Origin of the sequence: Tenacibaculum piscium (assembly GCF_021390755.1) — a bacterium.
In the GTDB taxonomy this organism is placed as follows: Bacteria; Bacteroidota; Bacteroidia; order Flavobacteriales; family Flavobacteriaceae; genus Polaribacter; species Polaribacter piscius.
Genome location: NZ_JAJGWR010000006.1, coordinates 1 through 57,671 on the forward strand (window position 1 = coordinate 1; position 57,671 = coordinate 57,671).

A 57,671-nucleotide genomic window follows, 5' to 3' on the forward strand; every position below is an offset into this window, starting at 1 on the left:
CTCTATCTGCTGTGGGCGTTAGAAATTTGAGTGGATTTGACTTTAGTACGAGAGGACCGAGTTGAACTAACCTCTGGTGTATCTGTTGTTCCGCCAGGAGCATTGCAGAGTAGCTACGTTGGGAAGGGATAAGCGCTGAAAGCATATAAGCGCGAAACCCACCACAAGATGAGATTTCTTTAAAGGGTCGTGGAAGATTACCACGTTGATAGGATACAGGTGTAAAGGCAGTAATGTCATAGCCGAGTATTACTAATAACCCATAAGCTTATGTAGAAGTCTTGCGCTCGAAAGGGCGCAAGCACCAACTCTTTTGATTATTTACGATATAATTTTTACCAATATGTTAACTTATACAGTTGAAATATACTGAAACATTTTAAGGTGATTATCGCAATGGGGCTCACCTCTTTCCATCCCGAACAGAGAAGTTAAGCCCATTTGCGCCGATGGTACTGCCAATGGTGGGAGAGTAGGTCGTTGCCTTTCTTTTAAAACCTCAATCTTTATAGATTAAGGTTTTTTTTGTGCCTTACTTTTTTTATTTTTGACGATAAAATTGGTAATTATTATATGATTTAGTTAATCGATATTAGAATTAGAAAAAAAGTAACAGACACCTCTAACATTAAAATACCTCTGTAGACTACAGAGGTATTTGTATTGGTATTTCTGTTGTTAAAGTAATTTAAAATAGGTTTGTGTGATTGATGATTGATATTGTATCATTTTTTTGATTTTTTGATAATATTAAATGACTTTAAATAAATTCTCTTTTTCAACTTTATTTTATTGTACCAAAGAAAGTGCTAATTTTTTTCTAGTTCTAGCCACATCTTTTCCTGTTTTCGTTTCAAAGACAGATTTTAAACCCTACGATGATAAATCTCGTGATATAACTCAAATAAAATAACAACTCTTACTTTTTGATTCTTCGTCCACTTTTATTGTGATTTAAAAAGTTAAAAAGTGTAAACCTGCTTCTGATGGCTAGTAGCTGAGAGTTAGTTTCGCTATTTTTTAGAATTTCAGGCTTGTAAATAGTACTTGTATTTTTTAATTTGAAATTGCCTCATTTTCTACATCGATAATTTCCTATCTCAAACGAATTCGAATTTCCTATACCGCTTCAGAAGCAAGTTTTTGCACGTTAAATCTATCCATTAGTATTTTTTACTATTTCTGTTTTAGGAAGACATTTTTTGGCGATTAAATTCATGATTAAATTCATTGCACCAGCCATATCCACTGTAAGTTCCTTGACCATATTTCTTTAACATTTTAACAATCGCTACGATGCTTCCTTTTTTTTCCTTTACTGATTTATTCGTAAGGTCTGTATGAAATTCTCCATTCGATATGCTTGTTTCGTCTAAGTTCAAATATTTACCTATGTTTTTACCAAACAACAGCCAATCTTCGGCATGTTTTTTTGCAGTGAAGTTTTATTAAAAATCGAATCCGGCAAAAGGGTTTTAGTTTAGTTCAGTTTCTAGCTTTTTTTTGATTTGATGATTCTTGTCAATCAATTTTAGTGATTTTAATGACTAAAAAGTTCTCGATACAATTTTTTGAAGGAAAAAAATCACTCGAACTGACAGTTTATTTATTTAATTTTTAAAAACAACTTATTAAAATTATAATGCCATACTTTCTTTCCTAGCTAGTTTTCTACTACTTGGTCCGTGACTGGATTTCATAAATAAAAAACTAATTTATAAAATTGCCGAAACTAAATAAATAGACTTAGCCCTGATTGAAGCAATTGTTTGAGCTCTTTTTTTTATTTTTCTTCAAAAAAAAGCGAGTGCGGAAAGCAGGTAATAGCTACAAAAAATAATCCAAAATTGAAAAAAAAGAAGCTAGCTTGAATTTTAATAAATCAAGCTAGCTCTTAAAAATGTGAAATAGTAATTATATTAATTTCTTTACTTCTTGTTTTAAATATGCAATAGAAGTTTGTGTTGGGTTTTCATGTTGAGAATAATAAATCAAAATACTTTCTCGTAAATCTTTTGCAGTTTCTGAAGATTCTACAGAGTTTCTAAGTTTTGCAATTATTGCTAATTTTGCCGCTAAAATTGCCTTCCAACTATCATCAGAAACATATAGTTGTTGTACCATATTATGTTCATACTCTTGCTCAATATTCGCAATCAATAACTGTAAATAACTATTTGTATTCTCGCCAATAGGAGCTACTCGTATCAATAATTTTGAAGGATTTATACGCTCGCAAAATAATAATAAACGCTCGTAAGATTGAAGCTTTATAGGTAAACTTTCTCTTCGTTTATCAACCAAAGCATCAAACTTTTGCTTGTTTTCATCTTGCTGCATAAAAGCACCTAATATAAAATAAGCAACGCCTCCTGTAACTAAGGCAGGCAATGCATACGCTAATCCTTGAATAATTTTATCTTCCATAATGCGAATATACAAGTCATAATTAAAACTCTCAATTCAAAATTAAATAATTTTTAAATTACTATTTTATATTTTAACAATAAAAAAGGAACACATTCTTTATAAAAGAAAAAAGAATGGTTAAATTTCCGATTTCAAAATTCTTACAAACTTTTTCTATTGAATACTTATTTACAGCAACTTAACGAACCACAAAGAGCCGCAGTTTTACAAAAAGATGGCCCAATGATAATTATTGCAGGAGCAGGATCTGGTAAAACGAGAGTTTTAACCTATCGAATTGCACATTTAATGAAAGAAGGTGTCGATTCTTTTAACATCTTATCGCTGACTTTTACCAATAAAGCAGCACGAGAAATGAAAGAACGTATCGCTGGTGTTGTTGGGGTTAGTGAAGCTAAAAATTTATGGATGGGAACTTTTCATTCCGTTTTTTCTAGAATTTTACGTTCGGAATCAGACCGCTTAGGATATCCATCGAACTTTACGATTTATGATACACAAGATTCTGTTCGTTTGATCTCAACGATTATCAAAGAAATGCAACTCGACAAAGAACAATATAAACCAAAGCAAATTTTAAGTAGAATTTCTTCTTTTAAAAATAGCTTAATAACAGTTCGTGCTTATTTTTTAAATCCAGAATTACAACAAGCAGATTTAGAAGCTCGAAGACCTCGAGTTGGTGATATTTATAAAGCCTATGTTGATAGATGCTTCAAAGCTGGAGCAATGGATTTTGATGACTTATTGTTAAGAACGAATGAATTATTAAGTCGTTTTCCTGAAGTTTTAGCAAAATATCAAAGCCGTTTTAAATATATAATGGTTGATGAATATCAAGATACGAATCATTCGCAGTATTTAATTGTAAAAGCGTTAGCTGATCGTTTTGAAAATATCTGCGTCGTTGGAGATGATTCACAAAGTATTTATAGTTTCCGTGGAGCAAATATTAATAATATCTTGAATTTTCAAAAAGATTATCCTGATGTTAAAACCTTTAAACTAGAACAAAACTATCGCTCTACAAGTAATATCGTAGAAGCTGCCAATAGTGTTATCGATAAAAATAAAACAAAACTCGATAAAGAAGTTTGGACAGCAAATGATCCAGGCGAAAGTATCAAAATAATGCGTACTATTTCTGATGGTGAAGAAGGTCGTTTTGTTGCACAATCTATTTGGGAAAACAAAATGAATCATCAATTAACCAATGATTCTTTTGCTATTTTATATCGTACAAATGCGCAATCAAGAGCCATGGAAGATGCGTTGCGTAAAAAAGATATTAAATATAAAATTTATGGCGGAATCTCTTTTTATCAACGAAAAGAAATTAAAGATTTATTATCATATTTACGAATTTTAATAAATCCGAATGATGAAGAAGCATTAAAAAGAATTATCAATTATCCCGCAAGAGGAATCGGTGCGAAAACCATGGATAAATTAGCTATTGCAGCTAATCATTATGATAAATCAATCTTTGATATTTTAGTAAATATAAATACCATTGATCTCAAAATAAATGCAGGAACTAAAAATAAATTAGCCAACTTTACCAGAATGATGCAGCGTTTGCAAATAGATGCGCAAAAAATGAACGCTTTTGAAATTGCTGATATCGTAGTAAAACGAATTGAATTAGTTCAAGATCTACAAAAAGATGGCACACAAGAAGCTATCAATAAAGTTGAAAATATTCAAGAATTATTAAACGGAATTAAAGATTTTATTACCGATAAAATCGAAACTGGAGAAGACGCTTCCTTACCAATATTTTTAGAAGATGTCGCATTAGCTACCGATTTTGATAGTGAAAATGATGATACGCCAATGGTTTCTTTAATGACCATTCATTTATCGAAAGGATTAGAATATCCGTATGTATATATTGTCGGTTTAGAGGAAGGTTTATTTCCTTCGGGAATGAGCATGAATACTCGTAGCGAACTAGAAGAAGAACGTCGTTTGTTTTACGTAGCTTTAACAAGAGCCGAAAAAGTAGCCTACTTAACCTATGCACAAACTCGCTATCGATGGGGAAAATTAACCGATGGTGAACCAAGTCGTTTTTTAGAAGAAATAGCGCCAGAATTTGTAGAATATTTAACACCAAAAGCACCTAGAGGTTTTATCAATAAATTTGTAGATGCAGATTTATTTGATGATGAAATTGATTATAATTCTGATGATTTTTCAAATTCTAAAAAAATTAGATTCGAAAAACCAATCCAAAAACAACGAAAAGAATTTTTATCTAAAAAAGAAAAACCAAACCTGATTCTTCCAAAAAAGAAACTTAAAGAAAAAACAGTAGTAAAAACAACAGCAAACACAACAATTAACCTATTTGATGGAGAAATAAATATTGGTAATTTTGTAGAACACAACCGTTTTGGAACAGGAGAAGTAATCGCAATAGAAGGAAAAGGACCTAACAGAAAAGCAACAATTAAATTTGGTACCGTAGGACAAAAGAAATTATTATTACAATTTGCAAAACTTAAGGTAATCGGGTAGCCAATTAATTGAGATTAATTACTTATTTTGCATACATATTTTAGAGTAAAAATAGGAGTAAACACAGAGAGAAATGACGTTTGATTTAGAATACAATTCAGAAAGAGACCACTTAATAATTCCAGAATACGGAAGACATATACAAAAATTAGTAAACCATTGTATCGCTTTAGAAACTAAAGAAGAACGAAATGTAATGGCAAAAGCAATTGTAGATGTCATGGGGAATTTACAACCACATTTGCGGGATGTGCCAGATTTTAAACATAAACTTTGGGATCAATTACATATTATTGCCGATTTTAAATTAGATGCAGTATCTCCATATGAAATTCCTTCGAAAGAAGAATTAACCGAGAAACCACAAAAAATGGCGTATCCAAAATCAGCGTCTAAATATCGTTATTACGGTAACAATATTCAGACAATGATAAATATCGCCTTAACTTGGGAAGAAGGTGAAAAAAGAGATGCATTGATATTTGCAATTGCAAATCATATGAAAAAATGTTACCTAAATTGGAATAAAGACACGGTCGATGATGCCGTTATTTTTAAACATTTATATGATTTATCTGATAAAAAAATAGATTTAAGAGAATCTAAAGAAGTTTTATCTGAAAGTAAAAATTTACTCAGAAAACGTAGCAGTCAAGGACAATCAACAAATAAAAGTGCTTCAAAAACAAAATCAAATTACACCACCACAAATAAATACAGAAAAAAATAAGACGCACCTGTTTAAATTTGAAAACAGCTTATCAGCAACCAAAAAGAATAAAAAAGAATAAAAAAAAGAGAACTAAATGGCATCATTTAAAATAGAAGGAGGTTACAAACTTAATGGCGTAATCACCCCGCAAGGAGCAAAAAACGAAGCATTACAAATTATATGTGCCGTATTATTAACTGCCGAAAAAGTAATAATCAATAATATTCCTGATATTATTGATGTTAATAAATTGATTTTTATTTTAGGTGAATTAGGCGTTAAAATTGAAAAATTAAGTCCAAATTCATATAGTTTTCAAGCAGATACTATCAATTTAAAATATTTAGAATCTGCTAAATTTAAAAAAGATGGAAGCTCTTTAAGAGGTTCTATTATGATTGTTGGACCACTATTAGCACGTTTTGGAAAAGGATATATTCCACGCCCAGGAGGTGATAAAATTGGTCGTCGTCGCTTAGATACACATTTTGAAGGATTCATCAATTTAGGCGCAAAATTCCGTTATAATAAAGAAGAATATTTTTACGGAGTCGAAGCCGAAAATGGTTTAATCGGTACAGATATGCTTTTAGATGAAGCATCTGTAACAGGAACGGCAAACATTGTAATGGCAGCCGTTTTAGCAAAAGGAAAAACTACGATATACAACGCCGCTTGTGAACCTTATATTCAACAATTATGTAAAATGTTGAACTCCATGGGAGCAAAAATTTCAGGAGTTGGTTCTAATTTATTAACTATTGAAGGCGTACCTTCTTTAGCAGGATGTAAACATCGGGTATTGCCAGATATGATTGAAATTGGTAGCTGGATTGGCGTTGCCGCAATGACACGTTCTGAATTAACCATCAAAGATGTTAGCTGGGAAAATCTAGGACAAATTCCAAACGTATTTCGTAAATTAGGAATTCAATTAGAGAAAAAAGGCGATGATATTTTTATACCATCACAAGAAAGTTACGAAATTCAAAATTATATTGACGGTTCAATTTTAACAGTAGCCGATGCACCTTGGCCAGGTTTTACACCCGATTTATTAAGCATCGTATTGGTACTAGCAACCCAAGCAAAAGGAACGGTGTTAATTCATCAAAAAATGTTTGAAAGCCGTTTGTTTTTTGTTGATAAATTAATCGATATGGGCGCAAAAGTTATTTTATGCGATCCGCACAGAGCAACCGTTATTGGACATAATTTTCAATCAACCTTAAAAGCAACCAAAATGACATCGCCAGATATTCGTGCAGGAATTTCCTTATTAATTGCCGCCTTATCTGCCAAAGGAACAAGTATCATCAATAATATTGAACAAATTGATAGAGGATACGAAAATATCGAAGCCCGATTAAAATCAATCGGTGCTAAAATTGAAAGAATAGAAGATTAATAAAAAATAAACTAATAAAAATAAAAAAATCGTGTCAAGATGGCACGATTTTTTTATTGGCAATATTATTGATTAAAGTATGCTGAAGAAATTAAAGAAACTATTTACAATGAGTAAAGATCAATATACAAAGGAAGATGCATTAAAAGATGCTATCGATAAAGGGGAGTTAGATACAAACCAAGAAGAAACGCAGGAAAATAAAGAGGTTGAAGCAACGCAAGAAGCTGAAAAAGAACCAACAACTCAAGAGTTATTAGACGCAGAAAAAAATAAATATCTACGTTTATTTGCTGAATTTGAAAATTATAAAAAACGTACTTCTAAAGAACGTATGGAACTTTTTAAAACAGCAGGACAAGAAGTAATGTCAGTTTTACTGCCAATTTTAGATGATTTTGAAAGAGCTTTATCGCATATTGATAACGATAAAGAAGCAGAAGAATTACGCAAAGGAGTATTATTAATTTATCAAAAATTAGTAAAAACGTTACAGCAAAAAGGATTAACTGCCATAGAAGTAAAAGCAGGTGATGCTTTTGATGCCGATGTACACCAAGCAATTACTCAAATCCCAGCACCTTCTGACGATTTAAAAGGAAAAGTAGTTGATTGTATCGAAAAAGGATACAAATTAGGAGATAAAATTATCCGCCATCCAAAAGTAGTAGTGGCAGAAGCATAAAATAATAAGTCATAGTAGCGTTTCAAGGCAATTGCTTTGTACAGGAGAAGCTGTAAAATTGCTTCAAATTATTGAATATGACAGAATAGACTAGAAATGGCAAAACAAGATTATTACGAAATATTAGGTATTTCTAAATCAGCAACACAAGCTGAAATAAAAAAAGGATACCGCAAAATGGCAATAAAATATCATCCAGATAAAAATCCTGATGATAAAAGTGCGGAAGAAAAATTTAAAGCATGTGCCGAAGCATATGAAATCCTTAGTGATGAAAATAAAAAAGCACGTTACGATCAATATGGTCATGCAGCTTTTGATGGTCCACAAGGTGGTGGCGGCGGTTTCGGCGGCGGCGGTATGAATATGGATGACATATTCAATCAGTTTGGAGATATTTTTGGAAATGGAGGCGGTGGCTTTGGCGGTTTTGGTGGCGGTGGTCATCAACGACAAGCTAGAGTGAAAGGTTCAAATATGCGTATTCGTGTAAAACTAACCTTAGAAGAAATCGCAACAGGAGTAGAAAAGAAAGTAAAAGTTCGTAGAAAAGTTCAGGCAGAAGGCGTTACTTATAAAACATGTTCAACATGTAACGGTAGCGGACAACAAATGCGTGTTACAAACACCATTTTAGGGCGAATGCAACAAGCTGTTACTTGTAATACGTGTCAAGGAGCAGGTGAAATTATCAATAATAAACCTAACGGCGCAGATGCACAAGGTTTAATTGTTAAAGAAGAAACCGTTTCAATAAATATTCCCGAAGGAGTTAGCGAAGGAGTCCAATTAAAAGTTGGTGGAAAAGGAAATGAAGCACCAGGGAAAAATTCTATTCCAGGTGATTTATTAGTCGTTATTGAAGAATTACCACACGAAAACTTAAAAAGAGAAGGAAGTAATATTCATTACGATTTATATATTAATTTCTCCGAAGCTGTTTTAGGGGTTTCTAAAGAAGTAGAAACAGTAACTGGAAAAGTTAAAATAAAAATTGAAGCAGGAACGCAATCTGGTAAAATTTTAAGATTAAAAGGTAAAGGATTACCAAGTATAGAACGTTATGGAATTGGAGATTTTCTAATTCATATTAATGTTTGGACTCCGCAAGAGTTAACCAAAGAACAACGTAAGTTTTTTGAACAAATGCAAGAAGATGATAACTTCAGCCCAAACCCTCAAAAATCAGATAAATCATTTTTTGAAAAAGTGAAAGACATGTTTTCTTAATTTTCTTAAAATAAATATCAAAAAATATCAAAAAATTTTTAGGATAAAAATAAACAAGAAAAAATGGGGAAATCCCTTATAAAGCCTACTCAAAAATGAGTAGGCTTTTTTTATAAAATCTTTCTTTAAAGTTACTCTTTAGTTAATTTAATGTTAAATAGTTACTTTTTTTTGTTGGTATCTTAAAAAAAGAAGTATATTTGCAGAGTCTAAGAGACGTTTTAGACACTTTTTCTTTTTCATAGCAATTTTCCCACTCAATTTATTGAGTGGGTTTTTTTATGAAAGAAGTGAGAATCTTTAACGTAAAAGAATATCAAAATAAAAAAATAAAGCAGACCAATCTTATCGACTTATATTTAGTATAAGTAGGAAAGTCTGGACACCAAAGAGTAGTATAGCGGATAGCAACCGTCCGATGTAAGTCGAGGACAAGTGCAGCAGAAAGTATGTACAGGTAAGGCTGTAGTGAAACCAGGTAAACTCTATACGGTGCAATGTCATGTACATTAGAGCTCGAGCGCTACTCGCGCGATTCTAAGGGGTAGGCAGATTGATTTTACAAGTAATTGTAAAACTAGATAAATGATAAGAGCCTTATTTATAAGGAACAGAATCCAGCTTAACGGTCTGCTTTTTTTACTTTTCAATAAAAAACCCTTAAAATAATTTTTATTTTAAGGGTTTCTTTTTTATTTGAAGTGTCAAATTTATCAACTTGATAAAAAACAAGCATTTATTTACGATTTTATTAGCTATCTATCTTTTTTTCTGATTTTAATTATTTTATAATGACTAATTAAGCAAGTTCTTTGTTTATCTTTTAAAAGTGAGTTAAAAACAGTACTTTTGTATAACAAAAATTAACTTAAAATAATATTATATGGCTTTTGATATTAACATGATCAAAGAGGTATATGCAAAGTTCGAAGCGCGTGTTACTGCCGCAAAAGAACTTACAGGAAAACCTCTGACACTTGCTGAGAAAATTTTATATACCCATTTATGGGACGGTAAAGCAACAACCGCTTTTAGAAGAGGTGTTGATTACGTAAACTTTGCGCCAGATAGAATCGCATGTCAAGATGCAACCGCACAAATGGCATTATTACAATTTATGCAAGCAGGTAAAAAGCAAGTCGCTGTACCTACAACAGTACATTGTGATCATTTAATACAAGCCAAAGAAGGAGCATCAACAGATTTAAAACATGCAAACCAAGTAAGTAGCGAAGTTTTTAATTTCTTAGAATCAGTATCTAATAAATACGGAATCGGTTTTTGGAAACCTGGAGCAGGAATTATTCATCAAGTAGTTTTAGAAAATTATGCATTCCCTGGAGGAATGATGATTGGTACGGATTCTCATACCGTAAATGCAGGTGGACTAGGAATGGTCGCTATCGGTGTTGGTGGAGCAGATGCCGTAGATGTTATGGCAGGAATGCCTTGGGAATTAAAATTCCCAAAATTAATCGGTGTAAAATTAACAGGAAAATTATCTGGTTGGACAGCACCTAAAGATGTTATCTTAAAAGTAGCAGGTATTGTTTCTGCAAAAGGAGGAACAGGAGCAATTGTAGAATATTTTGGAGATGGAGCTATTGGAATGTCATGTACAGGAAAAGGAACTATCTGTAATATGGGAGCTGAAATAGGAGCGACAACATCAACTTTTGGATACGATGAATCAATGGAGCGTTATTTGCGTGCCACTGATAGAAGCGATGTTGCAGATGCTGCCAATGCGGTAAAAGAACACTTAACAGGAGATGCAGAAGTATATGCAAATCCTGAACAATATTTTGACCAAGTAATTGAAATAAACTTATCAGAATTAACACCTTTATTAAACGGACCATTTACACCAGATTTATCGACAAAAGCAGGTGCTGATATGACAGCTATTGCCAATAAAAATGATTGGCCCTTAAAAGTTGAATGGGGATTAATCGGTTCTTGTACCAATTCTTCGTATGAAGATTTATCAAGAGCATCATCAATAGCAAAACAAGCTTTAGATAAAGGATTGAAAATGAAAGCAGAATTAGGTATTAATCCAGGTTCTGAAAAAGTACGCTATACAGCAGATAGAGATGGTATCTTAACTATTTTTGAAAAATTAGACGCTAAAATATTTACCAATGCTTGTGGTCCATGTATCGGACAGTGGGCAAGATATAGCGATCCTAAAAATGCTCCGAAAAATAGTATCGTACATTCATTTAACAGAAACTTTGCAAAACGTGCCGATGGTAATCCAAATACACATGCTTTTGTAGCTTCACCAGAATTAACAGCTGCTATCGCAATTGCAGGTCGTTTAGACTTTAATCCAATGACTGATTCATTAATCAACGAAAATGGAGAAGAAGTTATGTTTGATGAACCAACAGGATGGGAATTACCTCCAAAAGGTTTTGAAGTAAAAGATGATGGATATTTAGCACCTCAAGAAGATGGAAGTACTGTGGAAATCAAAGTAAATCCAGCATCAGAACGTTTAGAATTATTAACCCCTTTTACACCAATAGGAAATGATATTACGGGTGCCAAATTATTAATAAAAGCATTCGGAAAATGTACAACAGACCATATTTCTATGGCAGGACCTTGGTTGCGTTATAGAGGACATTTAGATAATATTTCAAATAACTGTTTAATTGGTGCGGTAAATGCTTTTGGTAAGAAAACTAATTTTATCAAAAATCAATTAACTGGTGAGTTTGGTGGTGTACCAGATGTAGCTCGTAAGTATAAAGCAGCAGGTATATATACCGTTGTTGTTGGAGATCATAATTACGGAGAAGGTTCGTCAAGAGAACATGCAGCAATGGAACCACGTCATTTAGGTGTTGCCGCTGTTATTGTAAAATCATTTGCACGTATTCACGAAACCAACTTAAAGAAACAAGGAATGTTAGGCTTAACTTTCGCAAACGAAGCCGATTATGACTTAATTCAAGAAGATGATACCTTTAACTTTTTAGATTTAAATGAATTTGCTCCAGCAAAACAATTAACTATAGAAATTGTTCATGCTGATGGTTCTAAAGATGTGATTAAAGTTAATCATACTTATAATCAAGGACAAATTGAATGGTATAATGAAGGTTCAGCATTAAACTTAATCAAAAAAGATAATGCGAAAGATAACGCATAACAAAAGTTATCTTTTATAAATTAAAAACTCCAGATGAAAATCTGGAGTTTTTTTATGCCTTTCTATATTTTTTTAGATGAAATTTAAATAGACTCTCATTAAATCAAAAAAACAGCCTAATTAATGAAAATTAGGCTGTTTTTTTATGCTATATAGATACTCTATAATTAATCTTTTCTACGTCTTCTTCCAAAACCTGAAGAAGCATTTCCGTCACCACTACTTCTTCTTGGAGAAGAAGAACCGCTATCGCTACGTCTTCTTGAATCACCACCGCTGCTTCTAGGAGCTCTATCTCTTGGAGCTCTATCAGAACCACCGCTTCTTCGTCTTGCGCCGAATCCACCGCCACCACGAGGTTTTCTTCCTCCACCGCCACCGCGATTAGATTTGGTAATTTCAATGTTTACAGATCTTCCGTTAAAATCAGCACCATTAGAACTAAAAGCTTCTAATGTTTGCTCTTCAAAGTTTTTATCTATTTCAAAGAAAGAAAAAGTATCTAAAATATCAATCGCTCCGATTTCAATTTTATCAGCAATTTTCTGATCGTTAATTAATCCGATTAAAGTTGCAGGATTTAACTTGTCTTTTCTTCCTAAGTTGATAAAGAAACGCGTCATGTTCTCATCATTAGCTCTAGCTCTTGAACTATCTTTATTAGAGATATCGTTTAAGTCATCAGATTTGTTATAGTAGGTTAAGAATTTGTTGAATTCTAAAGAAACAAACTTTTGAACTAATTCTTCTCTAGATAAATCTTCTAATTTTTCGTAGATACTAGGTAAAAATTCTTCAATTTGTTCGTTGTTAACCTCTGTAGCTTTTACCTTTTCAATTAAGTGCATTAATTGATTCTGGCAAATTTCTTTTCCAGTAGGTACTTTTTTAGCTTCAAATTTCTTTTTGATAATACGCTCAATAGAACGTAATCTACCTTTTTCTTTATTATTTACTAATACAATAGAGATACCTTTGTTACCAGCTCTACCAGTTCTACCACTACGGTGATTGTAGTTTTCAATTTGGTCTGGTAATTTGTGGTTAATTACGTGTGTTAATTCAGTAACATCCAATCCACGAGCAGCAACATCCGTTGCAACTAAAATTTGAATTGTTTTCTTACGGAATTTACCCATAACACTATCACGTTGTTGCTGAGATAAGTCTCCATGTAACGCATCAGCACTATAACCATCTTTAATAAGGTTGTTAGCTACTTCTTGCGTTTCACGTCTTGTTCTACAGAAAATAATTGCGTAAATATCAGTATTTACATCTGCAATTCTTTTTAAAGCTTGATAACGAGTTCTTTCGTTTACTACATAGTATTCGTGAGTAACGTTATCAGAACCTTGATTTTTTTCTCCTGAAGTAATTTCAACAGGATTAGTCATATAGTTTCTAGCAATCGATTCTACTTCTCTAGGGAAAGTTGCTGAGAACAATAAAGTTTGTTTTGTTTCAGGAGTCGCTTCTAATACTTTATCAAGTTCATCTTTGAACCCCATATTAAGCATTTCATCAGCTTCATCTAAAACTAACCATTGTACGTTTCCTAAACGTAAAGCTCTACGATTTATTAAATCGACAGTTCTTCCTGGAGTTCCAACAACAATTTGAGCGCCTCTTTTTAAGCCTCTCATTTGTTCTTCAATATTAGAACCACCATATACGGTTACCACTTTTAACTCTGGTATGTATTTAGCGAAATCTTTAATGTTATTTCCTATTTGAACAGCAAGTTCACGAGTAGGAGATAAAATAATAGCTTGTGTATTTTTATCAGAAAAATCTATTTGTTCAATAATAGGTAAACTAAAAGCGGCTGTTTTACCAGTTCCTGTTTGAGCAAAAGCTTTTAAATCAGCCTTAGATGAAATAATCTGAGGAATTGCTTTTTCTTGAATTACGGTTGGTTTTTCGTACCCTAAATCTGTTAATGCTTTGTTGATAGGCTCTTTTAAGCCTAAATCTAAAAATGTTGACATATATACGTCTGTGTTCTTTTAGATTCACAGACGCCAGTATCTGTAAATCGGATTCTTAATTTGGACAATAGATTATATGGCTAATAATCTGGTAGTTAATAATCTAAACTTTATTTTGATTGAAAAATAAAATCCTGCAAATTTACATTAAATTAACTACATTAAAAAGCTTTATTTACTTTTTCTGTAAATTGCTTATCTGATTATTCACCTTGTTTGACGATAAACTAGTGTATCCATTTTTTATAACTCCCTTTTTATCAACCAGTACGATCCTTGGAAAGTTACTCGATGAAAAATTATAAACAGGGCTTTTTTTAGGTAAAGTATATTGATGTTTAACATCAATATCTTTGGTATAATTATTTTTTTTATCACATAAATTAATTATAATAAATGTGGCTTTCGGATTATTTTTGATAAGATAATTCGTTCGAGAAGAAAGCCAACCAGCATCATTCGATTCATATTTGTAATCTTTAAATAGAATAACCGCATTTTTATCTTTTATAATTTTCAAAATAGATTGCTGTTCTTCAGAGGCATTTATTACCGTAAAATCAGGTAATTTATCGCCTGTTTTTAACAATTTAAGATCATTAATTAAACGTTGTATATTTTTTTTGTGTTCAATATTTGAATTCAATTTAAAGAACGTAAAAAATACTTGTTCTTTATTTTGCTGATTTGGTTCGTTAAAAAAATGACGAATTACTGTATGATATAATAATTTGTTTTTTATCTCTTCAGAACCAACATTGGCATCAATATTATTTAATAAATCAACAATAAAATTGGCTGTTTTTCCTTTTTCAAGATAGACATCATTATAAAATTTATCGACTACAAAACCGTAATAAGGACTGAAAAAAATTAACGAATCCTTTTTAGTGTTGGTATTTTTGCGATATTCAAAATAAGAATCGACTAATTTTTGCGGGTTTTTTTTATTGAAATTACGAATCGCATATTCCTCTAAATTCGTGTAAATAGGGTAGAGTAACGCAATTTTTAAAATCTCTGAAAAATCATTAGAAAACGTTTTTGAATTCTTTTTATAGTCTTCAATGCGTTGTTCTTTCTTTTTGATAACCGTTTTTATTTCTGATAAAAATTCCTGTTGATTCAAGTTATAAAGCGATAAAAAATCTTTATTATCTTGTTCGGTTTGCAGAAAAGCTTCAATTAATAAATTATTTCGTTCAGCATCAATACCGCTAAAAACTAAAGATTCATCGAAATCCCACGTATTTAAACGCAGGAGTAAACTATCTTTTGGCTCTAGATATACATCTTGATATTCTGGTCCGTGTTGAAATTTATACAATCCTTTTTTAAAGGATTTATAACTTGCTAAAAAGCTATTATCTTTTTTTAAATAGATGGTATCCTTAAAGTTATAATTGTCTGACAAGATAATATAACTAACTTTTGGATTGATAATTTTACCGCCAAAATAAGTACGCTTTATTGTTTCTGATTCATTACAACCGATGAATAAAATCAATAAAAGGGAGGCTAAATATTTGGTCATATTTTTATGATTATCTTTATAAAGATATAAAGTACAAAAATAAACATCTCTATATAATATAGTTGTTAATTCGTTGTTAAAAGAATTGATTAAAAGAATCAAAATAGGCTATAAATAGCCTAAAACATTAAAAAAAGCTTCAAAAACAGGCAAATATAAGCGGATAAATAGTTCCTTACAAATTCTTTTTAAGCAAGGATATTTTATACTTTTGTAGCCGAATTTAAAAAGCAATAAATGTTATCAGTTTCTAATTTATCAGTTCAGTTTGGTAAGCGTGTTTTGTTTGACGAAGTAAACACGAAGTTTACGCAAGGAAATTGCTACGGTATTATCGGAGCAAATGGAGCGGGAAAATCTACTTTTTTAAAGATTATATCAGGAGTACAAGAGCCAACTTCTGGTCAGGTTCATTTAGAATCTGGAAAAAGAATGTCAGTTTTAACGCAGGATCATTATGCTTTTGATGAGTATACCACGTTAGAAGCTGTTTTAATGGGGAATAAAGAATTGCATAAAATTAAAACGGAAATCGACGCATTATATGCCGATTATACCGATGAAAATGCAGAAAAAATAGGGGAATTACAAGTTCGTTTTGAAGAAATGGACGGTTGGAATGCCGATGCTGCTGCAGCAACATTATTATCAAACTTAGGAATTAAAGAAGAAGACCATTATACGTTATTAGCAGATTTAGATTCTAAGAAAAAAGTACGTATTTTATTAGCACAAGCCTTATTTGGAAATCCTGATGTGTTAATTATGGATGAGCCTACCAACGATTTAGATTTTGAAACTATCGCTTGGTTAGAGAATTTCTTGGCTAATTTTGATAATACAGTAATCGTTGTATCGCATGACCGTCACTTTTTAGATGCCGTTTGTACACATATTTCTGATATCGATTTTGCTAAAATTAATCATTTCTCAGGAAATTATACTTTTTGGTATGAATCAAGTCAATTAGCAGCAAAACAAAGAGCGCAACAGAATAAAAAAGCCGAAGATAAAAAGAAAGAATTAGAAGAATTTATTCGTCGTTTTTCTGCCAACATGGCAAAATCAAAACAAGCAACTTCTCGTAAGAAAATGATAGAGAAGTTAAATGTTGATGAAATTAAACCTTCTAGTCGTCGTTATCCAGCTATTATTTTTGATAGAGATAGAGAAGCAGGAGATCAGATTTTAAATATCGAAGGATTATCAAAAAGTTTTGAAGGGAAACCATTATTCGCCAATGTTGATATCAACTTAAATAAAGGCGATAAAGTAGCGATTATTTCAAAAAGCTCGAAAGCAGTTTCTACTTTTTATCAAATTATATCAGGAAATGAACAAGCAGATGCAGGAGAATATAATTGGGGAGTAACAACGACTCAATCGTATTTACCATCGGATAATTCTTCATTTTTTCAAAACGGAGAATTAGATTTAGTTGATTGGTTACGTCAATATGCACAAACCGAAGAAGAAAGAGAAGAGGTGTTTTTAAGAGGGTTTTTAGGGAAAATGATTTTCTCTGGAGAAGAAGCTTTAAAGAAAAGTAATGTATTATCAGGAGGGGAAAAAGTACGTTGTATGCTATCTCGAATGATGATGACAAGAGCCAATATTTTAATGTTAGATGAACCTACAAATCACTTAGATTTAGAATCTATTCAGGCATTAAACAACTCGTTAATTAACTTTAAAGGAACAATTTTGTTTTCTACACATGACCACGAGTTTGCACAAACCGTAGCTAATAGAGTTATCGAAATTACGCCAAAAGGAGTCATTGATAAGTATTCAACGTTTGATGATTATCTTGCTGATCCTAAGGTTAAAGAATTAAGAAAAAAGATGTATTCATAATATTTGAATTATATTGATAAACAAAAAAGAAGCTCCATATTAGGGCTTCTTTTTTGTTTATCAATCTTAAAATATTTCAGATACGGTACGAGCGTGACGCTCGCACTAGCAAATTTTAGCAAATTCTACAAATCAGGCTAGCGCAAGCATCTTGCTTGTGTCGTTAAATCAAAACATATCATTCTCAAAATATTTTAGATACGGTACGAGCGTGACGCTCGCACTAGCAAATTTTAGCAAATTCTACAAATCAGGCTAGCGCAAGCATCTTGCTTGTGTCGTTAAATCAAAACATATCATTCTCAAAATATTTTAGATACGGTACGAGCGTGACGTTCGCATTAGCAAATTTTGGCAAATTCTACAAATCAGGCTAGCGCAAGCATCTTGCTTGTGCCGTTAAATCAAAACATATCATTCTCAAAATATTTTAGATACGGTACGAGCGTGACGCTCGCATTAGCAAATTTTGGCATGACAAATATTTAAAAATCATCAAAAAAATTAAAGACTAAAAAAACTAAAAACATTTCCGCCATAACGCTTATCGTAACGATGGTTTGGATGCTGAGTTAAATCAGTATGTTTATCATGTTCAATAATTAACGTACCATCTTCATTTAAAAGCTGGCGTTCAAAAACTAAATCAGCAATTTTTAAAAACTTTTCTTGGTCGAAATCATACGGAGGATCAGCAAAAATAACATCTGATTTTAAGCCTGTTTTTTCTAAAAATTTATACACATCACTCTTGTAAGTATTGATGTCAAAATCTAACTCTTTTGCTGTTTCATTAATATATTTGATACAACCAAAATGTGCATCAACCGAATGAATAGTTGTTGTTCCTCGTGAAGCAAACTCATAACTGATGTTTCCTGTTCCTGCAAATAAATCTAATACAGCAATGCTATCAAAATAATAATCATTATTTAAAATGTTAAATAATGATTCTTTTGCCATGTCAGTTGTTGGACGTACGGGTAGTTTTTTAGGTGCAGAAAGGCGTCTGCTTTTATATTTTCCTGAAATAATTCTCATTAGCGTACTAGGATAAAATTAAAGATAAATTTAGAATAATTTACAAGATTACGGTATTTTAAGCAGAAATAAGTTATAAATAAAATAAACCATAAAAAAATCCATCTAAATAAATAGATGGATTTTGTATAAATTATGTATTTTTTAAATAGTTAAGAACTAAATATTTATTCAGAAACTTGTCCTTTGTCATAAGACGGAGGCCAGTTACCACCAGTTGTAACATCTTCTAAAGAACCAACAGAAACAAATTTACCTTTAATTTGGTCTGTTTCTACAGCTTCTAATTCTTGTTTTACTAAAGAAGTAAGCATTCCTTTTAAAATAGCTGATTTTTCTACTTTCGCTTCAAAAACAGGAACAAATAATCCTGCAACTTTTTCAACTTTTCCTGTTGCTAATTCAAATTCTTTGTCAGTTCCAGGAACTTTAAACATTGTTTTGTAATCTTTTCCAGTAAAATATTTTGATACTGGTTCTGTACCAATCGTATCAATTTGCTTTTTAGATACCGTAACGAAAATTCCACCACCTCTATCTACTTTTTCTTCAACGTTTGTCGTTTGAGTTAATACCAACTTCCCATTTTCAATAAAGTTGATTAAAGAATCTTTATTATTAGTGTAAGTTCTCTTAACTTCTTTATATTTTACTTCAGCATCACGAATTAACTTTAAATTGGTAATAACTTTGGCGTATCGAACTTCTTTTTCTTTAGCGAAATGGATAGGCTCCATAATCCCTGAATAAATTTTATACGTTAAAAATACAGTAGCTCCTAACAATAATATAGACACTAACCATCTGATTTTCAATGGCACGAACTTAACGATAAGCAACGCTAAAAGAATTGCAACTATAGTAGCTGCTAAAATCATTAATAATAAATTCATTTTTTTTGTTTTAAATATAGTTTCAAATATATGATATAGGCAAATTTACATTTTTTTTTGAATCATGAAAATATTTATCGATTAAATAGATTTATCTTTGCGATTATTTAAGATATGATAACATTAGCGTCTAAATTTTACGAAGAAGTTATAAAAGACTTTCCATATCAACCCACTTTAAAGCAAGATTTACTATTAGATAAATTAATACATTTTATTTTTGATACCAATGATAATTCTTTATTTTTATTAAAAGGATACGCAGGTACAGGAAAAACAACGATTATTAGCTCGGTGGTTCATAATTTATGGAAAGCGGGTAAAAAAGCTGTTTTACTAGCGCCTACAGGACGTGCTGCTAAGGTTATCGCTGGATATTCTAAAAAACAAGCGTTTACTATTCATAAAAAAATTTACTTCCCTAAAAAGCAAGGAAATGGCGGTATGAGTTTCGTAATGCAACCGAATAAGCACGTAAATACAACATTTATTGTTGATGAAGCTTCTATGATTTCTGATGCGCAACAAAATTCGAAACTCTTTGAAAACGGTTCTTTATTAGATGATTTAATTTCATATGTCTACTCAGGAAAAAACTGTAAAATTGTTTTTATTGGAGATACTGCACAATTACCGCCCGTAAAATTAACGATAAGTCCTGCTTTGGATGCCGATAAACTTTCGTATGAATTTAATAAAGAGGTTATTGAAATTGAATTAGATGAGGTTGTACGTCAGCAACAAAATTCTGGAATTTTAGCCAATGCGACCACTTTGCGCATGTTGGTACAACACGAAGCTATTGATTTTAAGTTTGATATTGAGTATCCTGATATTATCCGTTTGGAAGATAGTTACGATATTCAAGATGCGATAACCATGGCGTATGATGGCGATATTGGTGTAGAAGAAACCGCTTTTATTGTGCGTTCTAATAAAAGAGCAAATCAATATAATGAACAAATCCGAAACAAAATTCGTGGACAAGAAAATGAAATTTCTACAGGCGATTACGTAATGGTTGTTAAAAATAATTACTTCTGGCTTAAAGAAAATTCATCAGCAGGTTTTATCGCCAATGGCGATATTTGCGAGGTAATGCGTATCAATTCGATAAAAGAATTATATGGTTTTAAATTTGCCGAAGTGGAAGTTCGTATGATTGATTATCCTGATATTCCCGCTTTTGAAACTGTTTTATTATTAGACACACTTTCAAGTGAAAGTCCTTCATTAACGTATGAAGAATCTAATAAATTATACGAAGCAATTAAAGAAGATTTTGCACATGAATCTAAATATAAGCAATTTATGAACATTAAGAAAAGTAAATTTTTTAATGCACTTCAAGTAAAGTTTTCTTATGCAATGACTTGTCATAAATCGCAAGGAGGGCAGTGGAATACTGTTTTTATAGAGCAACCTTATTTACCAGAGGGTTCAAGTGTTGCTTATTTACGTTGGTTATATACCGCAATCACTAGAGCGCAAAATAAATTATATTTAATAGGATTCAAAGATGATTGTTTTCTAGATTAATCTAGTCATTAATTTGATGATTTTTTTCTTCTGAATATCTTTATAATAATCATTTAATAATCATTTAATAATCATTTAATAATAATTTGATAATTTTGAAACTGTTTTAATAGCTGTTTATGTGACTTTTATGAAAAAGTAGTGTCATAATAGTAGAGGTCTTTATTAAAAAGTCTTCACTATGAAAACTATTGTTATGAAAAATTTTATATTATTTATTTTACTTCTTACTTTCCAATTGAATTTTGCACAAACAACTGCTGTTTGTATTTCTGATGAAGAATCTTTATATGAAGATTTAAATGAAATTTCAGTGAAAAAATGCGAAATTGAAGAAGCTAAATCAAGTAAAAAAGTATCTCAAAAAGCACCTTTTAAAGCAATAAAAGCAACACATAATAAACATTATCAGAAAAGAAGAACTCGAAAAAATAATTTTATTGAAATTAATTCTTTCTCGAAATCGATACATTTAAGCGATGTAAAAAATAAAGTAACGAGTGTTAAAAGTAACATAACAGATATTGCTTTATCGTTAAAAACGATTGAAAATAATAAAATAATAGTTTCTTTTGCCCAAGTAGATGAAGTTCCTTCATTTCCTTTAAAACAAGAAAATGCCGATGCTTTTGATGATTTTAACGAAAAAATGACAGATCATATTGATGCGAATTTAATATATCCATCAGATGCAACAATTCATAAATTAAAAGGAATCGTAGCTGTAAATTTTATTATTGATATCAATGGTGATATTAAATCGATAAAAGCAAGTTGTGAAAATAGTGCGCTTTTAGAAGAAGAATCAATTCGAATAATAACGTTACTTCCTAAATTTATCCCAGGAAAACATAACGGAAATAAGGTGAATGTTTTTTATAGTTTTCAAATGGATTTTCACTAATCAATTTTTTGATACAAAATAAAACCTCTTTTTTAAACAAAAAAACAAGAGGTTTAAAAACCTCTTGTTTGAATTAATCTTGAATTAATATTTAAAAATAACTTATTTAAAATAAGAGAAATCTTCTCCGTCTTCTATTTTTAACAAACTTTCATAAATCATTTTAATGACATTTTCAACATCATCACGATGTACCATTTCAACCGTTGTATGCATGTAACGCAATGGTAATGAAATTAATGCAGAGGCAACGCCACCATTACTATAAGCAAAAGCATCGGTATCGGTTCCTGTAGCTCTTGATAATGCTGAACGTTGAAAAGGAATATTATTTTCTTGAGCCGTTTCGATAATTAAATCACGTAATTTTTGCTGTACAGCAGGAGCGTAGGCAATTACAGGACCTTTTCCAATTTCTAAATGTCCAGCTTTCTTTTGGTCAATCATTGGCGTAGTTGTATCATGAGTTACATCAGTTACAATCGCTACGTTTGGTTTTATTGTTTGTGTAATCATTTCAGCACCACGCAAACCGATTTCCTCTTGTACAGAATTAGTTATATATAATCCGAAAGGCAATTCTTTCTTGTTCTCTTTTAATAAACGAGCAACTTCTGCAATCATAAAACCACCCATTCTATTATCCAAAGCACGACATACAAATTTATCGCCATTTAAAATATGAAACTCATCAGGATACGTAATTACGCAACCAACATAAATTCCTAATCCTTCAACTTCGGCTTTAGTAGCACATCCTGTATCAATAAAAATATTATCGGGTTTTGGAGCTTCTTCATTCGCTTTATCTCTTGTGTGAATTGCTGGCCAACCGAAAACACCTTTTACAATGCCATTATCGGTATGAATATTTACAATTTTACTTGGAGCGATTTGGTGATCAGAACCTCCGTTGCGAATTACATAAATCAATCCCTCATCAGAAATATAATTTACATACCATGAAATTTCATCGGCATGTCCTTCAATAACTACTTTGTATTTTGCATCAGGATTAATAACTCCAACGGCAGAACCATAGGTATCTGTAATAAATTCATCAACATAAGGCGTTAGGTAATCCATCCAGATTTTTTGACCTTCCCATTCATATCCTGTAGGAGCAGCGTTATTTAAATATTTTGCTAAGAAATCTATTGACTTCTCGTTTAAAATTGATTTGTTTTTAGCCATAATTTCTGAATTTTCTGATTTATTTTTATAGTTGTTATTTAATTTTTTATTCTTTTTCTACGTTTTTATTCTTTTTTTGATTTTCTTTTTTATGATCATCAACTCCCCAAAAGCTACGTTTTTCAATAAACTCTTCTTGTTCTTTGAGTTGTTTTGGTGTCAATACTTTTAAAAATGAAGGATGTTGTTCAATGGCATATTCAATTTTTTCGATAATACTTGCAACTTCTTCATTTTCATAATCAATTTCTAACGGTTCTTTAATAACCATTGATTGTAAAACATTTCGCTTTTTGATAACCAGTCCTTTTTTATCAAAAGAACGTCTAAAACCATCAATAACAATAGGTACTACAACGGGTTTATAAGTTTTGATAATATGAGCTGTTCCACGACGGACAGGTTTAAAAGGCGTAGTTGTTCCTTGTGGAAAAGTAATTACCCAACCATCGTCTAAGGCTTTGTGAATGTTCGAAATATCCGACATTTTTACTTGCCTTTTTACATCTTTTCCTTTGCTTCTCCACGTTCTTTCTACGGATATAGAACCTGCATAGGCAAATATTTTAGGCAATAATCCTGCACGCATCGTTTCTCCAGCGGCAATATAATAGATGTTCAATTTTGGATTCCATAAATATCCGATATTTTTAAGCGTATCATCACGTCCTTTTAAAGCCGCGTTAAAAACGTGAAACATTGCCGCAACATCAGCAAAATACGTTTGATGATTCGAGATAAATAATACATTTTTATCAGGAAGATTTCTTAAAATATCCGAACCTTCAATTTGTAGTTCATTAAATTTCCGATAGCGACCGTGGGAAACAATACCAAGAAGTTGAATAAGTAATCTTTTTAAAAATAAGAGATGTCCGAAAGGATTCCTTTTGAATAAAGGCATTTGTAGTTGTTTTTTAAAATAATAGCTAAATTACAAAAGAAATAGAAGATATAGAAAATATTACTGTTTTAATAAATCTTTAATTTCAGATAATATCATTGCCGTTGCTCCCCAAACAATGTAATTGTTTAATTTAAAGCAAGGTACTTCCTCTTTTTTCATATATGAAGTTTCCATTTCTTTTGATGTTATATTAGCATCATTTAATAAATCACTGATTAAGATTTCAAGAATATGTGCTACTTCATAATTTTTTTTGAATACAGGTTTTTGCATTGTAACGCCTATAAATGGTGTTACTAAAAAATTACTAGGCGGTATATACGCATCAGAAATAGGACGGATAATTCTAATTTCATCAGAAAAAACACCAACTTCCTCAAAGGTTTCCCTTAAAGCGGTTTCTTCAAGATTCGAATCTTTTTTCGCTGTTTTTCCTCCAGGAAAACTTATTTGAGCTGAATGTGCACCTTTATAAGTAGCTCTCAAAGTTAATACAAAATGAGTTTGATTATTTTCATCAGGATAAAACAATGCCAAAACAGCCGCTTTTTTAGGATTCCTAAGAGCAATTAATTCTTCAGAAAATTGAGTTCTTATTTTAGGAGCAAGCTTTAATTGAGAAGATAAACCACCTAAAATCGTATCTTCTAAAGCAATTATTGCAGTATTGAAATCATCAAAATTCATATAAATAGTTGGGTTTTAAAAAAGAGATGCACTTGTTTTATATCTTATAACTGAACATCAAAATAAAGATAAAAAAATAAGTAACGATATAAAATGGCTCAAAATTTGATTTATCAAAATAAATTAAAATAATATTTTAAATGGAAGAAAAAGAAGAAAAAAATAAATATATAAAATTATTGCTAAGTATCTTGTTTGATGGAATTGGTTTACTATCATTTGTAATTCCTGGTGTCGGAGAATTTATTGACGTAATCTGGGCTCCTTTATCCGCTTTTTTAATCAAAAGAATGTACAAAGGAACGAAAGGGAATGTTGCCGCAACACTATCTTTTATAGAAGAAGCTCTGCCTGGATTAGATATTATTCCAACCTTTACCTTAACATGGATCTATACTTACATAATAGCATCAAACAAAAAAATAGCAAAAATAACGCAATAAATCTAAATGAAAATCTGAATAAATAGTAACGCCTGTTATAAAAAGTTATTTTTTATCAATATATATAAATTAGCAAATAATTAAAAGTCAGTAAGTAAGCAGTAAGGGAAGTAGTATCTAAAAAGAACATCGTTTTTTACTTTATTTTCCTTAAATTTGTCAGCTCAAATTAGAGTGACTATGAAGATATCATACAATTGGTTAAAACAATTTTTACAGACAGACTGGGAAGCTGAAAAAACAGGAGAACTATTAACAGACTTAGGTTTAGAAGTAGAAGGAATTGAAACAGTAGAAAGCATCAAAGGAAGCTTAAAAGGCATCGTAGTTGGTGAAGTAAAAACATGTATAAAGCACCCAAATGCAGATACGTTAAAAATAACGACTGTCGATTTAGGTGACGGACAACCTGTACAAATAGTATGTGGTGCTCCAAATGTAGACGTAGGACAAAAAGTGCCTGTAGCTACTATCGGAACAACATTGTATGATGATAAAGGAACTCCTTTTAAAATTAAAAAAGGGAAAATTAGAGGCGAAGAAAGTTTCGGAATGATTTGTGCCGAAGATGAACTTGGTTTAGGAAAAGGACATGACGGAATAATGGTCTTAGATTTTGAAATCCCTACAGGAACTCCTTGTGCTGAGGTTTTTAAGATTGAAACAGATGCTGTTTTTGAAATTGGTTTAACACCAAATCGTGCTGATGCTATGAGTCACTTTGGTGTCGCTCGTGATTTGCGTGCAGGACTGATTCAACAAGGAACAAATTTAGAATTAATTTCACCATCAGTTTCTGATTTTCATGTCGATGAACGCACACAAAAAATTGATATCGAAGTTGAAGATAAAAATTTAGTGCCTCGTTATTGCGGAATTACTATCACCGATATTGAAATAAAAGATTCACCTGAGTGGATTCAAAATAGATTAAAAGCTATCGGTATTACGCCTAAAAATAATATCGTAGATATTACAAATTATGTTTTACACGAATTAGGACAGCCTTTACACGCTTTTGATGCCAATAAAATAAGAGGAAATAAAGTAGTCGTAAAAACCTTAGAATCAGGAACAAAATTTACAACCTTAGATGAGGTAGAAAGAGAATTAGCCGCAGATGATATTATGATTTGTGATGCCGATAATAATCCGCTTTGTATTGCAGGTGTTTTTGGCGGTTTAAAATCGGGAGTTACCGAACATACAACCACGATTTTCTTAGAAAGTGCCTATTTTAATCCTATTTCAGTTCGTAAAACAGCTAAAAGACACGCCCTAAATACCGATGCTTCTTTCCGCTTTGAAAGAGGAATTGATATCAACCTAACAGAATACGCCTTAAAACGTGCCGCTTTATTAATCGAAGAATATGCAGGCGGAAAAATGTCTTCCGATGTTTTAGACTTTTATCCGAAGAAAATAAAAGATTTTGAAGTATTCTTATCTTTTGAAAATACCTATAAATTAATAGGACAAGAAATTCCAAAAGAAACGATTAAAAATATTTTAGCTTCTTTAGAAATTAAAATGAATAGCGTAACCGAAGGAGGTTTAGGACTAATTATTCCTTCTTACAGAGTTGATGTGCAGCGTGAAGCCGATATTATTGAAGAGATTTTAAGAGTCTACGGATATAATAATATTGAATTTTCTCATAAATTAAATACGTCCATTTCTTTTGATAGCGATAAAGAAGTTAAAATTGAAAATATTGTTGCCAATCAATTAACAGCCTTAGGATTCAACGAAACGATGGCAAATTCTTTAACAAAAGCCGATTATGTTGCGTTGTCTGAAGATTTAAATGAAACGCACAATGTAGAAATGCTAAATCCATTAAGCAATGACTTGAAAGTAATGCGTCAATCATTGTTATTTAGTGGTTTAGAATCAGTATCTTATAATATCAATAGAAAAAATAATGCCCTGAAATTTTATGAATTTGGTAAAACATATCATAAATATGAAAGCGGTTATCAGGAAGATAAACATTTAACATTATTCGTTACAGGAAATAGAACAAAAGATAGTTGGAAAGTTGCAAATCAAACATCAGATTTCTTTTATTTAAAAGGGATTATCGCGAGTTTATGTAGCCGATTAGGACTTCAAAACTTAAAAACATCGCCTGTAAAATCAGCCATGTTTTCTGAAGGATTAACCTTGAGTTTAGGAAGAACCAAATTAGTAGAATTTGGAGTCGTTAACCCAACTATTTTAAAAGAATTTTCAATCAAACAAGAAGTTTTATTTGCTGATTTTAATTGGCAAAATATATTAACTTTAGTCGGAAATAAGAAAATTAAAGTAACTGAATTACCAAAATTTCAATCAGTAAAAAGAGATTTAGCGTTATTGTTAGATGATACAGTAGAATTTAAAGAAATTTATAATCTTTCTTTTCAATCAGAAAAGAAATTATTAAAAGAAGTCGATTTATTTGATGTATATCAAGGTGATAAATTACCCGAAGGTAAAAAATCATACGCTGTAAGTTTTGTTTTACAAGACGAAAATAAAACACTAGCAGATAAACAAATTGATAAAATAATGCAAAAATTACAGCTAACATTCGAAAAGAATTTAAATGCTGTTTTAAGATAATTTTAAAGCTCCAATATTTATTGGAGCTTTTTTATGTATTTATTTTTAATAAAAATAGTAAAATAAAAAACGTATATATAATATGTACAAATCAATAATACGCCCAATTTTCTTTCTTTTTGATCCTGAAAAAATTCATTACTTTACTTTTTCATTAGTAAAAACAATGTCTAAAATTCCATTTGTTCCAGCCATTTTTAGAAATTTATATCAAGTAAATGATAAAAAATTAGAACGAAATGTATTCGGATTGACCTTTAAAAATCCTGTTGGTTTAGCAGCTGGATTCGATAAAAATGCCGTACTATATAATGAGTTGGCAAATTTTGGGTTCGGTTTTGTGGAAATAGGAACCGTAACACCAAAAGGACAAACAGGAAATCCGAAGAAAAGATTATTTCGCCTAAAAGATGACCAAGGAATTATTAATCGAATGGGATTTAATAATGAAGGACTCGAAATTGCGATCGAACAATTGAAAAAAAATAAAGGTAAAATTATTATCGGAGGAAATATCGGGAAAAATACCGACACCGCTCCAGAGAATTATACCCAAGATTATATAACCTGTTTTAAAGGATTACATCCGTATGTAGATTATTTTGTGTTAAATGTAAGTTGTCCAAATGTAGGAAGTCACGCAAAATTAGATGATGTCGGATATTTAAAAGAACTAATTACCGAAGTTCAAAAAATTAATACCAAACAGGAAAAACAAAAACCAATTTTATTGAAAATTGCTCCCGATTTAAATAATCAACAATTAGATGAAATTATTGAACTCGTAGCACAAACAAAAATTGATGGCGTTATTGCTTCCAATACTTCCGTTGATAGAACAAACTTGAAAGCTACAGAAAATCAATTGAAAGAAATTGGAAATGGTGGTATAAGTGGTCAGCCAGTAAAAGAAAAAAGTACCAAAGTCATTAAATATTTAGCCGATAAATCGAACAAAGCATTTCCAATTATCGGAGTGGGAGGAATACACAGCGAAAAAGATGCACTAGAAAAAATAGCAGCAGGTGCAGATTTAATCCAAATTTATACAGGATTTATTTATGAAGGACCAAAATTAATTAAAAGAATTAATAACGCAATTTTAAATAAATAAAATTAGTATCACAGTTATTTAATTTTCATAATTAGAAAAAATCATACCTTTAAAAATAAAATCAAAGAAGTAATTTTTATAAGTTACTTCTTTTTTTACGCATCGTTTTATGAGTCTGTTTAAATTTGTAAAAAAAATAGTCGCAAAAAATGACGATAAGCGAAATGACAGCAAGGGACAGCAAGGGGTTGAAACCCCTTGTTAAAAAACAAATAAAAATATGTCAAAGGAATTTTATTCTAGTTTCTCATCCTGATTTTTCACACAGTTTTTAGCTTTGTGTTTTTTGTCAATGATTTTATCAATTCTGGTTTTGTCAATTCGAGTGATTTTAATGACTAAAAGGAATTAAAATTGTATCGAGAATTTGAATTCTCTTATATTGATGAATTTTAATTAACTTTACTATTAAATAAGTTCTCGATACCATTTTTTTGAAGGAAAAAAATCACTCGAACTGACAAGTAGGTTCTTACAAAATTAAATAAATAAAAATATAACTTTAAGGCATAAAACGAAACCAAGTAAAAAGACTTAGCCCCGATTGAAGCAATTGTTTGAGCTCTTTTTTGATTTTTCTTCAAAAAAAGCGAGTGCGGAAAGCGGGAAATAGCTCCCCAAAAAAAAAATCCAAAATTAAATGTTTGAAACTCTAAGCTCTTTTATAATCGCTTCTGCAACTTTAGCAATTTCTCCTGGTCCTGACAATATTTTTGTGCTTTCACAAAGTATCGTACACGGAAAAAAATATGGCCTAGCAACCGTTTTTGGATTGATGACAGGATGTGTCGTGCATACAACATTAGTAGCCTTCGGAATGTCTGAAATTATACAACAAGAACCAACCTTGTTTTTTATAATCAAGTTATTTGGTGCAAGCTATCTGCTATACTTAGCCTATCAAGTTTATAAAAGTGATGCGAAAATCGCTTTTTCAACAGAAAAATCAACAGAAAATATTCCTGAAAAATCAACCCTGCAATTGTTTAAAAAAGGATTTTTTATGAATGTCTTAAATCCTAAAGTTACTATTTTTTTCTTAGCCTTTTTTCCGCAATTTCTGTTCTCTAAAACCATAGAAACAATTATTCAATTTTATATTTTAGGCGGTTTATTTATCCTAATCTCTACATTAGTGTTTTCAGGAATCGCTATTTTAGCTGGAGAAATATCAGCAAGTATCAAAAAAAACGCCCAAATAGGTGTGTACCTAAAATGGGCGCAAATTATTGTTTTTCTAGGAATCGCAATGTTGATTTTATTCTAATCATTATACATTTTCAGCAGAAATATTTGCCCAATTCTCTCCCGTTTTTATGCGGTGAAGTTGCATTTCTGAAACTCCAAACTGTTTTGCCAAAATCTTTAAACGAGTTCTTCTATTAGGATTGTTTAATTTTCGCTTTAGCAATTTTACCTTCGTTTCTGTAAGTTTGACATTCGTCGGTTTATGAACCTTATTTACATATTCAGGATTTGAAAATTGATGTATCTCCTTTTCACGTCTGGTAGTCCATTTTAAATTTTCAACACGGTTATCTTTCTTATCATAATTTAAATGAATCACATATAAATCATCCTCTTTTTTCTCTAGAAAACTTTCCGCAACTAATTTATGAACATATCGACTCGTTTGTTTACCGCTTTCTTTTTGTTTTAAAGGTAAATTTTGATATCCATTGATGAAATATTCCTTTACTAAAAATTCCTCTTCCTTTTTACAGTTGATTATTCTTCCGTAATTCGATATTTTAAATTTTTCTTTTTCAGAGATTTTATCGTCAAATACTAATTCTTTCCACTTTTCATTTCGGTAGTTTCGTATCATAATTTTTCAATATTTATCTGAACTTAAATAATAAAATAGCTTTTTATTATTTAAAACAAAATTACAAATTTTATTCTAATCTTATTTCTAATCTATTCGAAGTTGTTTTATAAACCACTAACTTTAACTAACTTTAACGTAATTTAACAAAGTCAATATAAAAATTAATCTATTTAAAATATTCAAAATACGTAAAATAGTCAAAATAGCCATTGCTTTTTACACATCGCTACTTGGCACAACAATTGTTTTATATAGTAAGTATAAATAGAAAAACTCAAACATCAATAATTAAAATGCTGTTTTTCAAATAATTAAACGTTTAAAAGTGCTTTTTGTATTTTTGTTTTAAAATATTTAAAAATCAAAATGCCACTATGACACCTAAATAAGCTATGAGCAAATCAAAAATAATACATTTAGACAATTTGTCACTTCAAGATGCTTTTAATGAAGATTCTGAATTAATCCCATTACTAACACCTGAAGATGAAGAATTAATAAACAAAGAAGAAATTCCAACAGAATTACCTATTTTACCATTAAGAAATACCGTATTATTTCCTGGAGTTGTAATCCCGATTACCGCTGGTAGAGATAAATCAATCCAATTAATAAAAGATGCCAATAAAGGCGATAAAACAATTGGAGTCGTCGCTCAAAAAGATATCGATACTGAAAATCCTGGTTTTGCTGATATTCATCAAACTGGTGTCGTTGCTAAAATTTTACGTGTCCTGAAAATGCCTGACGGAAATGTAACCGTTATTATTCAAGGAAAAAAACGATTCGTAATTGATGAAATTACACAAGAAGAACCGTACTTAAAAGCAAACGTTCATGAAGCTATCGAAGATAAAGAAGTTGAAGACGAAAAAGAATTTGAAGCAATTATAGAATCTATCAAAGAATTAGCCTTGGAGGTTATTAAAGAAAATCCAATGTTACCTTCTGAAGCTTCTATCGCTATTAAAAATATTCAATCCAATTCATTTTTGGTAAACTTTATTTCATCAAACATGGAATTAAGCGTTGCCAAAAAACAAGTCATTCTTGAAGAAGATAATTTAAGAGAACGTGCACTTTTAACATTAAGTAACTTAGATAAAGAACTTCAAAAATTACAATTACGTAACGATATTCAATCGAAAACTCGTTCGGATTTAGATAAACAACAACGTGAATATTATTTACATCAACAATTAAAAACCATTCAAGATGAATTAGGAGGCGTTTCTCATGACCAAGAATTAGAAGACATGAGAGCAAAATCTAAAACAAAAAAATGGAATAAAGAAGTTGCCAAAACATTTGAAAAGGAATTAAATCGTTTAAAACGAATGAATCCACAAATGGCAGAATATGGTGTGCAACGAAATTATTTAGAGTTAATGTTAGAATTACCTTGGAATATTTATTCTAAAGATAAATTTAATTTAAAAAGAGCTCAAAAAATATTAGATAGAGATCACTTTGGTTTAGAGAAAGTTAAAGAACGTATTATTGAACATTTAGCTGTTTTAAAATTACGTGGCGATATGAAATCGCCAATTATTTGCTTGTACGGACCTCCAGGAGTTGGAAAAACTTCGTTAGGAAAATCAGTGGCAGAAGCATTAGGACGAAAATATGTTCGTATGTCATTAGGTGGTTTGCGTGATGAAGCAGAAATTCGTGGACATCGTAAAACCTATATCGGTGCAATGCCAGGACGTATAATTCAAAATCTTAAAAAATCGGGAACGTCAAACCCTGTATTTGTTTTAGATGAAATTGATAAATTAAGCCAAAGCAATCAAGGAGATCCTTCGTCAGCAATGTTAGAAGTTTTAGATCCTGAACAAAATACTCAATTCTATGATAATTATTTAGAAGTTGGTTATGATCTTTCTAAAGTTTTATTTATCGCTACCGCCAATAATTTAGGGCAAATCCCTTGGGCATTGCGTGATAGAATGGAACTTATCAACGTTACTGGATATACGATTGAAGAAAAAACAGAAATTGCTAAAAAATATTTATTTCCAAAACAATTAAAAGAACACGGATTATTACCAAAACATTTATCAATTCGAAAAAAATTAATTGAAAAAATTGTAGAAGGATATACGCGTGAATCAGGAGTACGTGGTTTGGAAAAACAAGTCGCAAAAGTTGTTCGATTTGTTGCTAAATCAATAGCAATGGATCAGGAATATAATGTTGATTTAACAAGCGAAGACATTGAAAATATTTTAGGAGCTCCTCGTTTAGAACGTGATAAATATGAAAATAATAATGTCGCTGGAGTTGTTACAGGTTTAGCCTGGACAAGCGTTGGTGGTGATATTTTATTTATTGAATCGATTATTTCAAAAGGAAAAGGAGTACTTTCTATTACAGGAAATCTAGGAAAAGTAATGAAAGAATCTGCTACGATAGCGATGAAATATATCAAAGCAAATGCAGCAGATTTTGGAATTAATCCAGAAGTTTTAGAAAAAAATGATGTACATATTCATGTGCCAGAAGGGGCAACCCCGAAAGACGGACCAAGTGCAGGAATTACCATGCTGACGTCATTAGTTTCTGTATTTACACAACGTAAAGTTAAAGATAAATTAGCCATGACTGGTGAAATTACACTTCGAGGAAAAGTATTACCCGTTGGAGGAATTAAGGAAAAAATATTAGCAGCAAAGCGCGCAAATATTACCGAAATTATTTTATGTGCTGATAATAAAAAAGATATTCTAGAAATAAAAGAAAGTTATTTAAAAGGAATGAAATTTCATTATGTAACAGAAATGCACGAAGTAATCGATATAGCCTTAACAAAACAGAAAGTTAAAAAAGCTAAAAAACTAGCTTAAATTTTAATTTTTATTCATTGATATTTATTTGAGATGTTAAAATTATTTTAATAATTCAATAATAATTACTAAAGAATCGCTAAAAAATCACATAAAATTATCGAAAAATAAAAAGTAAAAAATTATTCTATAAAATTAGGATAATTAAAAAGTCTCTCCAAATCAATGGAGAGACTTTTTAAATGTAATATTATTAAAAATTCATAAAAGTATTGCATTATTCATGTTTATAAAAATGAAAAAAGTCATCTAAAAATAAAAATGATTATTATTTTCATCAAAAACTTATATAAATTACACCGATTCATATCAGATTTGACTAAAAAATATTTTTTTCTAAATTTAAGAAATAAATAACTTTAAAATTAGGAATTATTAAAAACATCTTTAAATCAATTAAAATTATTTTTATACACTATAGCATTAAAAAATCATAAAAGTCTCTAAATTTACATATTGATTAAAAGTCAAAAAAATGAATTATAAATAAATTATAAGTATTAAAAAGGTGCTTTTTTTGAGAAAATCATTTTTTCTTTAGTGATAGGGTGATAAAATGATAATGTATCAGAATGTAAATATAATCTATCAGATTTTTTACCATATAAATCATCTCCAAGAATAGGCGTGTTTAGCCCGAGACTATGCGCTGCATGTACTCGTAATTGATGAGTTCTTCCTGAAATAGGGTAGAAGCTAATTTTTGTTTTTCCATTTTTACGCTCTACGACTTCCCAATTTGTTTTCGCAGTTTTTCCATGTTCATAACAAACTAACTGTCTGGGTCTATCTTCTAAATCTACACGAAGTGGGAGGGTAATTGTTCCTGAATTTTCTGTTATAATTCCGTCTAATAGTGCGGTATATTTTTTTTGAACAGTTTTAGTTATAAATTGATTTTGTAAAATTTTATGAGCCTCTTTATTTTTTGCTAAAACTAATAAACCAGAAGTTGCCATATCTAAGCGATGCACAATAATAGGTCCTGAAATATTTTTAACTTGTTGTTTAATTCTTGTATACACAGAATCTTGAATATGAATACCAGGAACAGAGAGAAAATCAGCAGGTTTACAAATGACAATCAATTGATCATCTTCAAAAATAGTTTCTAATTCTTTTCCAATCGCTGGATTTTCTAACAATGGATTTGTATCCATTTCAATTCCTTTTAACATATGCGTTAAAATTGGCTTGCATTTCCCTTGGCAAGCAGGGTAGAATTGTTCATGCTTTCTAATTTCTTTATTAGGTGATTTGCCCCACCAAAATTCTGCCATTGCAATCGGTTTTAAATCATTTAAAAAGGCATATTGCAACAATTTAGGAGCAGTACATTCCCCTGAACCAGCAGGTAAATTTTGCACAGAAGTTTCTGAAAATAATTCTTTTAAATTTTTTGCTTCTTTTTTAATGTTTAAAAATTGATATTGTTCTGAAATATACACTTGTAAAGCAATAGACATTGCTTTATGTTTTTCTTTTAATAATTTTATTTCATCGGTAAAAACTAAAAGTTCCTCTTTTATAGGTTTTAATCTGTGTTTCCAGTAACGATTTACATTATTAAAAAAATGTTTTGCCTCTAAACTTTCTTTACTAAGCGTATTTTTTAAAATAAGATACGCTTCTTCGGATAATTCTCCGATTGCTTTTTCTCTTTTTAAACGTCTATTATTTTTAGCAATTTTTAAGGTTTCTTTTTTCTGATGAATATCGATAATTGCTTTTTCATTTTCTGAATTATACACGTTTATTAATTTTTGATATTCGGTATTTTCTTTTAATTTTTTAAGTTTACCATCAAATTTAATAAGATTATTTTTTTCTTGAAGATAGTAGGAGTCTTTAACAAGCATATCATATACTGGTGGAACAAATTTAAGATGTGTATTTGTTTCTCCTAATTTTCCAGATACTGCAGTGATATATCCAATTTCTTTTTGTTGATTTTCTACCACTAAAACTCCAAACATTTTTCCAATTGGTAGTCCTTTTTTTGAAGGGTCTATCCCAAAGTTATGATTAAAATCTGTTTGATTTTTTAAATAATTGATAACTTCTTTTGTTGCTAATTTACAGAGTGGGTGAGGTTCATAATAAAAAGGAAATGTAAATTTATTAGGAAGTTTTATATTGTTTATAGGACTAGAAAAATAGTGAAAATGTGTGTTCTTCAAAATAGGGTGACTGTTTTAAGCAAAAATATACTTTTTTTAAGAATATTTTTAGCAGTAAGCTTTAGTATTTTCTTTATAAAATATAAATAAACATTATTTTTTTACTCTTAAATTATTATTGAATAATCTTTAATCGATAAATTAATTTACAAAAGTATACTAAATAATATACTCTGTAAGTGTAATTAATTAATACGATACATATATAACTAAAAAAGAGTTACACAGTTACAACTAGTATAAAATTAGTTTAATTACTATTGTAAATAGCTGAGTCAGTAAACAAGTAATCTATTATTGTAAGACAATTAATTACAAATGTATGTTTTTTAGATAGGAGTAAAACTTATATTATTCTTAGAGTCTGTTTTAGTAAATTTCATTTAATTTAAAAAATTTGTAACAGAAAAATAAGAAATTGAATTTATATTTATTTCAGTTTTAGATCCTGATCCTGATTTAGGGTAATGTCGTTATTCCCTTTTTTAAATAGTTTATAACTTTTTTATAGCTAATAATTTACAGAATAGGTGAGGTGTGAGGGTAAAATATAGATTCTTAATTCTTAAGAAGGGAGTATACAATTGTATACGTTACATAAGTATACAGAATGTTATTTTATGAACACTATGATTCATTACAGATGTAAAACAATCATGACGACGATTGTAAACTAACTATTTTCGACTATGAATAATTGAAGATTACAAATGTAATACTAGCCAGAGAGGTATAAAGAATTATATCAGTATCAATAAGAACTTTTTTCTACTTAACTACTCAAATTAAATAGGCTAGAGTAGTAGAGGGCTATGTAATGTAGATGTAGTTCAAACTAACTTTAAGTTTAATCGTAAAACTAATAATATAATAAAAATAAGATATATAAATACTAATTTACTTACTTGTCAGAAAGTTAACGAGCAAGAGTGTGTTTTTACAGTTGTTTATTAATAAATCTTGGTAAATAATTAAGAATATTACTAAAATAATATAATCGTAATCAACAGGTAATTTTACGTTAGATTACATTTGTTAATAAGTGTGTTTTCTGATGTTGTGGTTGTATTGTTTACTATTGTAAACAAACGTTGTTGTTAACTTTAATGTACAAATGTAATAGTCTTTCTTAATAAACATCTACTGACTACTGATTCAAAAAAGTTATGCTGAATTTATTTCAGTTTATCTGTCTGATTTACTTACCAGTTTTATTACAATCTGAAATTCAAAAATAAAACATAACAATAATTAGTTTTGCTTGTTCTTAAAAGACAAAGTCTATCAAAATAATAAATATTTTTATAATTACAAAATAATATCAACAACCTGAACTTGATTTACCGTAGTAATTTTTAGCTTTTTTTTGATGATGTCAATTCGAGTGAGTGATTTTAATTTAATGATTAAAAGGAATTAAAAATTGTTCGAGAATTTGAGTTTTATATTTAGTGAATTTTGACGCTAAAAAGTTCTTCGATACAATTTTTTAGAAGAAAAAAAACACTAGAACTAACAGTTTATTTTTAATATTTTAACAGGCTCTTAGTGGATTCTAAAATAATAAGCTAAGAGCCTGTTTAAATTTCATCTGAAAAAAATATAGTGTCAAAAAATGACGGCAAGGGGTTAAAACCCCTTGTTAAAAGGAGCTGAAAATTACAAAAAAAGCTAAAAAATGTGGCAAATCAGGATGAGAAACTGAAATAAATTCAGTTTGACGCATTTTTATTTTTAAAACAAGGGGTTTTAACCCCTTGTCATGCCTATTTTGACGTTACAAAAATTTTTGGAATAAAATTTAAACAGGCTCTAACAAAAAAACTAAAAATAAGAGTATAAAATAAGATTTAAAATAGGAGTGAAGCAATATTTTAAACTAGCTTAAATAACTAACTAAAGAGAGTGTTTTAACCAAAAAAAAGACTGTCATTTTTGACAGTCTTTTTTTACTAAATCTAACTAAATATTTAAGTAAATTAAAATTGAAAACTACTCAACGTTTAAAAATGAGAAACGGTAACTAATACCAATATTTAAATACGGATTACTTAAATTTCCACCACGAGCTTTTACGTAGCCAAATCCAGCTCTTGCATTTAATTTATTGGTTAATTTATGATTAATTCCGATACTTGGTTTTACGATCAAACCTTCTCCTGTACTAATTCCACCACCGCCAGCAGCACCTGCTAGAACTTGTGCAAATACCGATGTTGTATTGTTTAAAAAACGAGCCGATTGCACTCCTAAACCAACAATTCCTTCGGCATAAGCACCTGCATCACCAAAATTAGCAAACGAAGTTTGACCCGCTCCGTAGATATATTTATTCAAAAATAAGTTTATTTGTAACGAAATTTGATGCATATTTTTATCAAATTCAATATCTTTTTTATTCTTATTTGTTGAAACAATTCTTGAAGCATTTAGATATAAATCTTGTTTTATAATAACCTCCAATCCTTTTAATTTTGCTGATGAAAAGCTTTTTTCAGGAGCAGCAGAACTAGGAGTAATTCCATCTTTATCAAGATAATATTTTAATCCAAAACCTAGTGTGTTACTTGAAAAATGAGCGTCAGGACTCATTAAAAATCCCTTATTGACTGATACATACATATTGTTGAATACTTTTTGTTCAATAGAGATATCAGGATATATTAAAAACCCACCTTTAGTTTCTACGCCGCCGCCGCCGCCAGCACCAATACCGAATTTAGCTAAAATATTTGTGCGATTTTTATTCATTGAAATATGGTATCCAGCACCTAGAAAAACATCCATATATCCCGCTTTAATTCCGTGATATGCACCATCAGCTTTTACAAAAAAGAACATATTTTTGTTAAAATAAGAGTTCAATTCAAAACCAGCTAATCGCATTGTTTTTCCTTTGTAATTCCCTTTTTTTACTGATAAATTATTCAAATGAACTAACAAAGAAATTCGATTACTAAGCGTGTTCCAAGATGTATTTTTTAGATTTTCAAAATCATCAAAATTAAAAATACGTTCTCGTTGTTTAAAATCAGCTGTTTCAAAAGATAACGGTATTTGAATAGCAACATTAAATTGATGATTTTTAATAGCTCCTTTGTCAAAAAAATTAACATAACTATATCCTGCTGTTGTTGAGAAATAGCCGAAATTATATCCTAAATTTAAGTGTGGTAAAATAAAGGCACCACCGCCATCTGGAGCTGATGCACCGCCACCACCACCAAGATGAACTCCCGCATCAACAAACATATTTTTGCTGATTTTTTGTTGAATTCCAGCATTGATTCCCAAGGTAAAAAAACCACCACGAATACCCGTTACGGCTCCGTAAATACCAAGACCAGCATAACTCCAATCGTTTAGTTTTAGGTTGTAATGAATCCCTGTGAATCCCATATTTTTTTCATCTTTTCCTTTGTTTTTAGGCATTTTTATAGATAAAAAATCAACAGCTCCAAAACCTATTTGGGTTTCTTTTTCGGGGATTTTTTGATTTTTTATATAAATTGTTGCTTGATTTACTTGATTCCTGTTCGTGCTTATGTTCGTGTTTTGAGCGTAAAAAAAATGAACACTCATAGCAAAAAAGACTACAAGTGTTCGTTTAAAATAGCTAAAACATTTTGAAATTTTCAATAACATCAAATTATTTTTATTTTATTTATTTTTTATAAAATTCATGAATTTATCATGATTAATCGTGAATTTTTTGACGTGTTCCATCAACATAAGAAGCTACAAAAGCATCACTAATTCCAAGTTTAATCAATTCTTTTTTAAGTTTTTTAGCTTCATTTAATGTGGTAAATAAACCTAAAGAATATTTAAAATAACCGTTATCAGAAGTAACTATTGAAGGAATTGTTTGCGTTGATAATAAAGGGAATCTATTTTTTTGGAATACACCAATTTGAACAGAATAAATAGTTTCACCAGCAGTGTTTGTGCTTACTTGCTCAATAGTTTGATCTAAATTTTCTGAATTAATTCCAGTTCTCTGGTTGTCCTCAGTGTCATCGCCATTTCTTAAAGCTCTGATATTTGCTCTTTCGATACTGTCTAAAACACGACTATTTTCGGTGCTTTTTATCATTGCAATTTTATCATCAGTAAAAGAAGAAGACTCATTACTTAGGTTGTAAAAATAGTAGCAAGCACCAAGTGAAAGTCCTAATAATATTCCTAAAACCATTGACGTTGTTTTGTATTTACTTTTAAGTTCGGTTAATTTTTCCTGAACTTCTGTTAAATCGTCTCCTGATTCCTCTTTTTCTTCTTGAATTTCGGCTAATTCTTCTTGAGCTTTTATTAATTTTTCTTCAACATCTTGTCTTTTTAGTTGAAATTCTTTTAGATTTTTACGAGTCCTATTTAGTTCATTTTCAGATTCTTGTCTTTTTAAATTTGCTTGATTTAAATCGTTTTGCAACCTTTCGATTCTATTTTTATCTTCTTCTATTGACATATTTTATTATTTTTTATTATTTATGATGATGTTATTATTTCTTGTTTTTTTATACTGATAATCACTGTTTTAGAAGTAGGTGTATGACTACCTTTGGCTTTACTTTTAATAGGAACTAACACATTTGTTTCTGGAAAATAAGTGGCAGTACATTGTTTTGGAATACTATAAGGAATCACTAAAAATCCTATTGCGTGTCTTTTTTCTCCTTGAAAATGGCTTGTTAAATCGACTTTATCTAATTTTTTCAATCCTTGTTTTTCCATATCTTCAGGATTCATAAAGACAACTCTTCGTTCGTTTAAAATTCCTCTATAACGGTCATTTAAACCGTAAATAGTGGTATTGTATTGGTCGTGTGTACGAATGGTCATCATCATAAAATGATTTTCATTTAGCGTAATATCCGAAGGTAAATTTGTGGTAAAATTGGCTTTTCCTGTTGCTGTTGGGCTAAAATTATTATCTCTTGCGTTGTTTGGCAGATAAAAGCCTCCTTTTTTACGCACTTTTTGATTATAATTTTCAAAACCAGGGATTGTTGCTTCAATTTTATCACGAATTAAATCGTAATTTTCGATGAGTGCTTTCCAATCGATATTGGTATTTTTCAAAGTTGCTTTTGCGATACCAGCAACAATGGCGGGTTCGCTCAATAAGTATTCCGAAGAAGGGTTTAAATGTCCGTTTGACTGATGCACAACACCCATTGAATTTTCTACGGTAACGAATTGGTCTCCAGATTTTTGTGTATCTTTTTCTGAGCGTCCTAAACAAGGTAAAATCAGGGCTTGTTTTCCGTGAATTAAATGACTTCTGTTTAATTTTGTTGATACTTGAACTGTTAAATCACAGTTTTCCAATGCTTTGGCGGTAAATTCGGTATCAGGAGTTGCGGAGATAAAATTCCCACCCATTCCTACAAAAATGCGTGCTTTTTTCTCGTGCATCGCCTCGATAGAAGCTACAACATCGTATCCGTGTTTTCGTGGTGCTTTGAATTGAAATTCTTTTTCCAAGCTATCTAAAAAGCTATCTTGTGGTTTTTCCCAAATTCCCATGGTTCGATCTCCTTGCACGTTGGAATGTCCTCGAACAGGGCAAGTTCCTGCACCTTTTTTCCCGATACTTCCTTTTAAAAGGAGTAAATTTACGACTTCACGAATATTATCAACAGCATTTTTATGTTGCGTTAATCCCATTGCCCAACAGATAATTATTTTATCATTATTGATAATCATATCCGTTGCTTTTTGAATAATTTCTAGGGATAAACCTGTTTGTGGTAGTAATTCGGGGATTGAATATGTATCTAAATCGGCTAAAAAATCTTCTAAACCAGCAGTTTTTTCTTTTATAAATTGATGATTAAAAACGCCTCCTTTTTCTTCTTCTTGTTTTTTCATCAATTTTAAGATGATTTTAAGCAAAGCTACGTCTCCGTTAATTTTTACTTGAAGAAAAAGATCTGTTAATTTTTCGCCATCGCCAAGCCATTTCAATGGGTTTTGCGGGTCGATATAATTCATCAAACCGACTTCTGGCAATGGATTAACCGTAATTATTTTACCGCCATTTTTTTTAGTTTGATGTAGGGCAGTTAGCATTCTCGGATGATTTGTTCCTGGATTTTGCCCGATAACAAGTACTAAATCTGCGTGATTAAAATCATCTAAAGTAACGGAACCTTTACCAATTCCGACAGTTTCAGAAAGTCCGCTACCGCTACTTTCATGACACATATTAGAGCAGTCAGGCATGTTATTTGTTCCAAATTTTCGAACAAATAATTGATATAAAAAAGCCGCTTCATTACTTGTTCTTCCTGAGGTATAGAAAATGGCTTCATCAGGAGATTTCAAATTATTTAATTGATTTCCGATAAGTTTAAAGGCATCTTCCCAAGAAATTTCTTCATAATTATCGCTTCCTTCTTTAAGAATCATTGGATGTGTAATTCGTCCACTTTTTCCAATTTTATAATCTGACCATGCTGACATTTCTTGTACGGAATGTGTCGCAAAAAACAGGGGAGAAACCCTATTAGTGGTCGCTTCTTCGGCGACTGCTTTTGCACCATTTTCACAATATTCTGCTAAAAAAGCTCTTTTTTCATCAGGGTCTGGCCAAGCACAACCAGGGCAATCAAAGCCATCTAATTGATTGATGTTTTTAAGTAAACTAATCCCTCGGACAACGCCTGTTTCAGAGAAAACATGGCTCAATGCCGATTTTATTGCTTTTGTACCTACGGCTTTTGTTGGTACGTCAATAAGCTCAATACCTGTTAGATTTTCAGGAGGTTGTGCGTGTATTTTTGTAGTACTATTTTTATCATTCATAATTTATATATTGAGGATTTGCGTACACGGTCATTTTATTATTTCTACTAAAACCGATTAAGCAAATCCCGAATTCTTTTGCAAAGTCAACCGCCAAAGAAGAGCAGGCGGAAACAGCGATAATAATCGGAATTTTCGCAAAAAAAGCCTTCGAAACAATTTCATAAGAAACACGTCCGCTAACGAGCATGTAAGTTGCTTTTTTAAGATTTTTTTGCTGGATTAAATCACCAATACATTTATCAACAGCGTTGTGTCTGCCGATATCTTCTTTAATTGTTAAAAGTTTCTTTTCATCATTAAATAACGCACACGCATGACTACCGCCTGTTACTTTAAATAATTCCTGTAAATTATTCATTTTCAAGAACATATCAAATGTTATGTCAATAAATTTATTTAATTTAGAATAATGTAAAGAAGTGGTGTTTTTAGAATTTTCATTACTGTTTTTATGATGGTTATCAAGTGGTTTATCGGTTGTTTTTAAGTCTTTTAACTCTTTTTTTCCACAAATTCCACAAGAAGAAACCGATAAAAGTGTTCGTTTATTTAAGTATCCTTTTCGTATTTTTTCTTTAGGGATATGAACGTTTAAAATTGCGGAAAAATCCTTGTTTTCTTCCTCGATATTTATAGTTAATTCATCACTACTTTTATAAATATCTTCTGCGTATAAAAGCCCTCTAATCAAATGCTTATCGTCACCAGGAGTTCTCATTACAACGGTATATGATTCCTTATTTATATTAATTTGAAGTGGTGCTTCGATAACCAGAGAATCATCTACTTCTAAAGAAGAATTTTCTGATAATTTTATAGCTTGATAAACGCTTGATTTTTCCTTTAATTTTTCCATGTATCACACAAATATACTCAAAATTTTTTAAAATAAATAAGCCGTTATTTAGCTATATTTTACCTTAATTTTTGATGATTTCAGCTCCGTTATTTCATTATCAAAAAAATAAAAAAAACGCTGAATCATCAAAATAAAAATCATCAAAAACCTTTAAAAAACAGCGCAAAATTAGGCGATTTTAGAACAGTTAATTATCAGTAGTTCGTCCTTACTATTTGTTGTAAAAAACAAGTAGGTATTACCGCCGTCTTTTAGTTTTGTTTCGGTTCTAATTTGCGCTACAGTTTTGGGAAAATTACGTGTCGTGATATTTGCTTTTTCTAATTTTAAAAGACTCAAAATACGCTTTATTTTCTTTTTTTGATACGGATAAATAGCCTCAATTTTAAAGGTTCTTCCAGGGAAATTTTCAACAATTTTTTCGGAAGTATAAAGGTGAGAATGTTGTGCTATTTTACCAACTTCGTAACTGTTTGAAACTTCATTAAAACCGCCCGATTTTAAAATAGCCGTATTTGGTTCGTATAAAAAATTAATCGGATTAATATACGGTTTTATAGTTTTTTTATTTAAGGGAAATGATAGTGTTTGTTCTTTGTTTTTCAGTAAGTTAACTGTATGTATCTCAACTATTGATTTAGTGTTTTTTTGCAATAAAAAAAGCAGCTCTTTTACCTCGTTATTTACAGCGATAACGTGTATTTCCTTTACATGTTTTAATGAATTCAAGGTGGCAGAAATATCTAGCATCGGTGAATTTTTAATTAAAATAGTAGGGGATTTTGTAAAGAGAAAATCAAGATTTTCAGGCACATTTGGTAAGCAATCTTTCAATAAAAAAACTTTTCCTTTTACCTCATCTCTGCGAGAAGGATCAATATAAATACAATCGAATTTTTGAGTCGAATTTTTTAAATAATCCAATCCGTTTACCGCAACTGTTTGAATGTTTTTAACACCCAATTTCTGATAATTATAAGCAACTATTTCTGATAAATTTTCATTGATTTCTGCATGAATAACCTGCGTAAATATTTTGGAAAAAAAGTACGCATCAACACCAAAACCACCTGTAATATCAAGTAACGATTTAGGACTGTTTTTGGGCTTGTTTTCAGTTCCGATATCAGCAAAAATATTGTTAAGTAAAGTAGCCTTATAATTGGCTGTTATTTCTGAAGAAGTTTGTTCAATACTGATTTTAGCAGGATAATAAATATCCGAAGTTTTAAACCAAGTAGGAAGTTTATTTTTTGATTTTTGCTTGGCAATAATCTGATTCGACAATTCTTGAATCGTAATACCATCAAATGGACTTCCTTTTAAAATTAGTTTTGTGATATCAGAATTTAAATTTTCATCAATAAAACTTTGCGATGCTTTTTGTAATATCTTGTTATTCACTATTTTTTCACTGTTTTTACTGATTTTTTTAACGCTAAATTTTATATAAAAATTACAAAAAAAACAAAATTATACTATTTTAAAGTAAATAAAGTAAAAACAGCCTTGAATTATTTTTTATTTATTAAATTTATAACCTATAAACTTAAAATATAAAAACATGAATAAAGTTTTTTTAACAGCAATTATTGCGTTTGCATCACTTTCTGCAAGTGCACAATTTTATGTATCGGCAAGTAGTGGTTATTCTTTTTCGGCAGTAGAATCAAAAATGGGAACTAAAACAACACTTGGTGGTGTTGAAAATACCTATGGTAGTTATGGAGAAGGTACACACGCACAAGTTCGTGGAGGATATTTTTTTAATGATAAATGGGGAATTGAAACAGCAGTCGGATATTTACACGGAGCAGATCAAACATCAATCTTAGTAGATATTCCTGGACAAACTTTTGTAGATGTAAAATCAAGAGGTAGAGCTTTTGGATTGTCAATTTCTACCGTGTATAACATCACCGAACATTTTTATGGACGTGCAGGAGCATTAACCAAAATAGCTGGTAAAACAGAAGTTGTAGGGAAAATAAAAGCCGATTTACCAGCAGCTTTATTAAATCCATTAGCACCAGCAGGAGCAACTGCCCCTTTAGATATCGATTTAACCAGAGAATTTAAAGGAAGATTTCCTATCGGATTTATTGGAGCAATTGGATATAAACATGAAATCTTGAAAAACTTACAAGTTTTTGGAGAAGTTGAATATTTAGGAATTAGTGTAACTAGAAATACTTCTGAAATTAGTGATTTCTCAGCAACTTTAGCAGGAGCTAGTAAAACTAGAGAAGAATTATTACAAGTGATAAACGCAAAACCAGTATTAAAAGCAAGTTTTGGACAATTATTACCTTTAATCAATGATAAAATTAATTACGAAGATTCATTAACGTTACAAGAAGCACAAGCGCAAGATCCTTTAGCGACAAAGGAATTATCGCAAACAGTTCCGTATTCTTCTTGGGGATTAAATTTTGGATTTACCTATACTTTTGGAAATGGTAAAAAGAAAGAAGCAGAAGCTAAAATCTAATCAAAAAAAGTAAAAGAGTAAAAAAGATAAGAGTATAAAAGTTTATTATAAAAAACGAGTAACTAAAAAGTTACTCGTTTTTTCGTTTCTCAAACGTTTTTAAACTCAATCAAAATATTTAAAAAAAGATGATTAGTCAGTGCCTGGTAGTAAATTTTACAAAGTACACTTGTATAAAGTAAGCAATACTGGGTCTTAAAAAGTACGCTTTGCTACAACCCAAGTAGCTTCTGTAGTGCGTGTTTTCTTCAATTTACCCCGAAAAAAACACTCAAAAAAAGGGGTTGGCACTCGCTCTAATCATCCTAAATATTAGGCTAACATAGTAAGCCAATTTGTTTCTTGAATTTTACTGTCTAATTCTCTAAAATTTCTTGCGGTAACGTCCATCTCTGTTTGTAATTTCTTAATGTCGATAGTTGTTTTAAGATTCGCATCGCCACTATTGTTTACTTGTGCATCGTATCTGATATTTCGTAATTTTTCAGACAACATCTTTAAGGCATCTCTTTTGGCAAGTGCTTCCATCAATGTTCCTTGTGTAGCAACTAATGTTTGATTATTGGTTTTATTAATCCGAATAACTAAAAATTGTAAATCTTGAATTGCTTTTCGCAATTGTGCTAGTAATTTATTCGGATTCTCTTGAGGAAGTTTATCACCAGAAACAATTAATACAGGTCTAATTCTGTTTTGTAATTGCTCGATTTTTTTCATTAAATCGGCTCTTAATAAAAGTCCTTCGGCAAGTTTCATTTCTTTATGAATTGCGGTGTTTTCTGTATTTTTGGTGATATCGTTCATTATCGTTCCTATTTTTTCCTGTTTTTTTTGATAAATAATTTTAAATGATACTTGCTTTTATCATTCTATCATTTCCTTGAAAATCTTTTTTAAGTTCGATGTTTTTAAACCCTTTTTCAGATAACATTTCCATGGTTTCTTTGCCTAAATATTGATTAATCTCAAAAAATAATATCCCATTTTTTGAAAGATGCTTTTTTGCCAAATCAGCAATTTTATCATAAAAAATAAGCGGATTTTCATCCGTAACAAACAAAGCTAAATGCGGTTCATTTTCCAATACATTTTTGTTGATTTCGGCTTTTTCTAATTCTCGAACATACGGCGGATTTGAAACAATAATATCAAAAGTTATTTTAGCATTGATAAAGTTCAAATTATCCGTTTTTAAAATATCCTGCTTTATAAATTGAATTTCAACATTGTTGATTTTAGCATTTTCTTGGGCAGTTTTTAAAGCTTCTTCGGAAACATCAATTGCAGAAATATCAAAATCAGCTAAATGCTTTTTCAAACTAATCGGAATACAACCTGTTCCAGTTCCGATTTCTAAAATAGAAAAATCAGAAATAGAAGACGCAGTTTTTAAATTTTGAACCTCATCTAAAATCCATTCGACTAATTCTTCGGTTTCAGGACGTGGAATTAAGGTGTTTTTATTCACTAAAAAAGGAAATCCGTAAAATTCGGTGTTTCCTAAAATATATTGAATCGGTTCTTGATGTTGTAATCTTTTTAACGCATCTTTTAAAAGAACGTGCTTTTCTTCGGATATTTTAAAATCAGGTTGCATCAACAAATCGATGCGTTGTAAATCCAAATAAGATTCCATCAAATAAAAGAAAAAAGTGTCAATTTCCGTTTGTGGATAAATTTCCGATAATTGCGTTGTAAAATCAGTTTTAAAATGGTGTAATTTCATAAATTAAAAAACAAACAGGAAAAAGTGAAAAGTAAATAAAAAGTAAAAAATTAACTTAATTTTGTAAAACACAAAATTACTGAAAATAAGTATAAATAAATATAAAAATCATGAAAAAAGAAAGCAATATTAAACGTAAAAATTTCGTTTTAATCACAAGTTTATTGATGCTTTTAACAACAAGTTGTGCAATTCAAGAAAAACCAATTTTTCTAAAAGTAGATACTATAAAAGTAGCTTCTATCGCTTTGGATACCATTCGATTAAATGCCAATGCTTTTTTTAAAAATCCGAATGATATCAGTGGAAAAATTTCGACTGATGCCATAAAAGTTTTCGTAAATGATACCGAAATAGCAACCGTTTCTTCCGAAGAATTTAAAGTTCCCGCAAAAAAAGAATTTTCAATTCCCTTGAATGTGAAGATTCCTACCAAAAGAATTTTTGAAGAACTTCATAAGTTCAAAAATCAACAAGAAAATAAGCAGGAACATAACAATAATCAAATTAATGCAATTTTAGGCGGATTATTAAATTCATTTATCAATAAAAACGTAAAAGTGCAGTTTAAAGGCGATTTACGCTACAAAGTTTTTGGATTTTCGCGAAAATACGCTATCGACAAAACAGAAAGCATCCAACTTAAATTTTAGCTTAACTTTTAGAATTTTTTATATTTTAGAATTTTTAAATATTATTGAAATGAAACTCTTGAATCTTGAAAAATAAGGAAAAAAATAACGAAAATCAGCAACACGAAAAACAAGACGAAAAATATATAAAACGCTGTTTGCAATTAGCAAAAAATGGTATCGGAACAACACGTCCAAATCCATCAGTTGGAGCAGTAATCGTATATCAAAATAAAATTATTGGCGAAGGATTTACAAGTCCGTATGGTGGAAATCACGCAGAAGTAAATGCAATAAATTCGGTAAAAGAGAAAGACAAAAAACTTCTAAAAAAAGCAACCATTTATGTAACGCTCGAACCGTGTTCGCATTTCGGAAAAACACCGCCGTGTGCCGATTTAATTGTTGAAAATCAATTATCAAAAGTCGTTATCGGTTGCCTAGATACCAATAGTTTAGTCGCTGGAAAAGGAATCGAACGCTTGAAAAATGCAGGAATAAAGGTAACTGTTGGCGTTTTAGAAAATCAATGTAAAAAACATCATAAACGATTTTTTACCGTTCAAAATAAAAAACGTCCATACATTATTTTAAAATGGGCAGAAACTGCAGACGGTTTTATCGCTCCGCTAAAAAGAAATGAACAAAAACCTGTTTGGATTTCGAATCCGTATTCGCAACAAATTGTACACAAAATACGAAGCAAAGAACACGCAATTCTTGTGGGTACAAATACCGTTATTCAAGATAATCCATCGCTAACGGTTCGCAGTTGGTCGGGAAATAATCCTGTGAGAATTATCTTAGATAAAAATTTGAGAATCCCGTTAAATGTAACCGTTTTTGATAAAAAAGTAAAAACAATTATCTTAACCGAAAAAAGAACAAAAAAACAAAAAGAACAAGCTGAGGTTTTATCCGAAGAAAAAAAAGAAACTATTATTTATGAATATATTAATTTTTCATCAAAAAAAATAGCAACGCAAATTTGTGACGTTTTACAAAAACATAAAATACAATCTGTAATTATTGAAGGCGGAACAAAAACACTCCAAACTTTTATTGATGAAAATATCTGGGACGAAGCACAAATTTTTATCGGTGAAGAAATATCCTTCGGAAAAGGCGTGAAAGCACCGAAATTATCCGCAGAAAAAATACAATTGATCAAAAAAGAAGATATCAAAAATGATGTTTTAAAAATATACACAAATATTTAAAAAAACAAGTTAAAAAAAACAAGGGGTTTAAACCCCTTGTTCACTGAATGTTCACTGAAAATTAGTAATAACTAAAATATAAATGAAAACAATAAAAAATATAATTTTTGATTTTGGTGATATTTTTATCAACCTAGATAAACAAGCAACATACAAAGAAATGGCGAAATTAGGCGTAACAACTATTTCGGAAGATATGATGCAAACCTATTATCAATATGAAATGGGTTTAATTTCTACGGATGAATTTATTGCTTTTTATCAACATAAATTTCCGCAATTAAATCGTACCGATTTAATAAATGCTTGGAATGCCATTTTATTAGATTTCCCTAAAAATAGATTCACGTTTTTAAAAGAACTTTCAGCATCAAAAAAATATAGATTATTCCTATTAAGCAATACCAATGATTTGCATATTTCATGGATTCAAAATAATTGGGGAACAGAATTATATGAAGAATTTAAAAACTGTTTTGAACAATTTTATTTATCGCATGAAATAAATTTTAGAAAACCAAACGCCAATATTTATGAATTTGTTTTAAATGAAAATAATTTAAAAGCTTCTGAAACTTTTTTTGTCGATGATTTAAAAGAAAATACGGAATCAGCACAAAAATTAGGCATTCAAACTTGGAATTTAATCCCTGGAAAAGAAGATGTAATTTCGTTATTAGAAAGATAAAATAAAAAAATAGAATGACGAATGACGTACCTCATCATCAGTATTTTAATATCAAGTTTGCTGTTTGTAATATTCAAATTATTTGACGTTTTTAAAATCAATACTTCACAAGCGATTGTTGTAAATTATCTAATTGCATTCTTATTAGGGATTCATACATCAAAAAAAACAGTGATTATTTTAGAAATATCGCAACAAAATTGGTTTACGGGGGCGTTTATTCTAGGAATTTTATTTATTCTTATTTTTAACGTAATGGGAATTACCGCCCAAAAAAATGGCTTAGCAGTTGCTTCAATAGCAGGAAAAATGTCCGTTGTTATCCCGATTGTTTTGGGCGTTTTTCTATACAATGAACAACTTGAAACAATCAAAATAATAGGGATTTTATTCGCCTTGATTGCCGTATATTTAGCATCCGCAAAAAGCGATACAAAAACCATATCGCTAAAAAATTTGCAATATCCGATATTGTTATTTATCGGTTCGGGAATAATTGATGCTAGCTTGAAATATATGCAAAGTTCAACAGTTTCCAAAAATGATGTTCCATTGTTTTTAGCTACAATCTTTGGTTTCGCTTTTATCTTCGGATGTTTTTTTATGATACTAGAATTTATCAAAGGAAAACTTAAAATTCATTGGAAAAATATCGTAGGTGGAATTGCTTTAGGAATCCCGAATTATTACGCCATGGAATTTCTACTAAAAGCTCTCCAAACAGAAGGTTTAGAAAGTGCTACAGTATTTACCATTAATAATGTATCCATCGTTATTTTAACAACCGTTTTTGCCCTGATTTTCTTTAAAGAAAAATTAATTGTAAAAAATTGGATAGGAATTATAGTGGCTATTATCAGTATTTTAGTAGTCGCATCGGCATAAGCATAAATTATAAGAAAGAGATTAAAGCAGTAGAAAATAAAATTATGAGTGATATAAATAATACAGCAGAAAATAAAATAAAAGATACCTATAAAACAATCGATATTTCATCTGAAGAAACTCTTTTTAAAGATAGAAATAGTAAATTCTTCGGATATGCTTTTCCTGTGTCATCCGAAGAAGAAGTTAAAGAAGCAATAGAAGTATTACGAAAAAAACATCATACCGCACGTCATTTTTGTTATGCTTGGCAATTTGGAATTGAAGCAGAAAAAATGCGTTTCAGAGCAAATGATGACGGAGAACCAAGTAACTCGGCAGGAATGCCTATTTATGGGCAAATTCAAGCTTTTGATGTGACAAACATATTAATTGTGTCTGTTCGTTATTTTGGCGGAACAAAACTAGGCGTAGGCGGATTGATAAACGCTTACAGAACCTCAGCAAAAATGGCGTTGGAAATTGCTGATATCAAAGAAAAAACAATCGATATTGAATATCAATTAAATTTCGGTTATGATATGATGAATAAAGTACAGCGTGTTGTAAAAGAACGAAACTTAAATATCACAGCTCAAAAACTAGAAATGGATTGTCAATATATAATATCGGTTCGTAAAAAAGACGCACAAACAGTTTTTGATATTTTTGATAATCTGTTTAAAGTAAGTATTAAAAGAATTGAGGAGTAAATAAAAAGAAAAAATGAAATTAAAAATATCTACATCTTTAAGCTGTTTAGCCTTAATATTGATATTAACGAGTTGTGGCGCTAATAAACCTAAAATTCATCATCTAACTGAAGCAGAAATAAAAACATACAGAAACGCTCAAAATTACACGGTAAAACTTCCCGAAAATTGGAAAGCAGTTGCCGATCATGATTTTGTAACATATACACCTAAAAATCTAGGCGCTATCTTTTATAAAAATACCGTTCGAATATTTAATATTACGCCTAAAAAAATAGGAAGCGAAAAAATAACACTTCAAAAAGTTACAGAAGATTATATTAATCATCATTTTACGCAAAAAGAAGTATCGCTCCAAGAAGTAACTAAACATCAAACTAGGTTTGGTACAACCTACGTACAGCACTATAAACACGATTGGAATTCGGTAAATTACGACACAATAAGATTCTTTTTTGAAGTAAAAGGGAATTATTACACGTTTACGTATTCTTCCGAAGAAAAATATCAACAAAAATACCAAGCAGATGCCGATTTAATTTTCAAATCATTAGCGTTTAAATAATAAATAAAATAAACAAACGACGTTACAATACAATATATACGTACCGTGAATACCAAACAATACCATCATGAAAAACCCTATTATATTTTTCTCATTACTGATATCAGCAAATATAATAGGGTATGTGTTTAATATCATTATTAGTAATTTTTGGGATAAACGATATAAACACGACACAAACATCTCTAAGAAAGAAGTACTGTATTCTTTACTAATATTATTGATAAACATTCTTATTGCAGTTCCTGGTTATATATTATGGCAAATAGATATCATAACTTTTTCCTCGGATAATTTTATAACATCCTTTATAGCGCTTTTTATATTGATGGATTTTTTAATGTACATATTACATTGGTGTTCTCATAATATAAGTTACTTAAATAGGATTCACGCAAAACATCACGAACATACTATTAAATTCAATGCTGTTAGTTTGTATTATATGTCGCTTTGGGAAGCTGTCTTGTTTGGTTTGTTGTTGACTATGGTATCAATATTATTTTCATTTAATTTATATAGTTTTATAGTATTTCTTGTTTTTAACTGGCTTTACGGAGTCATTACACATTTAAACGTACAAAAAGAAAAAGACCTTTTGATATTCACAACAAACAGTTTTCATCAGAAACATCATCAATTAAACTATCGTAATTATGGATTTTATACTGTTTTTTGGGATAAAATATTTAAAACGATAAAAAAATAGGAGTGTGCACTGTTTTTTATCATTTAAAAAATCCAATAAAAACAAGAACTTATATTTTTTAATTTTACGAAATCCGTAACAACTCTCGGAGAGGTATTTTAAATACTGTAAAAAATAAGGCTAAAAACTAAGAATATCATAATTTAGAAGCTGGTGAAATATTTAACTTACTTAAAATCAAAGGTGTTTATAGGTTTTTAAGATTAAACATCGTAAATTTGCACGCCTTTTTACGAGAACAGATTTAACAAAGGCAGCAAACAAATTTATATTTTAATTCTCTTTTATATTGATATCGCTAAGAATCTGATCAATAGAAAGATACAAAAACTAGTTCAGACATGTCTGAAGAAAAAAACACAGCTGCTGAAGCAGTAACAGTAAACCCAGCAGAATTTTTAGCAACATTTAACTGGCATAAATACGAAGAAGGTATTGATGAAGTTGATGAATCTAAATTACAAGAATTCGAAAAAGCGTTAGAAGGAACAGTAGGTTTCGTAAATGAACGTGATGTTATCGAAGGAACCGTTACAAGAATTACTGATAGAGATGCAATTATCGATATCAACTCTAAGTCAGAGGGAGTAATTTCTTTAAACGAATTCCGTTACAATCCAGGTTTAAAACTTGGAGATAGTGTTGAGGTATTAGTTGACAAAAGGGAAGATGCTTCTGGTCAATTAGTATTATCTCACAAAAAAGCACGTGTTATTAAAGCATGGGAACGTGTTAATAATGCACATGAAACTGGTGAAATCGTTAACGGTTTTGTTAAGTGCAGAACTCGTGGAGGTATGATCGTTGATGTATTTGGTATTGAAGCTTTCTTACCAGGATCTCAAATTGATGTGAAGCCTATCCGTGATTACGATCAGTATGTAGAGAAAACTATGGAATTCAAAGTTGTGAAAATCAACCACGAATTTAAAAACGTAGTAGTATCGCATAAAGCGTTAATTGAAGCTGATTTAGAAGATCAGAAGAAAGAAATCATCGGTCAATTAGAAAAAGGACAAGTATTAGAAGGTGTTGTTAAAAACATTACTTCTTATGGTGTCTTTGTTGATTTAGGTGGTGTTGACGGTTTAGTTCATATTACTGATTTATCTTGGTCTCGTATTAACCACCCGAATGAGGTTGTTGAATTAGATCAGAAATTAAATGTTGTAATTTTAGACTTTGACGATAACAAATCTAGAATTCAATTAGGTTTAAAACAATTATCTTCTCATCCTTGGGAAGCTTTAAATACTGATTTAAAAGTTGGTGATAAAGTTAAAGGAAAAGTTGTTGTTTTAGCTGATTATGGTGCTTTTGTAGAGGTTGAAGAAGGTGTTGAAGGTTTAATTCACGTTTCTGAAATGTCTTGGTCTACTCACTTACGTTCTGCGCAAGATTTCGTAAAAGTTGGTGATGAGGTTGAAGCTCAAATTTTAACTTTAGACCGTGAAGACCGTAAAATGTCTCTTGGTATGAAGCAATTACATCCAGATCCTTGGACTGATATTACTACTAAGTACCCTGTAAACTCTAAGCATACTGGAACTGTACGTAACTATACTAACTTTGGTGTGTTTGTTGAATTAGAAGAAGGAATTGACGGATTAGTGTATATCTCTGATTTATCTTGGACTAAGAAAATTAAGCATCCTTCTGATTTTGTTACTGTTGGTGATAAATTAGAAGTTCAAGTATTAGAATTAGACGTTGAGAACCGTAAGTTAAACTTAGGTCATAAGCAAACTCAAGATAACCCTTGGGATGCTCATGAAGCTACGTATGCAATCGGATCTACTCACGAAGGTTCTATCAAGGAAAAGAATGATAAAGGTGCAACTGTAACTTTTGCAGATGGTATCGAAGCTTTCGCTCCAACTCGTTTCTTAGAAAAAGAAGACGGTTCTAAATTAGAAAAAGGTGATGCTGTAAAGTTCATCGTTACTGAATTTAGTAAAGAATACAGAAGAATTGTTGTTTCTCATACTTCTCTTTTCAAAGAAGAAGAAAAGAAAAACATCAAGGCTGCTGCTAAAAAAGCTGCTGACGTAGAAAAAACTACTTTAGGAGATATTGGTGGATTAGCTGAATTAAAAAGAAAAATGGAAGGGAAATAATATTTCTTTATCATAAACTCTTAAAACCCGTTACGAAAGTAGCGGGTTTTTTTAATGTTGTTTTTATGTAAAAAAAATTAAATTAGTAAATTAGCTTTAAATGAAATATATCACCTTAATAATATCTATTATTATTTGTTTTTCTTGTTCATCGGATGACCAAACCCCGACTATTGAACCAAACTCAAAACCTGGAACTATAAAGATTGATGATATTGTTTTAGACGGACCAAAAGTTACTATAAATTGGAGTGATGCTGAAGATAAAGATGGTGACCAAATATTTTATAAATTATATGTAAATTCAATACTTATCACAGAAACTACGGAATCTATCAGTTCTACAGTCTTCGCATATAATGAAGATTATGTAGGTAGAATAATCGGTACAGATAAAAAAGGAGGAACAACTGAGGTTCGTTTTAAATTTTCAAGCTCCAAAAGTAAAATATTGTTATATACAGGTTTTGGAGGAACACTTTACGCATTAGATCTTTATACTTTAAAACCTATGTGGAAAACTGAAACTTCATTTATAGAAAGCCATGTCATATCCGATAACCTTATTTATTCTGGAATAAATGGAGTAAATGGATTGGATATTCTTTCTGGAAAAACTAATTGGACAAGTAAACCTACTAATAAAAAGATCGATGAATATCGTAGCATAATTGTAGATGTTGCTAATATTTATGCTCTTGATTCTGGCTCTACTTTATATTGTATAGATAAAATAACAGGAGGAAAGCTATGGCAACGTAATTTACCACATCATTACGCTCCTTTATCTATTGACTCTGATAAAATATTTACGTGTAGCAGCATTGTATCTGCTATTAATAAACAAACAGGAGCAATAATTTGGAACTTTAAATTAGAAAAAAATGCTTATAAAACATATACGAATCCCTTGGTAGTAAATAATGACATTTTTTTTGGTGATAATAGTGGTAGATTTTATTCTCTCAATAAAAATACAGGAATTAAAAATTGGAGTATCGATTCAGAATCAGAGATATCATTTTATGCTTCTCCAACACAATTTAAAGAATCAATTATCACAGCTACTTATAGGGGAATATATGCTTATAATTTAAAAACAGGCACTACTATATGGGAGTATAATCCGTTGACTTTAAATTCATCAATAGAGACATCTCCATTCATTTATAATGATAAGGTATACATTGGAGTATCAAAGAATGGAAGTGGTGAATTGTTATGCTTAAACGCAAATGATGGGTCATTAATTTGGCGTTTTGATTTAGATAATAACACTACATCTTCGCCTATTGTATTTGAATATATTGTTTACATAGGAGATTGGAGTAAAAATATGTATGCTATAAATGCCGAAACAGGTATACTTAATTGGAAGAAAAAACATACGGAAATTATAATTAAATCTCCAATAATTATCATTGGAGAAGGGGAAAAAGTAATTTACCCAAGTGTTAACGGATTAAAAAATTAATTAAATTATGAAAAATAAAATATTTATAGTAATATTATTTTTTGGTGTACTTTTTTCATGTCAAAAAGAGGATACTCCTGAAATATTACCAATAGTTCTGAATAATAAAAATAAGATAACATCGTTTCAATTGAATATTGCAGGAAAATTAATTTCTGGTGTAATTAATCAAACAAATAAAATAATAACACTCAATACTGAAGATGCGGATCTAACATCTTTAGTGCCAATAATAGAATATTCGGATAAATCAAGTATATCTCCAGTAGTAAATATCTCTCAAAATTTCGAGAATGAGATAGTCTATACAATTATAGCAGAGAATGGAGCATCAAATATATACAGAGTAATTGTAAATAATATCAGTTCTAATACAGATATCCTTAATTTTAAATTATTAATTAATGCTAAAAAATATGAAGGTACAGTAGATAATGATGCTAAAACATTATATGTAGAAACTGATAATACACTAGAAACTGCGAATATCGTGTTTTCTATACCTGATGGAGCATCAATTCTTCCCGTTAAAGAAGGACCACAAAATTTCTACTTACCAGTTGAATATATTGTAACAGCAGAAAATGGTAAAACATCTACATTCACACTAACAACCAAAGCTTTTCAGTTTTTTGATAATCACTATAAAATGTTTTATAGTAATGCTACTGCAATTATTTCGGGGACAGGTATCGATTTATCTGTACCTAATTCCACTTTAGTGTTAGAAAATGAACAGAACTCATATATAATAAAAAACACATCAATTACAAATTCTTCTAATTATACAAACGGAATGTCTTTTAATACTTTTCGGTATAGTTTTCCAGATAATATTGCTACAGCGACTAATTACAAACTTAAATATTTGATAGACGGTAACGTTAAAACTGTTTCAACTTTTAATATCGATGTTTTAGCCGAAGATATACCAATTATTACTTCTTTAAATAAAAACAGATATTTTAGTGGCGATATATTAATTATCACTGGTGAGAATTTACCTAATACTATTTCTATCCCTTCAAATGGTTCCGTTTTCATGATTTCAAGTTCAAGTTCAATCAGTTATGGTTTT

Annotated in this window: 43 protein-coding genes, 2 rRNA genes and 1 other RNA gene (1 of these 46 running past the window's edge); 28 read left to right on the forward strand and 18 right to left on the reverse strand. The window is 30.4% G+C overall.

What is annotated here, in order from left to right; all coding sequences use genetic code 11:
• Both L0U72_RS10245 and rrf read left to right on the forward strand, forming a co-directional pair.
• A 23S ribosomal RNA gene (locus L0U72_RS10245) occupies positions 1 to 276 on the forward strand; the annotation flags it as partial.
• A gap of 104 nt (positions 277 to 380) precedes the next feature.
• A 5S ribosomal RNA gene (gene rrf / locus L0U72_RS10250) occupies positions 381 to 489 on the forward strand.
• A 698-nt stretch (positions 490 to 1,187) separates the two neighbouring features.
• Here the strand turns inward: rrf and L0U72_RS10255 are convergent.
• Both L0U72_RS10255 and L0U72_RS10260 read right to left on the reverse strand, forming a co-directional pair.
• Positions 1,188 to 1,382, reverse strand: a complete 195-nt coding sequence (locus L0U72_RS10255) for a hypothetical protein (RefSeq protein WP_233899071.1) — start codon at positions 1,380 to 1,382, stop codon at positions 1,188 to 1,190.
• A gap of 532 nt (positions 1,383 to 1,914) precedes the next feature.
• The gene (locus L0U72_RS10260; protein ID WP_101918318.1) at positions 1,915 to 2,427 is read right to left on the reverse strand and encodes a DUF7935 family protein; all 513 of its coding nucleotides are present in this window, start codon (positions 2,425 to 2,427) and stop codon (positions 1,915 to 1,917) included.
• A gap of 159 nt (positions 2,428 to 2,586) precedes the next feature.
• Between L0U72_RS10260 and L0U72_RS10265 the strand changes: the two genes are divergently transcribed.
• From L0U72_RS10265 to L0U72_RS10295, 7 genes are all read left to right on the forward strand, one after another.
• Complete coding sequence (locus L0U72_RS10265) at positions 2,587 to 4,953, forward strand: ATP-dependent helicase (RefSeq protein ID WP_233899072.1); 2,367 nt, start codon at positions 2,587 to 2,589, stop codon at positions 4,951 to 4,953.
• A gap of 73 nt (positions 4,954 to 5,026) precedes the next feature.
• Entirely contained in the window at positions 5,027 to 5,683 is a 657-nt protein-coding gene (locus L0U72_RS10270; RefSeq protein WP_233898011.1) for a DUF4290 domain-containing protein, read from the forward strand.
• Between the two features lie 76 nt (positions 5,684 to 5,759).
• Complete coding sequence (gene murA, locus L0U72_RS10275; RefSeq protein WP_101918315.1) at positions 5,760 to 7,073, forward strand: UDP-N-acetylglucosamine 1-carboxyvinyltransferase; 1,314 nt, start codon at positions 5,760 to 5,762, stop codon at positions 7,071 to 7,073.
• Positions 7,074 to 7,182: 109 nt separating this feature from the next.
• The gene (locus tag L0U72_RS10280; RefSeq protein WP_233898010.1) at positions 7,183 to 7,758 is read left to right on the forward strand and encodes a nucleotide exchange factor GrpE; all 576 of its coding nucleotides are present in this window, start codon (positions 7,183 to 7,185) and stop codon (positions 7,756 to 7,758) included.
• 96 nt (positions 7,759 to 7,854) lie between these two features.
• Positions 7,855 to 8,988, forward strand: a complete 1,134-nt coding sequence (dnaJ, locus tag L0U72_RS10285) for a molecular chaperone DnaJ (protein WP_101918313.1) — start codon at positions 7,855 to 7,857, stop codon at positions 8,986 to 8,988.
• Between the two features lie 331 nt (positions 8,989 to 9,319).
• An RNA gene (gene rnpB / locus L0U72_RS10290) (RNase P RNA component class A) lies at positions 9,320 to 9,629 on the forward strand.
• A gap of 242 nt (positions 9,630 to 9,871) precedes the next feature.
• Positions 9,872 to 12,151 (forward strand): aconitate hydratase, encoded by a 2,280-nt coding sequence (locus tag L0U72_RS10295; protein ID WP_101918312.1) that lies wholly within the window; start codon positions 9,872 to 9,874, stop codon positions 12,149 to 12,151.
• A 167-nt stretch (positions 12,152 to 12,318) separates the two neighbouring features.
• Here L0U72_RS10295 and L0U72_RS10300 read toward each other — a convergent pair whose 3' ends face one another.
• Complete coding sequence (locus L0U72_RS10300; protein WP_233899074.1) at positions 12,319 to 14,142, reverse strand: DEAD/DEAH box helicase; 1,824 nt, start codon at positions 14,140 to 14,142, stop codon at positions 12,319 to 12,321.
• 175 nt (positions 14,143 to 14,317) lie between these two features.
• Entirely contained in the window at positions 14,318 to 15,676 is a 1,359-nt protein-coding gene (locus tag L0U72_RS10305) for a hypothetical protein (protein WP_233885794.1), read from the reverse strand.
• A gap of 237 nt (positions 15,677 to 15,913) precedes the next feature.
• Between L0U72_RS10305 and L0U72_RS10310 the strand changes: the two genes are divergently transcribed.
• The gene (locus tag L0U72_RS10310) at positions 15,914 to 17,533 is read left to right on the forward strand and encodes an ABC-F family ATP-binding cassette domain-containing protein (protein ID WP_101918309.1); all 1,620 of its coding nucleotides are present in this window, start codon (positions 15,914 to 15,916) and stop codon (positions 17,531 to 17,533) included.
• Positions 17,534 to 18,037: 504 nt separating this feature from the next.
• On the opposite strand, the gene L0U72_RS10315 is transcribed toward L0U72_RS10310, so the two are convergent.
• Together L0U72_RS10315 and L0U72_RS10320 are read right to left on the reverse strand one after the other, a co-directional pair.
• Positions 18,038 to 18,574: an RsmD family RNA methyltransferase gene (locus tag L0U72_RS10315; protein WP_101918308.1), complete on the reverse strand. Its 537-nt coding sequence runs from the start codon at positions 18,572 to 18,574 to the stop codon at positions 18,038 to 18,040.
• Positions 18,575 to 18,741: 167 nt separating this feature from the next.
• The gene (locus L0U72_RS10320; protein WP_233899076.1) at positions 18,742 to 19,467 is read right to left on the reverse strand and encodes a hypothetical protein; all 726 of its coding nucleotides are present in this window, start codon (positions 19,465 to 19,467) and stop codon (positions 18,742 to 18,744) included.
• Positions 19,468 to 19,581: 114 nt separating this feature from the next.
• On the opposite strand from L0U72_RS10320, the gene L0U72_RS10325 reads away from it, so the two are divergent.
• Positions 19,582 to 21,006, forward strand: coding sequence for an ATP-dependent DNA helicase (locus L0U72_RS10325; protein WP_233899078.1), 1,425 nt, complete (start codon positions 19,582 to 19,584; stop codon positions 21,004 to 21,006).
• A 196-nt stretch (positions 21,007 to 21,202) separates the two neighbouring features.
• On the forward strand, positions 21,203 to 21,910 hold the full coding sequence (locus L0U72_RS10330; RefSeq protein ID WP_233899080.1) for an energy transducer TonB: 708 nt from the start codon (positions 21,203 to 21,205) through the stop codon (positions 21,908 to 21,910).
• 102 nt (positions 21,911 to 22,012) lie between these two features.
• On the opposite strand, the gene L0U72_RS10335 is transcribed toward L0U72_RS10330, so the two are convergent.
• From L0U72_RS10335 to L0U72_RS10345, 3 genes are read right to left on the reverse strand one after another with little or no spacing between them, the layout of a single operon-like run.
• Positions 22,013 to 23,104 carry a M42 family metallopeptidase gene (locus L0U72_RS10335; RefSeq protein WP_101918303.1) on the reverse strand — a complete coding sequence of 364 codons (1,092 nt, stop codon included), beginning with the start codon at positions 23,102 to 23,104 and terminating at the stop codon, positions 22,013 to 22,015.
• 46 nt (positions 23,105 to 23,150) lie between these two features.
• Positions 23,151 to 24,008 carry a lysophospholipid acyltransferase family protein gene (locus tag L0U72_RS10340; protein ID WP_233899082.1) on the reverse strand — a complete coding sequence of 286 codons (858 nt, stop codon included), beginning with the start codon at positions 24,006 to 24,008 and terminating at the stop codon, positions 23,151 to 23,153.
• 60 nt (positions 24,009 to 24,068) lie between these two features.
• A complete protein-coding gene (locus L0U72_RS10345) occupies positions 24,069 to 24,698 on the reverse strand; it encodes an NUDIX hydrolase (protein ID WP_233899084.1) in 630 nt (209 codons plus the stop codon).
• 140 nt (positions 24,699 to 24,838) lie between these two features.
• Here L0U72_RS10345 and L0U72_RS10350 point away from each other — a divergent pair, with 140 nt between their 5' ends.
• The 4 genes from L0U72_RS10350 to L0U72_RS10365 all read left to right on the forward strand — a co-directional run bounded on the left by L0U72_RS10350 (position 24,839) and on the right by L0U72_RS10365 (position 30,129).
• Positions 24,839 to 25,141: a hypothetical protein gene (locus tag L0U72_RS10350; protein WP_101918300.1), complete on the forward strand. Its 303-nt coding sequence runs from the start codon at positions 24,839 to 24,841 to the stop codon at positions 25,139 to 25,141.
• 180 nt (positions 25,142 to 25,321) lie between these two features.
• Positions 25,322 to 27,748, forward strand: coding sequence for a phenylalanine--tRNA ligase subunit beta (gene pheT, locus L0U72_RS10355; protein WP_233899086.1), 2,427 nt, complete (start codon positions 25,322 to 25,324; stop codon positions 27,746 to 27,748).
• Between the two features lie 82 nt (positions 27,749 to 27,830).
• Positions 27,831 to 28,862, forward strand: a complete 1,032-nt coding sequence (locus L0U72_RS10360) for a quinone-dependent dihydroorotate dehydrogenase (protein WP_233899088.1) — start codon at positions 27,831 to 27,833, stop codon at positions 28,860 to 28,862.
• Between the two features lie 640 nt (positions 28,863 to 29,502).
• On the forward strand, positions 29,503 to 30,129 hold the full coding sequence (locus tag L0U72_RS10365) for a LysE family translocator (protein WP_233899090.1): 627 nt from the start codon (positions 29,503 to 29,505) through the stop codon (positions 30,127 to 30,129).
• A 3-nt stretch (positions 30,130 to 30,132) separates the two neighbouring features.
• Here the strand turns inward: L0U72_RS10365 and L0U72_RS10370 are convergent, their stop codons facing one another.
• Positions 30,133 to 30,690 (reverse strand): HNH endonuclease, encoded by a 558-nt coding sequence (locus L0U72_RS10370; RefSeq protein WP_233898005.1) that lies wholly within the window; start codon positions 30,688 to 30,690, stop codon positions 30,133 to 30,135.
• A 395-nt stretch (positions 30,691 to 31,085) separates the two neighbouring features.
• Between L0U72_RS10370 and lon the strand changes: the two genes are divergently transcribed.
• Entirely contained in the window at positions 31,086 to 33,542 is a 2,457-nt protein-coding gene (lon, locus tag L0U72_RS10375) for an endopeptidase La (RefSeq protein ID WP_101918295.1), read from the forward strand.
• A gap of 500 nt (positions 33,543 to 34,042) precedes the next feature.
• Here lon and L0U72_RS10380 read toward each other — a convergent pair whose 3' ends face one another.
• The 6 genes from L0U72_RS10380 to L0U72_RS10405 all read right to left on the reverse strand — a co-directional run bounded on the left by L0U72_RS10380 (position 34,043) and on the right by L0U72_RS10405 (position 44,798).
• Positions 34,043 to 35,722 carry an RluA family pseudouridine synthase gene (locus L0U72_RS10380; RefSeq protein WP_233899092.1) on the reverse strand — a complete coding sequence of 560 codons (1,680 nt, stop codon included), beginning with the start codon at positions 35,720 to 35,722 and terminating at the stop codon, positions 34,043 to 34,045.
• Between the two features lie 1,992 nt (positions 35,723 to 37,714).
• Positions 37,715 to 39,304, reverse strand: coding sequence for a hypothetical protein (locus tag L0U72_RS10385; protein WP_233899093.1), 1,590 nt, complete (start codon positions 39,302 to 39,304; stop codon positions 37,715 to 37,717).
• 115 nt (positions 39,305 to 39,419) lie between these two features.
• The gene (locus L0U72_RS10390; RefSeq protein ID WP_233899095.1) at positions 39,420 to 40,190 is read right to left on the reverse strand and encodes a hypothetical protein; all 771 of its coding nucleotides are present in this window, start codon (positions 40,188 to 40,190) and stop codon (positions 39,420 to 39,422) included.
• A gap of 20 nt (positions 40,191 to 40,210) precedes the next feature.
• A complete protein-coding gene (locus L0U72_RS10395) occupies positions 40,211 to 42,532 on the reverse strand; it encodes an FdhF/YdeP family oxidoreductase (protein ID WP_233899097.1) in 2,322 nt (773 codons plus the stop codon).
• Complete coding sequence (gene fdhD, locus L0U72_RS10400; RefSeq protein ID WP_233899099.1) at positions 42,525 to 43,391, reverse strand: formate dehydrogenase accessory sulfurtransferase FdhD; 867 nt, start codon at positions 43,389 to 43,391, stop codon at positions 42,525 to 42,527. The genes L0U72_RS10395 and fdhD overlap by 8 nt, the downstream gene beginning before the upstream one ends.
• A gap of 171 nt (positions 43,392 to 43,562) precedes the next feature.
• Positions 43,563 to 44,798 carry a THUMP-like domain-containing protein gene (locus L0U72_RS10405; RefSeq protein WP_233899101.1) on the reverse strand — a complete coding sequence of 412 codons (1,236 nt, stop codon included), beginning with the start codon at positions 44,796 to 44,798 and terminating at the stop codon, positions 43,563 to 43,565.
• A 160-nt stretch (positions 44,799 to 44,958) separates the two neighbouring features.
• Here L0U72_RS10405 and L0U72_RS10410 point away from each other — a divergent pair, with 160 nt between their 5' ends.
• Positions 44,959 to 45,885 carry an outer membrane beta-barrel protein gene (locus tag L0U72_RS10410; protein ID WP_233899103.1) on the forward strand — a complete coding sequence of 309 codons (927 nt, stop codon included), beginning with the start codon at positions 44,959 to 44,961 and terminating at the stop codon, positions 45,883 to 45,885.
• Between the two features lie 312 nt (positions 45,886 to 46,197).
• Here the strand turns inward: L0U72_RS10410 and L0U72_RS10415 are convergent, their stop codons facing one another.
• A complete protein-coding gene (locus L0U72_RS10415) occupies positions 46,198 to 46,689 on the reverse strand; it encodes a DIP1984 family protein (protein WP_233899105.1) in 492 nt (163 codons plus the stop codon).
• A 40-nt stretch (positions 46,690 to 46,729) separates the two neighbouring features.
• Positions 46,730 to 47,611 (reverse strand): peptide chain release factor N(5)-glutamine methyltransferase, encoded by an 882-nt coding sequence (gene prmC / locus L0U72_RS10420; protein WP_233899107.1) that lies wholly within the window; start codon positions 47,609 to 47,611, stop codon positions 46,730 to 46,732.
• A 110-nt stretch (positions 47,612 to 47,721) separates the two neighbouring features.
• Here prmC and L0U72_RS10425 point away from each other — a divergent pair, with 110 nt between their 5' ends.
• From L0U72_RS10425 to L0U72_RS10470, 10 genes are all read left to right on the forward strand, one after another.
• Positions 47,722 to 48,264, forward strand: a complete 543-nt coding sequence (locus L0U72_RS10425) for an LEA type 2 family protein (RefSeq protein ID WP_233885728.1) — start codon at positions 47,722 to 47,724, stop codon at positions 48,262 to 48,264.
• 65 nt (positions 48,265 to 48,329) lie between these two features.
• Positions 48,330 to 49,463, forward strand: a complete 1,134-nt coding sequence (gene ribD, locus L0U72_RS10430; protein WP_233899109.1) for a bifunctional diaminohydroxyphosphoribosylaminopyrimidine deaminase/5-amino-6-(5-phosphoribosylamino)uracil reductase RibD — start codon at positions 48,330 to 48,332, stop codon at positions 49,461 to 49,463.
• 82 nt (positions 49,464 to 49,545) lie between these two features.
• Positions 49,546 to 50,151 (forward strand): HAD-IA family hydrolase, encoded by a 606-nt coding sequence (locus L0U72_RS10435; RefSeq protein ID WP_233862467.1) that lies wholly within the window; start codon positions 49,546 to 49,548, stop codon positions 50,149 to 50,151.
• 21 nt (positions 50,152 to 50,172) lie between these two features.
• On the forward strand, positions 50,173 to 51,036 hold the full coding sequence (locus L0U72_RS10440; protein WP_233899111.1) for an EamA family transporter: 864 nt from the start codon (positions 50,173 to 50,175) through the stop codon (positions 51,034 to 51,036).
• Between the two features lie 44 nt (positions 51,037 to 51,080).
• Positions 51,081 to 51,728, forward strand: a complete 648-nt coding sequence (locus tag L0U72_RS10445; RefSeq protein WP_233899113.1) for an IMPACT family protein — start codon at positions 51,081 to 51,083, stop codon at positions 51,726 to 51,728.
• Positions 51,729 to 51,741: 13 nt separating this feature from the next.
• Positions 51,742 to 52,293 carry a hypothetical protein gene (locus L0U72_RS10450; RefSeq protein WP_233899115.1) on the forward strand — a complete coding sequence of 184 codons (552 nt, stop codon included), beginning with the start codon at positions 51,742 to 51,744 and terminating at the stop codon, positions 52,291 to 52,293.
• Between the two features lie 67 nt (positions 52,294 to 52,360).
• Positions 52,361 to 53,002 carry a sterol desaturase family protein gene (locus tag L0U72_RS10455; protein WP_233899117.1) on the forward strand — a complete coding sequence of 214 codons (642 nt, stop codon included), beginning with the start codon at positions 52,361 to 52,363 and terminating at the stop codon, positions 53,000 to 53,002.
• Positions 53,003 to 53,343: 341 nt separating this feature from the next.
• Positions 53,344 to 55,119 carry a 30S ribosomal protein S1 gene (rpsA, locus tag L0U72_RS10460; RefSeq protein WP_233897991.1) on the forward strand — a complete coding sequence of 592 codons (1,776 nt, stop codon included), beginning with the start codon at positions 53,344 to 53,346 and terminating at the stop codon, positions 55,117 to 55,119.
• A 100-nt stretch (positions 55,120 to 55,219) separates the two neighbouring features.
• Positions 55,220 to 56,593, forward strand: a complete 1,374-nt coding sequence (locus tag L0U72_RS10465; protein WP_233899119.1) for a PQQ-binding-like beta-propeller repeat protein — start codon at positions 55,220 to 55,222, stop codon at positions 56,591 to 56,593.
• Positions 56,594 to 56,600: 7 nt separating this feature from the next.
• Positions 56,601 to 57,671 carry the 5' portion of a DUF5018 domain-containing protein gene (locus tag L0U72_RS10470; RefSeq protein ID WP_394801460.1) on the forward strand. 159 nt of this gene lie beyond the right edge of the window, so the window shows 1,071 of its 1,230 coding nt (coding positions 1–1,071); its start codon is at positions 56,601 to 56,603; its stop codon lies beyond the right edge, outside the window.

What these genes read in the sequence shown, in the direction of transcription:
- L0U72_RS10260 (WP_101918318.1), bottom strand. Translation starts at nt 2,427, where the DNA reads ATGGAAGATAAAATTATTCAAGGATTAGCGTATGCATTGCCTGCCTTA.
- L0U72_RS10270 (WP_233898011.1), top strand. Translation starts at nt 5,027, where the DNA reads ATGACGTTTGATTTAGAATACAATTCAGAAAGAGACCACTTAATAATT.
- murA (WP_101918315.1), top strand. Translation starts at nt 5,760, where the DNA reads ATGGCATCATTTAAAATAGAAGGAGGTTACAAACTTAATGGCGTAATC.
- L0U72_RS10280 (WP_233898010.1), top strand. Translation starts at nt 7,183, where the DNA reads ATGAGTAAAGATCAATATACAAAGGAAGATGCATTAAAAGATGCTATC.
- dnaJ (WP_101918313.1), top strand. Translation starts at nt 7,855, where the DNA reads ATGGCAAAACAAGATTATTACGAAATATTAGGTATTTCTAAATCAGCA.
- L0U72_RS10295 (WP_101918312.1), top strand. Translation starts at nt 9,872, where the DNA reads ATGGCTTTTGATATTAACATGATCAAAGAGGTATATGCAAAGTTCGAA.
- L0U72_RS10300 (WP_233899074.1), bottom strand. Translation starts at nt 14,142, where the DNA reads ATGTCAACATTTTTAGATTTAGGCTTAAAAGAGCCTATCAACAAAGCA.
- L0U72_RS10305 (WP_233885794.1), bottom strand. Translation starts at nt 15,676, where the DNA reads ATGACCAAATATTTAGCCTCCCTTTTATTGATTTTATTCATCGGTTGT.
- L0U72_RS10310 (WP_101918309.1), top strand. Translation starts at nt 15,914, where the DNA reads ATGTTATCAGTTTCTAATTTATCAGTTCAGTTTGGTAAGCGTGTTTTG.
- L0U72_RS10315 (WP_101918308.1), bottom strand. Translation starts at nt 18,574, where the DNA reads ATGAGAATTATTTCAGGAAAATATAAAAGCAGACGCCTTTCTGCACCT.
- L0U72_RS10320 (WP_233899076.1), bottom strand. Translation starts at nt 19,467, where the DNA reads ATGAATTTATTATTAATGATTTTAGCAGCTACTATAGTTGCAATTCTT.
- L0U72_RS10325 (WP_233899078.1), top strand. Translation starts at nt 19,582, where the DNA reads ATGATAACATTAGCGTCTAAATTTTACGAAGAAGTTATAAAAGACTTT.
- L0U72_RS10330 (WP_233899080.1), top strand. Translation starts at nt 21,203, where the DNA reads ATGAAAAATTTTATATTATTTATTTTACTTCTTACTTTCCAATTGAAT.
- L0U72_RS10335 (WP_101918303.1), bottom strand. Translation starts at nt 23,104, where the DNA reads ATGGCTAAAAACAAATCAATTTTAAACGAGAAGTCAATAGATTTCTTA.
- L0U72_RS10340 (WP_233899082.1), bottom strand. Translation starts at nt 24,008, where the DNA reads ATGCCTTTATTCAAAAGGAATCCTTTCGGACATCTCTTATTTTTAAAA.
- L0U72_RS10345 (WP_233899084.1), bottom strand. Translation starts at nt 24,698, where the DNA reads ATGAATTTTGATGATTTCAATACTGCAATAATTGCTTTAGAAGATACG.
- L0U72_RS10350 (WP_101918300.1), top strand. Translation starts at nt 24,839, where the DNA reads ATGGAAGAAAAAGAAGAAAAAAATAAATATATAAAATTATTGCTAAGT.
- pheT (WP_233899086.1), top strand. Translation starts at nt 25,322, where the DNA reads ATGAAGATATCATACAATTGGTTAAAACAATTTTTACAGACAGACTGG.
- L0U72_RS10360 (WP_233899088.1), top strand. Translation starts at nt 27,831, where the DNA reads ATGTACAAATCAATAATACGCCCAATTTTCTTTCTTTTTGATCCTGAA.
- L0U72_RS10365 (WP_233899090.1), top strand. Translation starts at nt 29,503, where the DNA reads ATGTTTGAAACTCTAAGCTCTTTTATAATCGCTTCTGCAACTTTAGCA.
- L0U72_RS10370 (WP_233898005.1), bottom strand. Translation starts at nt 30,690, where the DNA reads ATGATACGAAACTACCGAAATGAAAAGTGGAAAGAATTAGTATTTGAC.
- lon (WP_101918295.1), top strand. Translation starts at nt 31,086, where the DNA reads ATGAGCAAATCAAAAATAATACATTTAGACAATTTGTCACTTCAAGAT.
- L0U72_RS10385 (WP_233899093.1), bottom strand. Translation starts at nt 39,304, where the DNA reads ATGAGTGTTCATTTTTTTTACGCTCAAAACACGAACATAAGCACGAAC.
- L0U72_RS10390 (WP_233899095.1), bottom strand. Translation starts at nt 40,190, where the DNA reads ATGTCAATAGAAGAAGATAAAAATAGAATCGAAAGGTTGCAAAACGAT.
- L0U72_RS10395 (WP_233899097.1), bottom strand. Translation starts at nt 42,532, where the DNA reads ATGAATGATAAAAATAGTACTACAAAAATACACGCACAACCTCCTGAA.
- fdhD (WP_233899099.1), bottom strand. Translation starts at nt 43,391, where the DNA reads ATGGAAAAATTAAAGGAAAAATCAAGCGTTTATCAAGCTATAAAATTA.
- L0U72_RS10410 (WP_233899103.1), top strand. Translation starts at nt 44,959, where the DNA reads ATGAATAAAGTTTTTTTAACAGCAATTATTGCGTTTGCATCACTTTCT.
- L0U72_RS10415 (WP_233899105.1), bottom strand. Translation starts at nt 46,689, where the DNA reads ATGAACGATATCACCAAAAATACAGAAAACACCGCAATTCATAAAGAA.
- prmC (WP_233899107.1), bottom strand. Translation starts at nt 47,611, where the DNA reads ATGAAATTACACCATTTTAAAACTGATTTTACAACGCAATTATCGGAA.
- L0U72_RS10425 (WP_233885728.1), top strand. Translation starts at nt 47,722, where the DNA reads ATGAAAAAAGAAAGCAATATTAAACGTAAAAATTTCGTTTTAATCACA.
- L0U72_RS10435 (WP_233862467.1), top strand. Translation starts at nt 49,546, where the DNA reads ATGAAAACAATAAAAAATATAATTTTTGATTTTGGTGATATTTTTATC.
- L0U72_RS10440 (WP_233899111.1), top strand. Translation starts at nt 50,173, where the DNA reads ATGACGTACCTCATCATCAGTATTTTAATATCAAGTTTGCTGTTTGTA.
- L0U72_RS10445 (WP_233899113.1), top strand. Translation starts at nt 51,081, where the DNA reads ATGAGTGATATAAATAATACAGCAGAAAATAAAATAAAAGATACCTAT.
- L0U72_RS10450 (WP_233899115.1), top strand. Translation starts at nt 51,742, where the DNA reads ATGAAATTAAAAATATCTACATCTTTAAGCTGTTTAGCCTTAATATTG.
- L0U72_RS10455 (WP_233899117.1), top strand. Translation starts at nt 52,361, where the DNA reads ATGAAAAACCCTATTATATTTTTCTCATTACTGATATCAGCAAATATA.
- rpsA (WP_233897991.1), top strand. Translation starts at nt 53,344, where the DNA reads ATGTCTGAAGAAAAAAACACAGCTGCTGAAGCAGTAACAGTAAACCCA.
- L0U72_RS10465 (WP_233899119.1), top strand. Translation starts at nt 55,220, where the DNA reads ATGAAATATATCACCTTAATAATATCTATTATTATTTGTTTTTCTTGT.